Here is a 46,998-nt window from a genome sequence, read left to right on the forward strand (position 1 = left end):
GGATGCGACCCTGGGTGAGCGGCTCATCCTCTCGTCCGGCTTCATCGCGGTGACGATCGTGGTGCGCCGCGGTACCGGTCAGGCGGTGGCGCCGGCGCACCTGAGCTCACGCGGCTTCTCCGAGGATCCCAAAGCGCTCGAGCCGGTCGCGCGTCGCGTCGAGGCCGAGCTGGACAACCTAGCAGCCCAACACATCACCGACCCGGCGCGCATCGCCCAGGCGGTGCGGCGCATCGTGGGCAAATGGGTGGGGGAGACGTACCGGCGTCAGCCGATGATCGTGCCGACCGTCATCGAGGTCTAGCAGGCCTGCAGCCGGTACCCCACACCGCGTGCGGTGGCGAACCAGTGCGCGCCGAGCTTGCGTCGCAGGTAGCGGACGTAGACGTCGACGACGTTCGACTCCGGTTCGTCGTGACCCCACACCTGTCGCAGCAGGTACTCGCGGCTGAGAACCTGGCCCGGATGGCGCAGGAACGTCGCAGCCAGATCGCACTCGCGTGCGGACAGGTCGACGCAGTAGTCCCCGACGTGTGCCCGCCGGCTTGCGAGATCCACCCGCAGGCCGCCGTAGCGGAGCTCCGGGGTGCGGGCGATGCGGCGGTGCGACAGCAGGCTTCGCACCGCCTCGGTGAGTTCGGCGGCGCGCAACGGGGCCACGGAGACGAACTCCTCGCGCGAGGTGCTGCGTGTCGCGCAGGCCCGCGCAGCGCGGCTGCGGGTCGTCAGCAGGATGGCCGGCAGCCGCAGACCGTCGGCGCGTAGGCGGCGCACGACATCGAGACCGTCCATGCCCGGCATACGTGCGCCCACGATCAGAAGATCGAAATTGCCGTGGCGTGCGTCGTGGTAGGCGCACCGTCCATCGGCCACCAGAGTCACCGAGAATCCCTGAGCGCGCAGTTGACTGCGGATCGCCGTCGCGATCCGTGGATCGGACTCGGCGATGAGAAGTCTGGTCACGTCGATTCCCCCTGCTCGGCGCCGGTGCATCTCGTCGGCGTCGTCATCGACGATCGCCGATCCGGGCGCCCGCCGGTTAGGGCCACAGGGAACCGCGGAAGTGACAAAAGTCCTTCGCCGGTGTCGTCAGCGCTGGGCCACCGCGGTCCACTCGATCGGGGAGGCCGCCACAGCGCGACCGGTGGGGCGGATGTAGAGGTCGCGGTAGTAGCTGGGGCCGGCCTGCTCGACCAGCTGCCAGCCCAGCTCGGCCAGCCACTCGCCGAGCCGCTCGGGTATCAATCCGGTGTGCCAGATCGGGCGTCGTCCGCGGAATCGCCGGTGCACAGATGCCGCGCCGTACAAGTTCGTCCCGTCCAGGAAGTCCTGCCGGATGTAGCTGAACACCAACCGGCTGCCTGCGGCGGCTGTGCCGAGCGCGGCCAACGTGGTGCGCGCGGCGTCGGGGGAGAGGTACTGCGTGACCCCTTCGACGATGAAGAACGTACGCCGCGACGCGTCGTAGCCCGCCGATTGCAGTGCCGCCAGCAGATCGTCGCGTTCGAGGTCGGCGGCCACCAGATGCACCGAGGCCGGGATGCCGCCGAACACCCGGTGCAGGACCGCAGCCTTGCGCTCGATGGTGACCGCCTGATCGACCTCGTACACCGGCATGTCGCTGTGCCGGGCGATGCGACACCCGCGGGTGTCGAAACCGGCGCCGACGACGACGACGGCATCGGTCTCGTTGAGGGGGTCGGAGAGGCGCTCGTCGATGAGGCGTTTGCGACAGGCGATGCTCGACCACAGGCCCGGTCCGCTGCGCTGCGCTGCCGCCATGACGGTCCGGCGCACCGGTGCCACGCGGGTGGCCGCCACCAGCGCGCGCAGCCGGGCCGGTAGGAACGCCTCGGCCAGATCGTCGTCCACGAGCCGCCGGTGCGGCGCTTCGTTGTGCTCGATCGCCGCGAGCACCATCGGTCCGAACGCTGTCTGCGCGACGGGGTTGCGGCCCGTCATCGCTTGTTGACGAACCCGGCGTCGACGGGCAGTGCCACGCCGGTGACGTACCGCGCGGCGTCGGAGACCAGCCAGTACACCGCGTTGGCGATGTCCTCGGCCTCCAACGCCCGCACCGGCAGCGCGTTGCTCATGTCCGGCCCGCTCTCGGCGGCCATGCCGTCGAGCCAGGATCGGGTGAACTCGTTGTCGATCATCGGGGTGTTCACCCCGGCGGGGTGCACGGAGTTGACCCGGATGCTGTATGGCGCAAGGAAATTCGCATAGGCCCGCATCAGTCCCACCATGCCGTGCTTGGCGGCGGTGTACCCGACCGCGCCCGCGATGGGCGCGCCGACACCCACCAGGCCGGCGACAGAGCTCGTCAGCACGATCGCGCCGCCGTTGCCGTACTTGATCATCGGCTTCATCGCGACGTCGATGGTGTGGTAGGCCCCGGTGAGGTTGACGTCGATGACGTCCTGCCACGCCTGCGGCGCCGTCATCGGCGCGATACCCGCGTTGGCGATCACGATGTCGAGCCGTTCGCCGAGGCGCTCGGTGCCCTCTCGGACGGCCGCCTTGAGCGCGTCGCGATCTCGCACGTCGGCTTCGGATGCCACGATCCGCGCGCCCGCCTTCTCGACCAGTGCCACCGTCTCGGCCAGGTCGTCGCGCGTGGCCAACGGGTAGGGCACCGAATCGATCTGCGCACACAGATCGATCGCGATGACATCGGCACCCGCCGAGGCGAGGGTGACCGCGTGCGCCCGGCCCTGTCCGCGCGCGGCGCCGGTGATCAGGGCCACCTTGCCGCTGAGTTCACCCATCGTCAGGGACGGAGCTGACCCTTGGCCGGGTCGCCGGCGACCACGGGGGCGAGCATCTTGATGTCGGGGGCGCCGTCGAGGAGCTCGCCGATGGTGCCGAACAGCGTGCCGACCGCCGGTGCGGAACCATGGGCCTTGAGGGCGTCCGCATCGGCCCACTGCTCCACGAACACGAACGTGCCGTCCGCCTCGTGCAGGGCGTAGAGCTCGCAACCGGGCTCGTCGTGCACGGCCTCGATCGCCTTCTTGCAGGCATCGCGGACGGAGTCCACGGACTCGGGTTTGGCGATCATGGTCGCGACGACGACGACAGGCATGGGGGACTCCTCTTCGAGCGGGACTGAACAGGGCTCACCGTACTGTCTGCTGCCGGCGGTGTCGGCGGGCCACACCCGATCGTCGCCCGAGGCCTGCCGAGACCTATCTGTGACCTGTGTGGCAGATGGTGCATCTGGGGCCTGTGCGACTAGGCTTACCGGCATGGCGAGTAAGACCGCGTCCCGCGCTGGCGCCCGTTCGACCAGGTCGAAGACCAGTTCTCGGGGCTCTGCGCGGTCGTCGCGCCCGGCGCCGCCCCGTCGCAAACCCACGCGTCGGGGCCCGTCGCCGGTGGCCGCCGCCGGAACCGCCGTCGGCCGCGGCGCCCGCGCCGGGTGGCTGATGCTGGCCAAGGGTGCCGGCAGCACTGCCCGCTCGGTCGGTCGCGCCCGCGATCTCGACCCGGGCCATCGCCGCGACGGCATCGCCCTGGGTCTGCTTGCGCTCGCGGTGGTGGTGGCCGCGAGTTCCTGGTTCGACGCGGCACGCCCGGTGGGAGAGTGGATCGACACCTTCCTGCGCATGCTCGTCGGCGGCGCCGTCGTCCTCGTGCCGCTCGCGTTGGCGGTCATCGGTGTCGCATTGATGCGCTCCGAGCCGGATCCGGAGTCGCGCCCACGCTTCATCCTGGGTGCGGCGATGATCGCGCTGCCGGCTCTCGGACTGCTGCACCTGTGGTCGGGATCGCCGCAGGACCCCGTGGCACGCCAACACGCGGCCGGCTTCGTCGGCTTCGCGATCGGTGGGCCCCTGGCCGACGGCTTGACGGCGTGGATCGCCGCGCCGCTGCTCGTCATCGGCGCGCTCTTCGGCGTCCTCCTGATCACCGGCACCACGATCCGCGAGGTGCCCGCGACGCTGCACGACATGTTCTCGACGCGTTGGCGCGGTACTGACGACGATGACGAGGAATGGTTCGACGACGACGAACCGGCCCCCGCCGGCGCCGCCGAGGACTTCTCCGACGGGTACTACGACGAGGATCCGACCGCTGGGGAGGAGTCCGCATCCTGGCCCTCGGCCACTCAACCCACCGTGCCGCTGGCGAAGCCCGCGGGCACCCCGATGGAGAACTATCCGCTCGACGAGGACGTGGCCGACCCGCCCCCGTCGGTCAAGACCCGCAAGAAGACGCGGAAGGAGCCGACGCTCACGCTGGACCGTGTCGTCGAGGGTCCCTACACGCTGCCGTCGCTGGAGTTGCTGATCGCCGGTGACCCGCCGAAACGGCTCACCGCGGCCAACCAGCACATGACGGACGCCATCACCTCGGTGCTCGAGCAGTTCAAGGTCGACGCCGCCGTGACCGGCTGCACGCGCGGCCCGACCGTGACCCGCTACGAGGTCGAACTCGGCCCGGGTGTGAAGGTCGAGAAGATCACCGCGCTGCACCGCAACATCGCCTACGCCGTGGCCACCGAGAGCGTCCGCATGCTCGCGCCGATCCCCGGCAAATCGGCGGTCGGCATCGAGGTGCCCAACACCGATCGCGAGATGGTGCGGCTGGCCGATGTGCTGACCGACCCGGTGGTGCGCTCCGACCACCATCCGCTGGTGATCGGCCTGGGCAAGGACATCGAAGGTGAGATGATCTCGGCCAACCTGGCCAAGATGCCGCACCTGCTGGTCGCCGGCTCCACCGGTTCCGGTAAGTCGAGCTTCGTCAACTCGATGCTGGTGTCGTTGCTCGCGCGTGCCACCCCGGAAGAGGTCAGGATGATCCTGATCGACCCCAAGATGGTGGAACTGACGCCGTATGAAGGCATTCCGCACCTGATCACGCCGATCATCACCGAACCCAAGAAGGCCGCCGCCGCGCTGGCCTGGCTGGTCGAGGAGATGGAGCAGCGCTACCAGGACATGCAGGCCTCCCGCGTGCGCCACATCGACGTCTTCAACGAGAAGGTGCGCACCGGGGAGATCACGGCGCCGCTCGGCAGCAATCGCGAATACAAGCCCTACCCCTACATCCTCGCGATCGTCGACGAGCTCGCCGACCTGATGATGACCGCGCCCCGCGACGTCGAGGATGCGATCGTGCGGATCACCCAGAAGGCTCGCGCCGCCGGCATCCATCTCGTGCTGGCCACCCAGCGGCCGTCGGTCGACGTCGTCACCGGTCTGATCAAGACCAACGTGCCGTCGCGGCTCGCGTTCGCGACGTCGTCGCTGACCGACAGCCGCGTCATCCTGGACCAGCCCGGCGCCGAGAAGCTGATCGGCATGGGCGACGGGCTCTTCCTGCCGATGGGGGCCAACAAGCCGATCCGACTGCAGGGCGCATTCATCACCGACGAGGAGATCTCCGCCGTCGTCAACGCCACCAAGGACCAGGCCGAGCCGGAGTTCGTCGAAGGTGTCACCGCGGTCAAGGCCGGGGAACGCAAAGACGTCGACCCCGACATCGGCGACGACATGGACGTGTTCCTGCAGGCGGTGGAACTCGTGGTGTCGTCGCAGTTCGGCTCCACCTCGATGCTTCAGCGCAAGCTGCGGGTGGGCTTCGCCAAGGCGGGCCGGCTGATGGACCTGATGGAGACGCGCGGCATCGTCGGGCCGTCGGAGGGCTCGAAGGCACGCGAGGTGCTGGTCAAGCCCGACGATCTGGCCGGCACGCTGGCGTTGATCCGCGGCGGCAGCGACGCGGTGGGTGGCGACGGAGATTCAGGCGACGAGCCGGACTTCTGAGCTAGGCGCGCCCTATGGCGCCGAGATCGACAAAAAGGCGCGACGCACTCGCACTTTCGCGCCCGAATGTCGGTTTGGGCGTCAGAGGGTGAGGAGCATTCGGGTATTGCCCAGAATGTTGGGCTTGACGTAGCTCAGGTCCAGGAACTCGGCCACGCCCGTGTCATAGGACCGGCACATCTCCTCGTAGACCTCCGCGGTCACCGGGGTGCCTTCGATCTCGGCGAAACCGTGCCTGCCGAAGAACTCCGTCTCGAACGTCAGCACGAAGATCCGCTGCAGCCGCAACTCCTTGGCGACGGCCAACAACTGATCGACGATCGCGTGACCCACGCCGCGGCCCCGTACCTTCGGATGGACGGCCACGGTGCGCACCTCACCCAGATCGGACCACAGCACGTGCAGCGCGCCGCACCCGATGACCTCGCCCGCCGCTTCGGCCACCCAGAACTCCTGTACCGACTCGTAGAGCGTGACCAGGTTCTTCTCGAGAAGGATGCGGCCGGCATAGACGTCGACGAGAGCCTTGATGGCCGGCACGTCGGACGTCCTGGCCCGACGCACGACCACCTCATCCGGATCTGAGCTCACACGGGGAAGGGTATCGGTTCGGGCAACCAGTATTCTGTGTCGGTGCCGGGCCGACCACAGACCGATCCTGTGGTCCCGCGCGCTCGGGTGGCGAATCTGGCCAACGCCTTGACCGGGGTTCGTCTGATCCTGGTTCCGGTGTTCCTGGCTTTCCTTTTCGTCGGTGACGGTCACGAATCCTTCTGGCGGGCAATGGCTTTCACTGTTTTCACGGTGGCCGTCATCACCGACCGGCTCGATGGGGCGCTGGCCCGCAGCTACGGCATGGTGACCGAGTTCGGCACGCTCATCGACCCGCTCGCCGACAAGGCCCTCATCGGCGCGGCGCTGATCGGACTCTCGATACTCGGCGACCTGCCGTGGTGGGTGACCGCGGTGATCCTGGCCCGCGAACTCGGAGTGACCCTGCTGCGCCTGGTGGTGCTGCGGCACGGCGTCATCCCGGCCAGTCGCGGGGGCAAGCTCAAGACATCGGTGCAAGCCGTCGCGATCGGGTTGTTCATCCTGCCGCTGTCCGGGGCCTGGTCCACGGGTGCGTGGATCGTCATGCTCGCCGCCGTGGTGCTCACCGTCCTCACCGGCGCCGACTACTTCATCTCGGCGGTGAGGGACTCCCGTGGCCGACCCGCTCGTCAGTGACCCGCTCGTCAGCGACGACGCCCGCTCCCTCGTCGCCGATCTGACGGTGCGCCGCCAGACCGTGGCCACGGCGGAGTCGCTGACGGCCGGTCTGGTCGCGGCGACGCTCGCGGGCGTGCCGGGAGCGAGCGCGGTGTTGCGCGGCGGCCTCATCACCTACACCGTCGACACCAAGATCGAGCTCGCCGGCGTCGCCCCCGAACTCCTCGCCGACGTCGGCCCGGTGGCCGAGCCGACCGCACGGGCCATGGCCGTCGGCGCGCAGCAGCGCTGCAGCGCCACGTGGGGAGTGGGATTGACCGGTGTCGCCGGCCCGGAACCGCACGGCGGGCATCCCGTCGGCACGGTGTTCGTCGGGTTCGCGGGACCCGTCGGTGCCGAGGTGCTGGCTCTGCACCTCGACGGCAGCCGCTGGCAGATCCGGATCGCCGCGGTGCACGCAGCGCTGCAGCGGCTGCGCACACTCATCGAAAACCAGTGAGAGAACCAGCGCGCCGGATTCCCGGGAACCATCCGGGGTCCGTCGTGCGTTGGCACGGATAGCACGCCACGATGGGGCTGCAAGTGTTGCGGCCCCGAAGCTGACGAAGGAGAGCGCGATGACGACACTGCTGCGCGAAGTGATCGGCGACGTGTTGCGGCGCGTGCGCGTCGAGCAGGGGCGCACCCTGCGCGAAGTTTCCGATACCGCGCGGGTCAGCCTGGGCTACCTCTCCGAAGTGGAGCGCGGCCGTAAAGAAGCCTCCAGCGAGCTGCTCAGTGCCATCTGCGGAGCCCTCGACGTCCCGCTGTCCCGCGTGCTGTCCGAAGCCGGCGACGACATGGCGCTCGAGGAGTCGCGCGCCGAGGTCAGCACCTCCCGGATCGACGCCAGCACCAAGGTGGTCATCCCGCAGGCTGTCATGGCGGTCGCCTGACCCGGCAGGGGTGTGGCGAGCTGTCCCGAACCGATAAATTGGGTACCTGCGATGACAGGCGACCCGCGCTGGTGACCCTGTTCCACTGACCCGAGACTTCGAGAAGGCGGAAACGTTCTCATGGCCAATCCGTTCAGCAAGGCGTGGAAGTACCTGATGGCGCTGTTCAGCTCCAAGGTCGACGAGTACGCCGACCCCAAGGTGCAGATCCAGCAGGCGATCGAGGAGGCCCAGCGTCAGCACCAGGCGCTGACCCAGCAGGCGGCCCAGGTGATCGGGAACCAGCGCCAGCTCGAGATGCGGCTCAACCGCCAGCTGGCCGACATCGAGAAGCTCCAGGTCAACGTCCGTCAGGCGCTGACGCTGGCCGATCAGGCCGTCGCCGCCGGGGATGCCGCCAAGGCCACCGAGTACAACAACGCGGCCGAGGCATTCGCCGCGCAGCTGGTGACGGCCGAGCAGAGCGTCGAGGACCTCAAGGGCCTGCACGACCAGGCCCTGCAGGCGGCCGGGCAGGCCAAGAAGGCCGTCGAGCAGAACGCGATGGTGCTGCAGCAGAAGATCGCCGAACGCACCAAGCTGCTCAGCCAGCTCGAGCAGGCCAAGATGCAGGAGCAGGTGAGCGCGTCCCTGCGGTCGATGAGCGAGATCGCCGCGCCGGGCAGCACGCCCAGCCTCGATGAGGTGCGCGACAAGATCGAACGCCGGTACGCCAACGCGATGGGCGCCGCCGAGCTTGCTCAGAACTCGGTGCAGGGCCGCATGATGGAGGTCCAGCAGGCCAGCGTCCAGATGGCCGGCCATTCGCGGCTGGAACAGATCCGGGCCTCCATGCGCGGCGAGCAGCTGCCCGCCGGCTCGGCCCAGACCCCGGCGACCCCGGCGCAGTCGCCGGCTACCCCGGCCGCCAATCCGACACCGGAAAACCCGCTGTCGCAATAACATTCACGGGAGCATGTGGTGAGCACTCGGACCCGACGACCCGACGCCTGGCGTTCACTGGCCCAGCGCGGCATCGACACTGCCGCGGAGTGGTCGGGCGCGCTCGCCGACAAGCTGAACGCCGCCGCCGATCCCCGCGCCAAACTGCTGCGCAAACGTCGCTGGGCGTTGCGCCTCGGCGTGTTCTTCGCGCTGTCGTCGGCGTTCTGGGTGGGCGTGACCGCGCTGCTCGCATCGTGGAGCACGCCTGTGTGGGCGTTGTTCATCCCGTCGCCGATCGCGGTCGGCGCCGCGTTCCTCGCGACCTTGGCGTTCCTGCGGTACCGCTGGCTGCGCGGTGAGCCGTTGCCGCCGGCCCGCAGCGGTGGTGTGCGACGCTTGCCGCCGTGGGGATCGGCGGCACGAGCCCCCATGGCGGAGCTGGCGTCATCCGAGCGCGGGCTGGTGTCTCTGCTCGGGGTGATGGAACGCGGTCGCCTGCTGCCCGACGAGGAGCTGCGCGACCTGCGTGCCGCCGCCGAGCGGACCGCCGCCACGATGTCGGCGACCGCCGCCGAAGTGGTGTCGATGGAGCGCACGGTCAGCTCCGCCCCGCAGGCCCGCACCCACCTGACGCCCACCATCGCGGCGTTCTCCGCGCAGCTCGACCGCGGCGCCCGTCAGTACAGCGACATGGTCTCGGCGGCCGCCCAGCTGGTGTCGGCCGCCAACTCGGGCTCAATGTCGAGCTCGCCGATGGTGCAGCGGCGCTACCGCGACGAGCTCACCTCCGCCACCGACCGGCTGACCGGATGGGCGCAGGCGTTCGACGAGCTGGGCCGGCTGCGCGGCGCCTGAACGCGAGGATCAGAAGCGCGGCCGCAGGGCCGGGATGATCACCCCGACCAAGGCCTTCAGCGGCGCCTTCACCATCACGTCGACCATGTCGAAATAGTCCCGCCACAGCGTGATCCGGCCGTCGCGTATCTCGAACGCTCCGCACACCCAGAACTGCAGCCGCACGGGCCCCAGGAGGATCGCATCGGTGCGTTCGGTCAGCACCGTGTCGCCGTCGGCGGCGACACGGTGAAACGTCACCGCGAAGCCCACCTTGCCCTCGCCGCGCCGCAGCAATCCCATGATCCGCGCGCGTCCCCGGATCGACGGCAATCCGACGTTCTGCCACACCAAGTCCGGGGCGGCCAGTGACTCGACGGTGTCGAAGTCCTCATCGGCGAGCGCGAGCAGGAACTTGCGGACCAGCGCGGCGTTGTCGGTGATCGGCAGCAGGGCCTCATCGGTCATACCGATCGACCCTAACGGCAGGTGCTGTGGCAGGGTAGCCCGCATGCGTGTCGCGGTCGTCGCCGGACCGGATCCCGGTCACGCGTTCCCGGCCATTGCGCTGTGTCAGCGCTTCCTGGCCGCTGGTGACGAGCCGACGCTGCTGACAGGCACGCGGTGGCTGGACACGGCGCGGGGGGAAGGGTTCGACGCCGTCGAACTCGACGGGCTGCGGGTCATGACCGGTGACGACGACGCCGATGCGGGCGCGAAGATCCACGAACGTGCTGCGCGCATGGCCGTCCTCAACCGTGAGCGCATTCAGGCGCTGAAACCCGATGTGGTGGTGTCCGATTCGATCACCACGTGCGGGGGACTGGTCGCCGATCTGATCGGTGTGCCGTGGATCGAGCTGAACACCCACCCGCTGTATCGGCCATCCAAGGGGTTGCCGCCGCTGGGCAGCGGCCTGGCCCCGGGAGTCGGGGTGCGCGGACGCGCGCGCGATGCCGTCCTGCGCTCGCTGAGCGCGCGGTCCTGGAAGGCGGGGCTGCGGCAACGCGCCGCCGTGCGTGTGCAGATAGGCCTGCCCGCCGCCGATCCCGGGCCGCTGCGCCGGTTGATCGCCACCCTGCCGGCGCTGGAGGTGCCGCGGCCCGATTGGCCGGCCGAGGCCGTCGTCGTCGGCCCCCTGCACTACGAGCCGACGACGGCGCTGCTGGACGTGCCGGCCGGGAACGGACCCATGGTGGTGGTCGCGCCGTCCACGGCGAGCACCGGCGCCGTCGCGCTCGCCGATCTGGCGCTGCAGACCCTGGTGCCCGGGCAGGTGCTGCCCGACGGTGCGCGCGTCGCCGTGTCACAACTGCATCCTCCGGAGGAGGAGGTGCCCCCGTGGGCCGTGGTCGGGCTGGGTCGTCAGGACGAACTGCTGTCTCGCGCGGATCTGCTGGTCTGCGGCGCCGGACACGGCATCGTGTCGAAAGCGCTGCTCGCCGGTGTCCCGATGGTGGTGGTCCCCGGTGGCGGCGACCAGTGGGAGATCGCGAATCGGCTTGTCCGCCAGGGCAGTGCGGAACTCGTGCGGCCGCTGAACCCGGACACCTTGAGCGCGGCCACCGCCCAGGTGCTGGGGTCGGCGCGCCATCGAGATGCCGCGGTACGCGCCGGGGCGACCGCCGGGGCAGTCGCCGACCCCGTCGGAGTGTGTCACGAGGCACTCCGGGCGTCCGCGTAGGTTGGGCCTGTGCGGCTGACGGAATTCCACGAACTCGTCGAGCGCCAGTTCGGCGCGGTGCGCGCGTCGTCGATGCTCGTCGACCACGTCCTGACGACGATGGGCGGGCGGACCGCCGCGCAGGCCATCGAGGACGGTGTCGAACCCCGAGACGTGTGGCGCGCGCTGTGCGCGGACTTCGACGTGCCGCGCGACCAGTGGTGAGCTGGTTATCGCGGAGCGAGCACCCGCCCGAGGAACTCCAGTTGGTCGGCCTTGACCTTCGGGTCGTGATAGATGTCGAAGTGGCCGTAGGGGTAGTGCAGTAGTTCGCCGCGCGGGGCGCGCCGGGCCGCCTTGACCGTGGGCCCCGGCGGGGTGACCTTGTCGTCGTCGCAAACGCAGATCAGCAGCGGCATGGCCAGCTGTGCGGTCTTCGCCCCTGGCCTGTAGAGACCCAGCCGTAGCCCGACCCGGGCGCTGAACTCGTTGCGCCACAACGACTTCGCACCGACGATGGCCTCGAAGCCCGGCTGCGCATCCGGGGATGTCATCGCGGCGAAGGCGCCCGGTTTGCCGACGGCTGCCAGCAGGTGAGGTGGGCGGCCGCGCCAGGCGCCGAGCTGATCCCGCAGCCCCGCGACCATTGCCTTCGGGACGAACGCCGGTGGTTGAACCCTCAGCGTCGCGAGCCCGTCGGTGAACGGCGCCTGGGAGACCACCGCAGCGATGCGCGCGTCGGCAGCGGCGACGGCCAGGACGTGCCCGCCGCTGAACGACGAGCCCCACAGCGCGATCCGGTCGGGGTCCACGCCGTCCAACTGACGGGCCCACGCCACGACGGTGTGGTAGTCCGTCTGCTGCATCCCGATGTCGAGCAGCTGCCGGGGCGTGCCGGTGGATGCGCCGAACCCGCGGTAGTCGAACACCACCACGACGTATCCGGCCTGGCAGAAGGCTTCGGCGTACTCGGGAAGGCCGTCGTCGCGGGTGGCGGTGAAGCCATGGGCCATCACGATGCACGGGGCTTGAGCGGTCGGGCCGGAGCCGTCGGGCCGGTACAGGTACGCGGCGAGTTGGTCGGCACCGGCCGGGATGCGAACGTCCTCAGGCGTGGTCACGAACGGAAACGCTAGCCGGTCGGCGTGTCCGCTTGAATCGAACACGTGTTCGTCTACTGTGGGTGGAGTTCGACCCCGGGACTTGTCGGTGCCCTGGCCTAGCGTCACGACCAACCGATCGAGAACCGGTCGACAACGACTACCCGGAGAGGTACATCATGGCGCAGCAAGCCCCCGATCGCGAGAAGGCCCTGGAACTGGCGCTCGCGCAGATCGACAAGAACTTCGGCAAGGGCTCGGTGATGCGGCTGGGCGAAGAGGTCCGCCAGCCGATCTCGGTCATCCCGACCGGCTCGATCTCCCTGGACGTCGCGCTCGGCATCGGCGGTCTGCCGCGCGGGCGCGTCATCGAGATCTACGGCCCGGAGTCCTCCGGTAAGACCACGGTGGCCCTGCACGCCGTCGCCAACGCCCAGGCCGCCGGCGGGATCGCCGCCTTCATCGACGCCGAGCACGCACTGGACCCCGAGTACGCCAAGAAGCTCGGCGTGGATACCGACGCGCTGCTGGTCAGCCAGCCCGACACCGGTGAGCAGGCGCTCGAGATCGCCGACATGCTGGTGCGCTCCGGAGCGCTCGACATCCTGGTCATCGACTCGGTGGCGGCCCTGGTGCCCCGCGCCGAGATCGAGGGCGAGATGGGTGACAGCCACGTCGGCCTGCAGGCCCGCCTGATGAGCCAGGCGCTGCGCAAGATGACCGGCGCGCTGAACAATTCGGGCACCACCGCGATCTTCATCAACCAGCTCCGCGAGAAGATTGGCGTCATGTTCGGTTCGCCCGAGACCACCACCGGCGGTAAGGCGTTGAAGTTCTATGCCTCGGTGCGCTTGGACGTGCGCCGGATCGAGACGCTGAAAGACGGCACCGACGCGGTGGGCAACCGGACCCGGGTCAAGGTCGTCAAGAACAAGGTGTCGCCGCCGTTCAAGCAGGCCGAGTTCGACATCCTCTACGGCAAGGGCATCAGCCGCGAGGGTTCGCTCATCGACATGGGTGTCGAGCACGGCTTCATCCGCAAGTCCGGCTCCTGGTTCACCTACGAGGGTGAGCAGCTGGGGCAGGGCAAGGAGAACGCCCGCAATTTCCTGCTCGAGAACGTCGACGTCGCCAACGAGATCGAGAAGAAGATCAAGGAGAAGCTCGGTATCGGCGCCGTCGTGACGGATGACGATGTCCTCCCCGCTCCCGTCGACTTCTGATCGCGCCGAGCAGGCGCGGGCGGTGTGCCTGCGCCTGCTCACCACGCGAGCGCGCACGCGTGCCGAGCTCCAGACGCATCTCACCAAGCGCGGCTATGCCGAGGACGTGACCGTCCAGGTGCTCGACCGGCTCACCACGGTCGGCCTGATCGACGACGAGGAATTCGCCGAACAGTGGGTGCGGTCGCGACGACTGCATGCGGGGAAAGGCAAGCGCGCCTTGGCTGCCGAGCTGCGCACCAAGGGCGTCGACAACGAGGTGATCAGCGCGGCACTGTCCGATGTCGACGCGGGCGCCGAACGGACTCGTGCCGAGCAGTTGGTCCGCGACCGATTGCGACGGGAGAAGCTCGGTGACCCGGGAGACCGCGACGCCGAGAACAAGGTGGCACGACGACTGGTCGGGATGTTGGCACGGCGCGGCTACAGCCAGACGATGGCACTCGACGTCGTCACCGCGGAACTGGCGAACGAGCGGGAGCGGCGCCGGGTCTAGCGTGCCGCGCTCAGGTCGGCGGTCAGGCTGCGGGTGACGACGCGGCGCACGGCGATCAGCGTGACGACGCCGAGAATCGCCGCCCACGACAGGTCGACGCTCAACCGGAGAAGGCCGGCGGCGGTGAACAACTCGATCATCGCGCGCAGCGCGGTCACAGGCTGTCGAAAGACGAGCAGAGCGGCCACGCCGATGGTGATGCCTGCAATGGCCAGACACCACGATGCGTTCACGACGACGCTCGAGACGACGACGCTCATGGCGGGGATGCGGGGCGTCGCTGTGTGAGCGCCTCGATCTCCCGCTGCTCCTGGGCGATCTCTCGGTTGAGGAAGTAGTTGAGCACCGTGCGGATCGCCGCGATCGCTGCGAGCTTTCCGATTTCCGCGAACGACGGGGAGATCGCGGTGCGCAGCACATCGGCGGCGAGCTGGAATTCCAGCCCGAGTACCAGAAACCGCGCGAGCGACAATCGCACCGACGAGAACTGATTGATGTCGCGCCGACCCAGTGCGGCAACGAATTTCACGATCGCCACCAGCGCGCCGATCATGATGACGATCGCGCCGCAGGCCTCGATCAGCCGCACCATGGTGTCGACCAGGGTGCGCAGGGCCGATTCGGGAAGGAGGTCCCACGCCGCGAGTGTGCGGGTCATACGCCGCGGCTGCGGTCGCCGGCCAGCTCCAGCGGCTCGGGTTCCATCGGCGCCGAGCCCTTGCGGGACCGCCGCAGCCGCGCCTCCAACCGGGTGGCCAGCCACGACAGCGTGATGTTCAGACAGACCATCAACAGCGCGATCACGATCAACGCCGGGATGTAGTTGCCGTAGGACGACCCGACATTGGCGCCTTGGCGCACCAGTTCGACGAACGTGATCTGGTAGCCCAGTGCGGTGTCCTTCAAAACGACGACGACCTGGGACACCAACACCGGCAGCATCGAGGTGACCGCCTGGGGGAGCAGGATCGACCGCATCGTCTGCCCTGAGGTCAGCCCGAGCGCCGAAGCTGCCTCGGCCTGCCCCCGCGGCAAAGCGTGGACACCGGCGCGCACGATCTCGGCGATGACGGCGCCGTTGTACAGCGTCAGACCCGTGATGACGCCTGCCAACGCCAGGTACTTCGACGCGAAGACGTCGTAGTTGGCGTAGAGGAAGTAGGCGAAGATCATCATGATCAGAACGGGCACCGCGCGGAAGAACTCGACGATGACCGACGACACCCAGCGGATTCCGCGGTGCGTCGACAACCGGCCGACCCCCAGCAAAAAGCCCAAAACCAGCGCCAACGCGATCGAGACTGCGGCGGCGGTCAGCGTGCCCTTGACGCCCGGCAGGATGTAGGTGCGCCACAGGTCGGCGGTCAGGAACGGCTCCCACTTCGCAGCGGTCAGCTGTCCCTTCTCGTCCAGCCGGGTGTAGACCAGCCACGCGATCGCGACGACCACGACGACGGTGAGGGCCGACACCAACCGATTGCGCAGGCGCGCCCTCGGGCCCGGCGCGTCGAAGAGAACCGACGATGCGGTCACGTGAGGTCACCCTCCTTCCGCGAGCAGACGCGAACTCGAGCAATTCGAGCCCAATGCACGCGAGTTCGTGTCTGCTCGCGGAAGAAAGTAGTCACCTCGCCACCGCCAGTCGCCGACCCAGCCAGCTGAACAGCAGACCCAGCGGCAGGGTCAGGATCACGAAGCCCAACGCGAAGATCGAACCCACCACCAACACCGCCGCGGTGTTCTCGATCATCTCCTTCATCAGCAACGCAGCCTCGGCCACCCCGGACGCCGAGGCGATCGTCGTGTTCTTGGTCAGCGCGATCAGGACAGAGCCCAGCGGAGCAATCACGGCACGAAACGCCTGCGGTAACAAGATGATTCGCAGGTTCTGGGAAAACGTCAGCCCGAGTGAGCGGGCCGCCTCGGCCTGCCCGAGGGGGACCGTGTTGACACCCGAGCGCACCGTCTCACACACGAACGACGCGGTGTAGACGGTGAATCCGAGGACGGCCAGACGGAACCCGCTGTCGGCGATGAACGTCGGCGACGTCCGGTCGGCCAGCGTGATGCCGAGCGTCTGTGCCAGCCCGAACGAGCAGAACAACACGATCAGCGTCAACGGTGTGTTGCGGACGATGTTGACATACGCGGTGCCCAGCCAGTTCAGCATGGGCACCGGCGCCAGCCGCATCGCGGCCAGCGCCGTGCCCAACACGAGCGCGCCGATCGCCGAGAACACCGTCAGCTGAATCGTCGTCCAGAACGCCGCGAAGATCTCGGATCGGTACTCGGTGAAGATGTCCACTTCCGTGCCGGACCGGCGACTACTTGTCGAGCGGCGGCGGCGCGGGCGCCGTGATCCCGGCCGGCCCGAGGTTCTTGTCGAACGCCGCCTTCCAGGCCCCGCTGTCCTCCATCTTCTTCAGCGCGTCGTTGATCTTGGTCTTCAGCTCGTTGTCGTCCTTCTTCAGCCCGATGCCGTAGCGCTCCTCGGAGAACGGCTCACCCACGATCTTGAACGTGCCGGGGCTCTGCGCGGCGTAGCCGGCGAGAATCACCTCGTCGGTGGTGACCGCGTCCACCGCGCCGTTCTTGATCGACTCGATGCACGCCGAATAGGTGTCGAACTGCTGCAGCTGCACCTTCGGGTATTCGTCCTTGATCTTCTGCGCCGGCGTCGACCCCGAGACCGAGCACAGGATCTTGCCCTCCAACGAGGCCTTGCCGGTGATGTCGTTGTTGTCGGCCCGGACGAGCAGGCTCTGACCGGTGATCAGGTACGGGCCCGCGAACGACACTTTCTCCTTGCGCGCGTCGGTGATCGAGTAGGTCGCAGCGATGAATTTCACCTGGCCGTTCTGGATGAGGTTCTCCCGCTGCGACGACGGGGATTCCTTCCACTCGATCTTGTCCGGGGCGTAGCCGAGTTCGCCGGCCACGTAGGTCGCGACGTCGACGTCGAACCCGCTCATCGTGCCGTCGGGGTTCCTCATGCCCAGGCCCGGCTGGTCGAACTTGGTGCCGATGACGATAGTGTCGCCACCCCCGCCACCGCCTCCGCCGGTGCCACCACCGCCGCACGCAGTCGCGGCGAACGGCAGGGCGGCGGCCAGCGCGAGTGCGGCTATCGCGCGCGGGGAGAAAGCCATGATCAGGTGTTTCCTTTCGCAATCAGTGATGCAGGATCTTGCCGAGGAAATCTTTGGCGCGCTCCGACGTCGGATTGTCGAAGAACTGCGCGGGTTCGGCGTTCTCGACGATCGCTCCGTCGGCCATGAACACCACACGGTGGGCGGCGCGCCGGGCGAAACCCATCTCGTGGGTGACCACGAGCATCGTCATACCGTCGGCCGCCAGGTCGGTCATCACGGAGAGGACCTCGTTGATCATCTCCGGGTCCAGTGCGCTGGTCGGTTCGTCGAACAGGATCACCTTCGGGTTCATCGCCAGCGACCGTGCGATCGCGACCCGCTGTTGCTGCCCGCCCGAGAGTTGCGCGGGGTACTTGTCGGCCTGGTTGGCCACCCCGACCCGTTCCAGCAGCGACATCGCCGCCGTGCGGGCGTCGCCGCGGCCCTTCTTGCGCACCTTCACCGGGGCGAGCATGACGTTCTCGACGATCGTCTTGTGGGCGAACAGGTTGAACGACTGGAACACCATGCCGACGTCGCTGCGCAGCTGGGCGAGTTTGCGGCCCTCCGCGGGCAGCGTCTGCCCGTCGATCGTGATCGTGCCCGAATCGATCGTCTCGAGCCGATTGATGGTGCGGCACAACGTCGATTTGCCGGACCCCGACGGGCCGATCACGACGATGACCTCACCCTTGCCGACATCGAGATCGATGTCCTGCAGGACGTGCAGGGAGCCGAAGTGCTTGTTGACCGCCTTCATCGAGATCATCGGCACGTCAGGGGACTCCCTGGGGCTCTCCATGGGTGGTGACCTTACCCAGGGAACGCACACATGGCCCCGCAACCGGAGCAATCTGCGCCCGAGCGGGCCACCCAGCGCGCCGCCGTAGGATGGTCGCCGTGACTTCGGTGGTGACCAGGCAGGGCGACGCTTCGGCAGCCGAGCGCCCGGCACGCACTTTCCAGGTCCGCACCTACGGCTGCCAGATGAACGTGCACGACTCCGAGCGCCTGTCCGGCCTGCTCGAAGAGGCCGGCTACCAGCGCGCCGCAGACGACGCGGACCCCGACATCGTGGTGTTCAACACCTGCGCGGTCCGGGAGAACGCGGACAACAAGCTCTACGGCAACCTGAGTCACCTCGCGCCCCGCAAACAGGCCGATCCCGACATGCAGATCGCTGTCGGCGGCTGCCTGGCCCAGAAGGACCGCGACGCGGTGCTACGCAAGGCGCCGTATGTCGATGTCGTGTTCGGCACCCACAACATCGGCTCATTACCGGCTCTGCTCGACCGGGCGCGGCACAACCGCACCGCGCAGGTGGAGATAGCCGAAGCGCTGCGCGAGTTCCCGTCCTCGTTACCCGCACGCCGCGAATCCGCCTATGCGGCGTGGGTGTCGATCTCGGTCGGCTGCAACAACACGTGCACCTTCTGCATCGTTCCCTCGCTCCGCGGCAAAGAGGTGGACCGCCGGCCCGCAGATGTGCTGGCCGAGGTGCGGTCACTCGTCGACCAGGGCGTGCTGGAGATCACGCTGCTCGGCCAGAACGTCAACGCCTACGGCGTGTCGTTCGCCGACCTGGATCAGCCCCGCGATCGCGGCGCATTCGCCGAGCTGCTCCGCGCGTGCGGACAGATCGACGGGTTGGAGCGGGTGCGGTTCACCTCGCCGCACCCGGCGGAGTTCACCGACGACGTCATCGAGGCGATGGCCGAGACCCCGAACGTGTGCCCCACCTTGCACATGCCGCTGCAATCCGGTTCGGACCGGGTGCTGCGGGCGATGCGGCGCTCCTACCGGGCGGAGCGATACCTCGGGATCATCGACCGGGTCCGCGCGGCGATCCCGCACGCGGCGATCACGACCGACATCATCGTCGGCTTCCCCGGGGAGACCGAAGAGGATTTCCAGGCCACCCTCGACGTCGTTGCGGCGGCGAGATTCGCCAGCGCGTTCACGTTCCAATACAGCAAGCGACCGGGCACCCCGGCCGCCGAGCTGCCCGATCAGATCTCCAAAGATGTTGTCTCGCAGCGCTATCAGCGACTGATCGAGCTTCAGGAGAAGATCTCGTGGGAGGAGAACTCGGCGCAGATCGGCCGAACCGTCGAGGTGCTCGTCGCCGCGGGGGAGGGCCGCAAGGACACCGCCACCGCCCGCATGTCCGGCCGTGCACGCGACGGCCGGCTCGTGCACTTCGCGCCGGGGCCTGACGCTGCGGCGATCCGTCCCGGCGACGTGGTCGTCACCACGGTCACCGGCGCCGCGCCCCACCACCTGATCGCCGACGCGAGCCTCACCTCCCACCGGCGCACCCGCGCCGGTGACGCACACGAGAGTGGGCAGCGGCCCCGCACCGGAACCGGCCTCGGTATGCCCGGGATCGGCGTGCCCGTCCAGCCCGCCGTCGCGACCGGGTGTGCCCGATGAGCGGCCGCCCCGACGACTTCGACCACCTCCGCGAAGACCTCGAGAAAGCCGAGCGCCGGATCGCCCGGGAGATCGACCCGGGACCCCGCGCGCTGGCCATCGCGATCTTCGTCTTCGCCCTGCTGGCCACGCTCGCGTTGCCGCACGCCGGTGACGCACGCGGTCTGGACGTGCTGGCCGGCTCCGACGCGGCGCACGCCAGCGCCATCGCGTTGCCGCACAAGGTGTTCGCCTGGTTGGCGCTGGTGTTCGGCGGCGGCTTCTCTATTCTCGCGCTGCTGACCCGGCGCTGGGCGCTGGCGTGGATCGCGCTCGCCGGCTGCACCGTGGCGTCGTTCCTCGGACTGCTCGCCGTGTGGTCCCGCCAGACCGCGGCCGCGCCCTATCCCGGTCCGGGCATCGGACTGCTGATCGCCTGGTTCGCGGTCATCCTGCTCGCCTACCACTGGGCCCGTGTGGTGGCGGCGCGAACCGCGCTGCAGCTGGCCACCGAAGAGCACCGTCGCCGGCTGCTCGCCGAACGGGAGAACCGGGGCCTGCTCGACACCTTCGGCGACGACGACCCGCCGGCGACCTGACCGCTAGCGCCTCTTCTCGAGCGCCTCTGCCGCCGCCTCAGCCCACTGCCGCCACTGCTGTGCGCTGGCGCGGGCCTGTTCAGCGTCCTTGGCACGGCCCGCCGCTTCGGCTTTCTCGGCCTGGCGTTCGAACTGCTCGGCTCGTTCCCGGAACTGGTCCGCGCGTGCCTGCGCCTCCGGATCCACGCCGCCGGTCGGAGCGTCGCGGATCTTCTTCTCCACCGCACGCATCCGGCGCTCCAGCTCGGGCGCACGCTCCCGCGGGACCTTGCCGATGGCATCCCACTTGTCGCCGATGACCCGCAGAGCGGCACGGGCGGCGTCGCGGTCGGAGGGATCGATCCGCTCGGCCTCGGCCAGCAGGGCCTCCTTGGCCTGCGCGTTGGCTGCGAACTCCGCGTCGCGCTCGGCGTTGGCGGCGTTGCGAGCAGAGAAGAACTTGTCCTGCGCGCCCTTGAAACGCTGCCACAGCGCGTCGTCGACGTCTTTGGCGGCGCGGCCCGCCGCTTTCCACTCCGTCAGCAGATCCCGGAACGTCGCCGAGGTGGCGCCCCAGTCGGTGGAGTCACTGAGTTCCTCGGCGCGCACACACAGCGCTTCCTTGGTCTGCCGCGCGCCGGCGCGTTCCCGGTCCAGTTCGGCGAAATGCGAACCGCGGCGCCGGTTGAACGTCTCGCGCGCGGCCGAGTACCGCTTCCACAGCGCGTCGTCGGTCTTGCGGTCGACGCCGCTGATCGTCTTCCACTCGTCGAGGATGGCGCGCAACCGGTCCCCTGCGGCCTTCCACTGCGTCGCGGTGGCGGCCAGCTCCTCGGCCTCGACGGCGAGCGCCTCCTTGCGCGCGGTCTGCTGGGCGCGGAACTCCTCGCGCCTGGCCTTCTCCTCCTGCGAGGCGCTGTCGGCCTGGGTGACGATCGCCGCCAGCCGCTCCGACAACGAATCGACGTCTCCGAGCACGTGAGCCTCGGGCAGGCCCTCCGCCAGCGCCAACGCCGCGGTGCGGATCTTGCGGGCATCGCCCGAACCCGACGCCAGCCGACGCTCGAGGAGCACCACTTCGGTGTGCAGATCGTCGAAGCGGCGGCCGAAGTGCGCGTAGGCGGCTTCGGCATCGCCGGCCTGCCACGACCCGATCTGCCGCTCCCCGGCAGCGGTGATCAGCCACACCGTCCCGTCCGGGTCGACGCGGCCGAAACGGTGGGGATCGCTGGACGGCACCGTCGCGACGACCGGGGCGGCCGCCGGTGTCGCCGGGCGCGGAACGGGACGTGGCGGGCCGGGTTTGGGCCGCGCGCTCGACGGGCCGGGGCGCGGCGGCGAGGCCGTCGCAGAGCCTGTCTCGGGTGCACCGGTGTCTGCGGATTCGCCCGGGCCGGTCGTCGTCATGTCATTACCTCGTGTCTCCGCGCGGGTCCCGCGCACCTGCCGCGCAGCGCGGCGCCTGAAGATGGTGTGAACGCTATTCAAACAGGTCGCCCGGCGCTGCGCCCACGGCTTCGCCTCCACGGTCTCTAGGCTCGGTGCGAAATCGAATCGGGTGGGTCGGGGAGGTGGTCGATGGCGAAGGCGGAGATCGCCGCCGTGCTGGCGTTGGCCGCGGCCCTGTTCATCGCCATCGGCGACGTCATCCACCAGCGCAGCGCCCACGACGTCACCGACGAACCGGTCGGCCACGTCGCGTTGTTCAGCCGGCTGCTCCGCGATGGGCAGTGGTGGCTGGGCAGCGGAGTCGCTGCCGTCGGCTTCGCGCTGCAGGCCGCCGCGCTGGGCCTGGGATCGGTGCTGCTGGTGCAGGCGCTGTTGGTGACCTCGCTGCTGTTCGCGCTGCCGATCAGTGCGCGGATGGCGGGCCGGCGGGTGACCAACTGGCAGTGGTTGTGGGCCGCCCTGCTGGCCGCGGCGGTGGCCGTGATCGTGACGGTGGGCAATCCGACCGAGGGCGCGTCACGGGCGTCGCTGCACACATGGGTGTGGGTGGTCGCCGTGCTGGGGCCGGCGCTGGCGTTGTGTCTGCTGGTCGCGCAGGTGACCTCACCCACGGTCAGCGCGGTGCTGCTGGCGGTGGTCTCGGGCGCGCTGTGGGGGTTGTTCGCGGTGTTGACCAAGGCGGTGGTGACCCGCCTCGACCTGGGCAGCTGGGCCGGGATCGGCATGCTCGTGCGGACGCCCGAACTGTATGTGTGGGCGGCGGTCGCCATCGCCGGCACCGCGATGCAGCAGGCCTCGTTCCGGTCCGGGGCATTGACGGCGTCGCTGCCCACGATGACGGTCGCCGAACCGGTGGTGGCCGGCGTGCTGGGCGTCGTCGTGCTCGGTGAGACGCTGCACCCCGGCGAGGCCGGGGTCTTCGTCCTGGTCGTCGCCGTCGTGGTGATGGTCGTCGCGACCGCGGCACTGGCCCGGGGGGAAGCGGCTACACGAGAACCCGGCTGAGCCGCGCCGGTTAGGTTGGTGTCCGTGCTGACCGCCATCGCGATCGTGCCGTCACCGCCGGTCATGGTTCCCGAACTGGCCGGGGCGGCCGCCGCCGAGGTCGCCGATCTGTGCACCGCGGCAGTGACGGCGGCCGGCCGCCTGCCCTCCCGCTGGGTCGCCGTCGGCGTGGCGGCCGAGGACGCCGTATACGGGCCCGACACGACCGGCACCTTCGCCGGGTACGGGGTGGACGTGGCGATCCGGCTGTCCGGCGCGGCGGCCGGCGAACCCGAACCCCTGCCGCTGTGTGCGCTCATCGCGGGGTGGCTACGCGGTCTCGTCGCTGATTCGGCTTCGGTCGAGGTGCGCACCTGGACCGCGGACACGCCGTCGGCGGTCGCGGTGGCCGCCGGCCGGGAGCTACGGCGTGAGCTCGACGCCACGCAGGAGGCCGTCGGGGTGCTCCTGGTCGCCGACGGAGCCAACACCCTGACCGCGGCCGCACCCGGCGGGTACGACCCGGACTCCGTGCCGTTGCAGGCCGCTCTCGACGACGCGCTCGCCGGGGGCGAATGCGCAGCGCTGGCCGCTCTGCCCGACGGCATCGTCGGCCGGGTCGCCTACCAGGTGCTCGCCGGCCTTGCCGAACCCGGTCCGAGCGCCGCCGAGCAGCTCTACCACGGGGCCCCTTACGGTGTCGGCTACGTCGTGGGCGTCTGGACCCCGTGACCCGGCCGCTGGCGATCATCGGCCCGACCGGCACCGGCAAATCCGCCCTCGCGCTGGCCGTCGCCGACCTGATCGGCCACTCCGTCGAGGTGGTCAACGCCGATGCGATGCAGCTCTACCGCGGAATGGACATCGGCACGGCCAAGCTGCGCCCCGACGAACGCCACGGGATCCCGCACCACCAGCTCGACGTGCTCGAGGTGACCGAGACCGCGACCGTGGCCCGCTACCAGCAAGCCGCATCCGATGACATCGAGGCGATCCTGGCCCGCGGCGCGGTGCCGCTGATCGTCGGCGGCTCGATGCTCTACATCCAGTCCCTGCTCGACGAGTGGTCGTTTCCCGCCACTGATCCGGATGTGCGGGCTCGGTGGGAGGCGCGGTTGGCCGAGGTCGGAGTCGCAGGACTGCACCGGGAGCTCGCGACGGTGGACCCCGCCGCGGCGGCGTCGATCCTGCCCAGCGACGGGCGGCGCATCGTGCGTGCCCTGGAAGTCGTCGAGTTGACGGGCCGGCCGTTCGCGGCGTCGGCGCCCACCATCGGGGCGCCGCGATGGGACACCGCGATCGTCGGATTGGATTGGCCCCGCGACGTTCTCGATCGCCGCCTGGCGCAGCGTACCGACGCCATGTTCGCCGCGGGCCTGGTCGACGAGGTGCGCGCGCTGACCGAACGTGGCCTGCGGGAAGGCGTCACCGCGGCCCGCGCGCTCGGCTACGCACAGGTCCTGGCCGATCTCGACGCCGGCGGCGACGGCACGACCGCGCGAGTTCCCACCTTCGTCGGTACCCGCCGCTACGTCCGCAGGCAGCGGTCGTGGTTCCGCCGCGATCACCGCATCACCTGGCTCGACGGCTCCTCCGCCGATCTCGCCGACAGCGCAGTGCGCATCTGGCGGGACGTATCCTGAGCCAGTGGAGTTCGCCAAAGGTCACGGCACGCAGAACGACTTCGTCGTGCTGCCCGACCTGGCGGCCACGCTGACGCTGGCACCCGCCGCCGTCGCCGCGCTGTGCGACCGCAGACAGGGTCTCGGCGCCGACGGCGTGCTCCGCGTGACCACCGCGGGCGCGGCGCGAGCAGCAGGTGTGTTCGATCGGCTGCCGGAGGGGCTGAGCGACGGCGATTGGTACATGGACTACCGCAACGCCGACGGGTCGATCGCCCAGATGTGCGGTAACGGGGTGCGGGTGTTCGCGCACTACCTGCGGGCGAGCGGGCTCGAAACCCGCGACGAGTTCGTGGTCGGATCGCTCGCGGGGCCGCGCCCGGTGGTGCTGCACGCCGTCGACGCGGTGCGCGCCGACGTCACCGTCGAGATGGGCAAAGCCAATGTGCTCGGCTCGTCCACGGCCACCGTCGGCGGACGGTCGTTCGCCGGCCTCGCCGTCGACGTCGGCAATCCACACCTGGCCTGCGTCGACCCGGGGCTGACCGCAGAGGCGCTGGCCGCCCTGGACGTGGCGGCGCCGGTGAGCTTCGACCGCGAACAGTTCCCCGACGGAGTCAACATCGAGGTGCTCACCGCCCTGGACGCCGATTCCGCCGTCACCATGCGTGTGCACGAGCGCGGCGTGGGGGAGACCCGCTCCTGCGGGACCGGCACCGTCGCCGCCGCGGTCGCCGCGCTGGCCCAGCAGGGCGCGCAGACCGGCGAGGTGAGTGTGCACGTCCCGGGCGGCGCCGTCACCGTCACCGTCACCGACGCGAGCAGTCACCTGCGCGGACCATCGGTCCTGGTCGCCCGTGGCGAGCTCGCCGAGGAATGGTGGGCCGCGCATGGACGTTAAAGCGGGTGCATGAACAGTGTTCTCCGTGCGAACCTTGATTCGCCTATGACGTATCCCGAATTCCGCAATGACACCCCCAGCCTTGGTGAGCTGGCCCTCGAAGAGCGCTCGGCCCTGCGCCGCGTGGCCGGGCTCTCCACCGAACTGGCCGACATCTCCGAGGTCGAATACCGCCAGCTGCGCCTCGAACGAGTGGTCCTGGTCGGCGTCTGGACCGAAGGCTCCGCCGCCGACGCCGACGCCAGCCTCGCCGAACTGGCCGCGCTCGCCGAGACCGCGGGCTCCGAGGTGCTCGAGGGCCTGATCCAACGCCGCGACAAGCCCGACCCCGCCACCTACATCGGTTCCGGCAAGGCGGCCGAGCTGCGCGAGATCGTCGTGGCCACCGGCGCCGACACGGTCATCTGCGACGGTGAGCTGAGCCCGGCCCAGCTCAACGCGTTGGAGAAGGTGGTCAAGGTCAAGGTCATCGACCGCACGGCCTTGATCCTCGACATCTTCGCCCAGCACGCGACCAGCCGGGAGGGCAAGGCGCAGGTCTCGCTCGCACAGATGGAGTACATGCTGCCCCGGCTGCGCGGCTGGGGTGAGTCCATGTCCCGGCAGGCGGGCGGCCGGGCCGGCGGCGCCGGAGGCGGCGTGGGCACCCGCGGCCCCGGTGAGACGAAGATCGAGACCGACCGCCGGCGCATCCGAGAGCGGATGGCCAAGCTGCGTCGTGAGATCAAGGACATGAAGAAGATCCGCGACACCCAGCGCAGCGGGCGCAGGCGCAGCGAGGTGGCGTCGATCGCGATCGTCGGCTACACCAACGCCGGCAAATCCAGCCTGCTCAACGCGCTCACCGGAGCCGGCGTGCTGGTCGAGAACGCATTGTTCGCGACCCTCGAACCCACCACGCGCCGTGGACACTTCGACGACGGACGGCCGTTCGTCCTGACCGACACGGTCGGATTCGTGCGACACCTGCCCACCCAGTTGGTCGAGGCGTTCCGCTCGACGCTGGAGGAGGTCGTCGACGCCGAACTGCTGGTGCACGTGGTCGACGGGTCCGATGTGAACCCGCTGGCCCAGATCAACGCTGTGCGCGCAGTGATCAACGACGTGGTCGCCGAGTACGGCATCGCGGCGCCGCGAGAACTGTTGGTGGTCAACAAGACCGACGCTGCCAGTGGACTGATGCTGGCCACGCTGCGCCGGGCGCTGCCCGAGGCGGTGTTCGTCTCGGCGCACACCGGCGACGGACTTGACCGGCTGCGGGCCCGGATGGCCGAACTCGTCGAACCCACCGACATGGCCGTCGATGTGACGATTCCCTACGACCGCGGGGACCTGGTCGCGCGGGTGCACTCCGAAGGCCGCATCGACGCCACCGAACACATCGAGGCAGGCACCCGGATCAAGGCCCGGGTGCCGGTCGCGCTCGCCGCCGGACTGAGCGAGTTCGCTACCTTCTGACTATTCGCGGCGGCTGATGTGCGCGCACCGGAGGCGGTGTCGCGGTGTACTTCTCGATGTCGACGAGGACGTGTGCGCCAGTACAGCCATGCGCCAGCGATGACGTGCCGATGTCGTCGGTGAGCACGTTGGGGTTGCCGTGCACGCACATCGCATCGGGATCCGCGGGGTCGATCGGGTCGTACCACGCCCCGGTCGACAGTTGCACGACCCTCGGCCGCACCCGGTCATCGATGAGCACTCCGGCCAGGCACGCGCCGCGGTCGTTGAACACCCGCACCACGTCGCCGGTGTTCAGTCCGCGGGCCTGCGCGTCCGACGGATGCATCCGGACAGGTTCGCGCCCGGCCACTTTCGAGTCCTGGCTCGCCTTTCCTCCGTCGAGTTGGCTGTGCAGCCGGGCTGCGGGCTGGTTGGCCACCAGGTGCAGCGGATAGCGCTGCGCGCGTGGACCGCCGAGCCATTCGGCGGGTTCGAACCACGCCGGATGCCCCGCGCAGTCCGGATACCCGAAGCCGTCGATGTCAGTGGAGAAGATCTCGATCAGCCCGCTGCGCGTGCCCAGCCGGTGCGCGACCGGGTCGGCGCGAAAATCGGACAGCAGGGTCAGGCCGTCCTCGACCGGGAGCTCCAGCCGCCCCGCCGACCAGAATTCGTCGAACGTCGGCACGGTGAAATCCAGTGTCTGTGACCACGTCTCGTAGAGGTGGTGCAGCCACTGCGCCGACGTCCGACCTTCCGTGAAAGCCTCTTCGACATCGAGGGCGGCCGCCAGCGCGGCGAAGGTGTCGTAATCGTCGCGTGCGTCGGCATAGGGCTCGGTCAGCCGCGGCATCGCCATCAGCACCGGATCGTTGCGAGAACCGGAGAAGTCGTCGCGCTCGAGGAACGTCGTCGATGGCACGACGATGTCGGCGTGCCTGGCCATCGCTGTCCAGTACGGCTCGTGCACCACGATGGTGTCGACCCGGCCCAGCGCGCGACGCAGCCGCGGAATGTTCTGGTGATGGTGGAACGGATTGCCGCCTGCCCAGTACACGAGCCGGATGTCGGGATAGGTGAGCCGTAACCCGTTGTAGTCGAACGGCTCTCCCGGGCGCAGCAGCATGTCGCTGATGGCCGCGACGGGGATGAACGACGTGACGGGGTTGAGGCCCTGCGGGAGGCGGGGCAGTGCACAGCGCAGCGGCGGCAGCCCCGGCTCGTTCATCGACCCGTAGCCGTGGCCGAATCCGCCGCCGGGCAGCCCGATCTGCCCCAGCATCGCGGCCAGCGTCAACCCCATCCACGGCGCCTGCTCGCCGAACCTGGTGCGCTGCAACGACCAGCTGACCGTGACGATCGTGCGGTGCGCGGCCATCTGGCGGGCCAGCGCGATCAGGTCCTGGGCGTCGAGGCCACAGAGCGCGGCCGCCCACTGCGGCGATTTGGGTACGCCGTCGTCGCCGCCGAGCAGGTAGTTCTCGAAACGCTCGTACCCCGTGCAGTAGGTGGCGAGGAATCGGCGGTCGGCCAGCGACTCGGTTGCCAGGACGTATGCCAGAGCCAGCATGATCGCCACGTCGGTGCCGGGCACCGGCGCGAACCAGTCGCAGGGTCCGTCGACGTCGTCGCGCAACGGCGAGAACGACACGATCCTGCCCCCGCGCTCGCGGAAGCGGTGCAGCGCGTCCCGGGCCGGATGTGCCGTCGTCCCACCGTGATTGACGCCGGTGTTCTTCAGCGCCACCCCGCCGAAGCACACCAGCAACTCGGTGTGCTCGACGATGACGTCCCAGGCGGTGGACCGCTTGAACAGATCGTCATGGGTGCCCACCACGCGCGGCATGATCACCCCGGTCGCGCCCAGACTGTAGGAGTGCCGGGAGAACGTGTACCCGCCAAGGCAATTCAGGAAGCGATGAACTTGGCTCTGCGCATGATGGAAGCGGCCGGCGCTGGCCCAGCCGTATGAGCCGCCGTAGAGGGCGGTGTTGCCGTACCGGTCGATGACACGGCGCAGTTCGGCGGCCAGGAGTTCGGTGAGCTCGTCCCAGCTGACGGCGACGAAGTCGTCGGCACCACGGTGGTCGCTCGGTCCGGGGCCGGCCTCGAGCCAACCGCGGCGCACCGCGGGGCCGGTGATGCGCGACGAGTGACGGACCGAACCCGGCAGATTGCCCAGCGCGGGTGACGGGTCGGTGTCGCCGGCGATCGGGGCCACCGCGGCGACGTCGCCGGCCTCGACGGTGGCGCGGAATGCGCCCCAGTGGGTGAGGCTGGTGCCCATGGGCCCGAGTGTAGGGCGGGCGTGTGCAGGAAAGCGCGCCGGATTCTCCGCGCCGCCGTGCGACCAACCATCCGGTTGGGTGGGGTAGCGTGGCGGCAACGATTCCGATCACCGACGCGAGGAACCTCCATGGGCTCTGCAGCCGAAAAATCCGTCATCGCCTACGAGCGCACGCTGTTCGAACCGGAGCACGAGATGTTCCGCGACTCCTTCCGCACGTTCCTCGAGCGCCACGTCGCGCCGTTCCACGATCAATGGGAGGCCGACAAACTCGTCGACCGCAGCGTCTGGGTGGAAGCGGGCAAGCAGGGATTCCTCGGCATGGCGGTGCCGGAGGAGTACGGCGGCGGCGGAGTGACCGACTTCCGCTACAACACCGTCATCACCGAAGAGGTCACCGCCGGCCGTTACAGCGGCCTGGGCTTCAGCCTGCACAACGATGTGGTGGCGCCCTACTTCATCCGGCTCGGCACCGAGGAGCAGAAGCAGCGCTGGCTGCCCAAGTTCTGCAGCGGCGAGTACATCAGCGCGATCGCGATGACCGAACCCGGCACGGGCAGTGATCTCCAGGGCATCAAGACCCGGGCCGTGCGCGACGGCGACCACTACGTGCTCAACGGTTCCAAGACCTTCATCACCAACGGCATCCTGTCCGACCTGGTGATCGTCGTCGCCCAGACGGACCCGGACAAGGGCGCGCTCGGCTTCTCGCTGCTGGTCGTGGAGCGCGGTATGGAGGGATTCGAGCGGGGTCGCAAGCTGGACAAGGTGGGCCTGGACGCCCAGGACACGGCCGAGCTGTCGTTCACCGATGTGAAGGTGCCCGTCGAGAACCTGCTCGGCGAGGAAGGCCAGGGGTTCATCTACCTGATGCAGAACCTGCCGCAGGAGCGCATCAGCATCGCGATCATGGCCGCGGCGGCCATGGAAGCCGTGCTCGCCGGCACGCTGCAGTACACCAAGGAGCGCAAGGCGTTCGGCAAGCCGATCGGCAGCCAGCAGAACAGCCGCTTCCTGTTGGCGGAGCTGTCCACCGAAGCCACCGTGGTGCGCCTGATGGTCGACGAGTTCATCCGCCTGCACCTGGAGGACAAACTCACCGTCGAGCAGGCGGCGATGGCCAAGTGGTACAGCACGGAGAAGCAGGTCCACCTCATCGATCGCTGCCTGCAACTCCACGGCGGATACGGCTACATGCGCGAATACGACGTCGCGCGCGCCTATCTCGACGCCCGGGTGCAGACCATCTATGGCGGAACCACCGAGATCATGAAGGAGATCATCGGCCGTAGCCTCGGCGTGTAGCCGCTCAGTGGCATTTTCGGTGCACTGTCGGCGAGGTGACTTGGTAAACGGAGTCCACTGACGCAGAGTGAACGCACGCGGTAATTTCTCGCTGAACCGTGATGGAGTACATCAGTCGCCGACCACGGGGAGGATGAATGACCCGGCAGCCGATGCTGCGTCGACGTGGGTCCAGTCGTTGGGCGCTCGGATTGCTGGGGGTCGCCGCGGCGCTGCTCCTCTCGCCTGTCGCCACCGCACAACCCGACGTCGACGCCGGCAACGCGATCACCGCCACATGGCAGGCCACCGGCGGTGAGACCGGCCCGCTGGGGCCACCCAACGGCGACGTCTACCCGGTCGGGCCGGGTTTCGCCCAGAACTTCGCGTCGGGCAAGGTGTTCTTCACCCCGGCAACCGGTGCGCACTTCATGCAGGGCGCCATCCTGGAGAAGTACGAGTCGCTCGGCGGCGCCGCAGACAGCGATCTCGGGTTTCCGACCATCGACGAGGGGCCCGGACGCGCGCCCGACAGCCGCAACAGCACGTTCAGCGCGCCGGACAACCCGGTCATCTTCTGGACGCCGAACACGGGCGCGCACGTCGTCCGCGGCCCGATCAACGCTGCCTGGGATCAACTCGGAGGCTCGTCGGGAGTCCTGGGTGTCCCCGCCGAGGACGAAACGTACGACGGTGCGGTGGTGACGCAGAAGTTCACCGGTGGCCAGATCTCCTACGACGGACGTACCAAGAAGTTCACCACCGACCCGGCCGACCTGGCCGGGCAGCTCACCGATCTCTCCGTGCCGGACGACCCGGTCTCGGCGATCAACGCCGCCCGCCGGGCCGCCGGGGGTCCGCTCGGTCCGTTGGGCGCCAGCGAAGGAGAGCCCTACAAGATCGGTGCCGACGGTCTGGGTCAGGACTTCGTCAACGGCAAGATCTTCTACAGCCCGGCCACGGGCGCGAACGTCGTCACCGGTCAGGTACTCGCCAAGTACGAAAGTGTGGGCGGCCCGGAGGGAGACCTGGGATTCCCGATCACCGGCGAGAAGGACGGCGGAGTCGCTCCGGCGAGTCGCATGAGCAGCTTCGCCGCAGCGGACAAGCCGGTGATCTTCTGGACTCCCGACTACGGTGCCGTGATCGTGCGGGGCGCCATGAACGCCGCGTGGGAGAAGCTCGGCGGCGCCACGGGTGAGCTCGGTGTCCCGGTCGACGATCAGACCCAGAGCGGGGACGAGATCACCCAGAAGTTCAGCGGCGGCGCGATCACCTACGACACCGCCACCAAGCGGTTCAGCACCGAACCGCCGAACCTCGCCTCGCAACTGGCCGGTCTCGAGGTTCCGGGAGAGCAGGCGGCCGAGGCCACCCCCGCGGCGCAGGGGGACTCCGGTTCCGGTTCCGGGGTTCGGTGGACGTGGTGGTGGCTGCTGGCGATCATCCCGGTTTTGCTGATACTCGCGGTGGTCGGGCTGGCGGTTGCCCGGCGTCGACGCCGCGAGCACGACGACGCATACGCACTGCCTGCCTATGGCCGGGATGATCTGGATGACCGGGATGGCCTGAACGAGGGCCACGACCACGACTACGAGCCCGCGAATTCCGAGGTGGGGGAGGACGCGTTGTTCGGCGACCGCTACGCGCGGGAGGGTCTGGGGTCGGTGACCCCAGCCGCCGGACATGAACCGAGTGGGCTGAGCCTGTGGGGGCTCGGTGAGTCGACCGCCGCCGACCGGTCCGACCCGACCGATCACGGCGACGATCCCTTCGTCGAGCAGGACGACCCCGATGCGATCGACACCGCTCCGACTCGGGTTCAGTCGGCGCCCGAACACGACTTCGTGCAGCCGGCGGCAGAAGAGTCCCCAGCTGACGAGCAGGTGTACGACGCGCCGGTGACGGTGGACGACCATGATCCTGACCGCGATCACGACGCCGCCACGTCGGCTCTGACCGCCGCCCCGTTGATCGCTCCGATGCTCGAGCGGGACGAGGTCACCGACACCGGCAGGCACGCCCGCATCGACGACGACGACATCGCACCGATGGGCACGGCGCTGCATCTGCCCCTCGACGATCCCGACGCGATTCCCGACGGGTATCCGATCAAGGCCGACACCAGATCAGGTCTGTACTGGAGTCCCGGCAGTGCCGATTACGACGAGGTGCGGGCCGAGATCTGGTTCGCCACAGAGGAGATCGCGCGCACCAACGGGTTCGTCCGCGGAGGCTGACGAACCCCGTCGGTGACGTCAGATCTTGCGGATGACGGTCACGACCTTGCCGAGAACGGCAGCGTCGTTGCCGGGGATGGGGTCGAACGCCGGGTTGTGCGGCATGAGCCAGACTTGACCCTTGGTTCGTTTGAACGTCTTGACGGTCGCTTCACCGTCGATCATGGCCGCGACGATGTCACCGTTGTCGGCGACGTTCTGCTGCCGCACGACGACCCAGTCGCCGTCGCAGATCGCTGCGTCGACCATCGACTCACCCACGACCTTCAGCAGGAACAGGGAGCCCTCCCCGACGAGCTCCCGGGGTAGCGGGAACACGTCCTCGACGGCCTCCTCCGCGAGGATGGGACCACCGGCCGCGATGCGCCCGAGCACCGGCACGAACGTGGGCTCCGGCAGCGTGTCCGAGCCGGAGACCTCCGTCGTGATGACCGGAGGCGCCACGACCTCGTCGAGGCCGCGCACGTCGACGGCCCTGGGACGGTTGGGATCCCGACGCAGGTAACCCTTGCGTTCCAGCGTGCGCAGTTGGTGTGCCACCGATGAGGTCGACGTCAGGCCGACGGCGTCGCCGATCTCCCGAATGCTCGGTGGGTAACCGCGGGTGGTCACCGAAGAACGGATGACCTCGAGGATGGTGCGTTGACGTTCGGTCAGGCCTGACCCGCGGTCACGTCGGTTGGCGGAGTCCGGACCGGCCGTGGTGTCGCTGCTGTCGTCGCTCATGGTCACGAATGTAACGCGCGACGCACGCGTAATCAAACATGTGTTCGAGGCGTGTTGTCCGTACCTGATCGGGAGGATGCGGCCGGATCGACGTGTCGGTGCCCTCCGTTAGCGTTCGCAACAGTTCGATCACGTGTTCTATTCATCGAACACATGATCGAGTAAGGTTCGAACACAAGAGCGAATCCCGGAGCGAAAGGCAGTCAGATGACCGTTCTCCACACGCCCGATGTCCGTCAGCCCGCAGGCCGGTGTGCCCGTCCTGTGCGGATCGGCCCGGCCAGCGCGGCCGCGCCGAACGGGCGGACCGTCAGGGCGCGCCGGCAGCGCCGCCGCCAGCGGCCTGGAGGCGCTCCGCTGCAGTACCGCGGCAGCGGCGTGCTCGTGTCGCGGGCCTCGCATCGCCGCCGTCCCATCACGCCCGCGGCCACGGTTCTGCTGGCGCTCGTGGCCGGGGCGATCACGCTGTGGCTGGGCCTGGTGGCTCAGGCCGGTGGCGTGGTCGGGCCGCAGGCAGAGGTTCCTGGCCGGCTGGCAGTCGTCCAGGTGCACACCGGAGAGTCGTTGCAGCAGGTCGCTCAGCGCGTCGCTCCGCATGCGCCGGTGACCGATGTGGTCGCCCAGATCCGCGAACTCAACCAGCTCGAGACGGTCGCGCTGACCGCCGGTCAGACGTTGATCGCACCGATCGCCTGAGCGCGGACGAGCAGTCTCGCCGGTAGGCAGCGCCGTGGCGATCGTGGACATCTCGGTCTGGAACGCGCCGATGGGTCCTGTGCTGAGCTGCGTGCCGTCGCCGCAGGTACGCTCGAAGGCGTTCGAAGTGGTCCGTCGGTGCGGTGAAGGAGCGGTGGTGCACTGTCCGTTCTGCCGTCACCCGGATTCTCGGGTCGTCGATTCCCGAGAAACCGACGAGGGCCAGGCAATCCGCCGACGCCGCTCGTGTCCTGAATGCGGGCGCCGGTTCACCACGGTCGAAACCGCTGTGCTGGCGGTGGTGAAGCGCAGCGGCGTCACGGAACCGTTCAGTCGCGAGAAGGTGATCAAGGGTGTGCGGCGGGCCTGCCAGGGACGGCAGGTCGATGACGACGCACTGAATCTGCTGGCGCAGAAGGTGGAGGACGCCGTGCGCGCCACCGGATCTCCCGAGGTGCCGAGTCACGAAGTGGGACTGGCGATCCTGGGTCCCCTGCGCGATCTCGACGAAGTGGCCTACCTGCGATTCGCCTCGGTGTATCGGTCCTTTTCCTCGGCCGAGGATTTCGAGCGCGAGATTGAGGCTCTGCGTGCGCACCGCGAGGTGTCGGCGAACGGCTGAGGCCGCTCAGTCGAGCTCGCGGTGGCCGTCCTCGACCACCCGCCCGGCCACCCGCACCCATCCTTCGGGGCTCCACACCGTGTGGATCACCGAGCCGCGGCCCTGCACGATGGTCAAGTCGCGGCTCAGGTATTCAGTGATACGCACGGCCGCTGCGCCCGTCGCCTCGTCCTCGCGAATGCCGAGGCCCGGGGCGAACATCCGCGACTGAATGGCGCCGGCATCCCGGTCGCGCCAGGTCCACAGGTAGTACTCGTCGGCATCACCGTCGCCATAGTCGTCGGGATCGGCGGCGGCCAATGACTCGAGGTCGTCGATGTCGTAGATCGCGAACTCCGGGGCCCATTCGGCGCGTGCGCTCACCGTGGTCAGGGCATCGCTGTACTCGACCTGGACGAGCCCGGCAGGCACCTGCAACGTCCGGATCGGTGTGCCCCGCTGCTTGAGCCACCATGCCGCACCGACGGTCGGATGCCCGGCGAACGGCAACTCGGTGGTCGGAGTGTGGATATGAGCATGCGCCGTGCGGCTGCCGGACTCGGGCATGGTGACGAAAATCGTTTCGCTGTAGCCCAATTCGGCTGCAATGCGCTGGCGGTCCGCAGGGGACACGGTAGCGGAGTCGATGACGCCCAGCGGGTTACCGAAGTCGCCCTGCTCGTCGGTGAAGACCCGCAGCACAGTCACGTCGATGGCCATGAACCGATGCTACGACGAGGACGCGCCGTGGCGGCGACGCTGAGACGACAGTCCTGCTCAGGTGGCGCTGCGCTCGTCGGCGCCCATCGCATCGAGCACCGCGACGCGGGTGTCCACCGAGCCCGACAGAGCGCTCTCCTCGATCCCGGTTCGCAGCAGCGAGCGCAGATACTCCTGGTCGTACACCGCGGGCTGGGTGCCGTCGATGAACTTCTCGACCACCTCGACGAAGCGGTCCGGATCGTCGTGGAAAGGGAAATGCCCGGAACCGGGGAAGATCTCGAGTTGTGAGCCGGGCATGGCGGTGTGGGCCATCTCGGCATGTCCGACCGGAATCACCGAATCGCCGCTGCCCCAGATCAATTGCACCGGGACAGATTGCGTCAGATAGCAGCGGTCGAGCATCGTGACGACCTGGCCGCGCCAATCCACGACGGCGCGCAACGTCCGTGCGAAAGCCGACGAGGCCGTTGGCTCCGGCAGATCGGCGAGGATCCGCAGCATGTCCGGGATGTCGCGACCCGCGCCGGTCGACCCGAACAGCGCACCGCCGAGCCGGCCCGCGAGCTGTAGCGCCGGCAGCACCAACGGCAGGCGCAGCAGCGCAAGAGCTTCGGTACCCAGCGGCAGGGACGCCAGCCGCAGGGCGATGTTGACATCCTTGGTCACCCCGCCGGCGCCGACGAGGATGAGCCGCTCGACCAACTGGGGGAACTGGTAGGCGAACTGCATCGCGACGCCACCGCCGAGCGAATGGCCGATCACGGTCGCGCTGTCGATACCGAGCACACTGAGGAGATCCCGCATGCCGTTGGCGTATGCGGCGACAGAGTAATCCGCGCGCGGCTTATCGGACTTCCCATGGCCGAGGAGATCGGGCGCGATGACCGTGAAGCGCTGCGCCAACGCGGTCTGCACCGTGCTCCACGTCGTGGAGTTGTCACCGATTCCGTGGATCAACAGGATCGCCGGCCCGGAACCGGCGATGCGGTAGGCGCGCCGGTAACCGTGGATCGTGCGGAACTGCAACGTCGGCGTCAGCTCGCGCACCGGACGCAGGTTCGGTGTGCGTTCGGTCATCGCCCGCGATCACATCTCATGTCGCCCACTTCGTCGTCGGGACGGGTCGGACCCTGTGAGGCCCTGACGGACCCGGGACGACTACGAGCTGTCCCGGGGATCGTCCTTGTCTTTGTCCTTCTGGTACTCGCCGGCCTGCTGGGCGAGGAACCGCTCGAATTCGGCGCCGAGTTCGTCGCCGCTGGGCAGTTCCTCGTCGCGCGCAAGGAGGGACCGGTTCTCCTGTGCGGCAACGAACGCATCGTATTGCCTCTCCAGGGCGTCCACCACCTGAGCGACCTCCGCGCTCGCGGCCACCTGCTCGTTCACCTTCTCGGCGACCTCTGCCGCCGCCCTGCTCAGATCGGCGGTCGGGATCTGCAGCGATGCGCTGCGCGCCACCTCGGCCAGCAGCGTCTCCGCCGCGGCCGGGTACTCCGTCTGCGCCAGGTAGTGCGGCACGTGGACGCTGAAGCCGACCACTTCGTGACCGTGCTGAGCCATCCGGAACTCCAGCAGATTCGACACGCTGCCGGGCACCGCGACCTCACCGACCCAGGGCTGGTGTTCGGCGATGAGCTCTTTGTCGTTGGCATGCGCGGTCAGCGTGATCGGGCGCGTGTGCGGCACAGCCATCGGGATCGCACCCAAGCCGATGACGCGTCGCACCGCCAGCTGTTCGGACAAAAGTCGCACGGCGGTGATGAAGCGCTCCCACCGCAGATCCGGCTCGAGCCCGGCCAGCAACAGAAACGGCGTCCCGACGGCGTCGCGGATGGCGTACAGGTTGAGTTCGGGCTCCTCGTAGCTGGTGAAGTGGTCGGTCTTGAACGTCATCAGCGGGCGCCGCGACCGGTAGTCGAGCAGCTCGTCGATCGCGAAGGACGCCACCAGCTCGGTGTCGAGGGTGCTCTTGAGGTGCTCCGCGGCCAGCTTGATGGCCCGGCCCGCGTCCGAGAAGCCCTCCAGGGCGTGGATCAACACCGGTCCGCGCCCGTCGGGGGAAGAAAGCGAAGGCGCGGGGAACTCGAGCTCGTACATGCCCGTCTGCTCGGGCCGGTAGTGCTGACCGGAATCCGTCTCGTCAGCCATGTTCCTCGCCTCCTCTCGATGTCGGGTGTCCCACCAGTGTCTCTCACCGACGATCCTGCGCCCCACCGGAGTCATCACCCAAGTCATCGAACGCTCGTGCCCCGACGTGGCATTCCGCTGCACCCGGGCCCGATCTACCCTCGCTGACCGTCACGAAAACGCCACGAGGAGGATCATCGGAGGGTATGCGCTTGCTCGCCTGCGTTCGGCCTGTCCTGGCGGTGCTCACCACGGCCATGCTGACCGCGTGCGGGGCGGCCCATTCTGCACCGCAATCGGCGATCGCACCGACGACGAGCAGCGTTGACCAGATCCCCGCCGCGCAACCCGTGACGCCGGATCCCCGAGTCGGTGCGCTGTTCCACGGCGCCGACGACCTGCACTTCTGCACCGCCTCGGTCATCCAGTCCGCCGTCGCCGATCTGATCCTCACCGCCGCCCACTGCGTGACCGACGGCGACGACACCACCTTCGTGCCCGCGTTCTCCGGGGCCGCGTCGCCGGATGACTCGTGGCGGATCGACGCCGTCTACCTCGATCCGCGCTGGACGGCCGACCAGGACCCCGCTGCGGACTTCGCGATCGCACGGGTCAGCCGCAACGACGGTGATTCGTTGCGATTCCTCGCCGGTGGCGGACTACGTCTGGGCACCGCACCCGCAGCCGGGACCGACGTCACTGTCGTCGGCTACAGCAGCGGCGTCGGAGGGGGACCGACCGCATGCTCCGCGGCGACCGCGCCGCCGCGCGACGGATTCCCGGTGGTGCACTGCGACGGCATCGTGGCCGGTTTCTCCGGGGCGCCGTGGATGTCGGGTTCGGCGGTGGTGGGGGTCATCGGCGGACTCGACGGCGGGGGATGCCGCGACGAGGTGTCCTACTCGCCGGCCTTCGGCCCCGCCATCCGCGCGCTCGTGGCCCGCGCGGAAGCGGACGGGCCATCAGATGACCCGCCGAGCGGATTCGACGACGGCTGCAGCGCGATCCCGGGCGGCTGACCGTCGTGCTGAGGGTCTCAGGCGCGGAACTGCTTCAGCGCCCGCAGCTTGTTCATCACGTCCAACGCTGCGACCTTGTACGCCTCGGAGAACGTCGGATAGTTGAACACCGCGTCGACCAGGTACTCGATGGTTCCGCCGCAGCCCATCACCGCTTGTCCGATGTGCACGAGCTCTGTGGCGCTGGTGCCGAAGATGTGCACCCCGAGCAGGGTCAGGTCTTCCGTGGACACCAGCAGTTTGAGCATCCCGTACGAATCGCCGGCGATCTGGCCGCGCGCGAGCTCCCGATAGCGTGAGATGCCCACCTCGTACGGCACGGCGTCGTTGGTCAGCTGCACCTCGGTCGCCCCGACATAGGACACCTCGGGGATGGAGTAGATCCCGATGGGCTGCAGCTCCGTCATCCCGTGGCACGGCTCTCCGAACGCGTGATAGGCCGCCAGCCTGCCCTGGTCCATCGACGTGGCCGCCAGCGCGGGGAAGCCGATGACGTCGCCGACGGCGTAGATGTGATCGACTTTGGTGCAGAAATCGTCGTCGACGAAGATCCGGCCGCGATGGTCGGCCTCCAGGCCTGCGTTGGCGAGATCGAGATGCTCGGTCTGGCCCTGCCGGCCCGCGGAGTACATGACCGTCTCGGCGGGGATCTTCTTGCCGCTGGCCAGCGTCGTCACCGTGCCGGTGGAGCCGACGTCGACGGCGGTTACCTCTTCACCGAAGCGGAACGTGACCGCCAGATCCCGCAGATGGAACTTCAGGGACTCGATGATCTCGGGGTCGCAGAAGTCGAGCATGGTGTCGCGCTTCTCGACGACGGTCACCTTCGTGCCCAGTGCTGCGAACATCGACGCGTACTCGATGCCGATCACGCCGGCACCGACGACGACCATCGACGTCGGCAATGACTTGAGGTCGAGGATGCCGTCGGAGTCGAGCACCCGGTTGTCGTCGAACTCCACGCCCGGCGGCCGCGCGGGTTTCGTGCCCGTGGCCAGCACGATGTAGCGGCCCGTCACCGTGGTGTGCTCCCGGCGCTCGGGATCCTCCACCGTCACGGTGTGCGCGTCGACGAAGCGGCCGTGTCCTGAGATCAGGTCGACGCGGTTACGCATCAACTGGGACCGCACCACGTCCTGTTCCTTGCTGATCACGTGGGTGGTGCGGGCGAGCAGATCGGCCGGGGTGATCTTGTCCTTGACTCGATAACTCGCGCCGTAGAGCTCGCGCTGGTTCATGCCGGTGAGGTAGACGACCGCCTCGCGCAGCGTCTTGGACGGGATGGTTCCGGTGTTGACGCAGACGCCGCCGAGCATGCGCCCCCGCTCGATGACCGCCACGGACTTGCCGAGCTTGGCCGCGGCGATCGCGGCCTTCTGTCCGCCCGGACCCGAACCGATGACCACCAGGTCGTATTCCAGCATCGAAGCCATGCACACAGACTCGCGTGCTTGCCGCCGATACGCATGTCGGCGGAGGTCAACTTCTCGTGAACACTGCCCGGGTTGTCCCCAATGCCGATTTCGTCCCCAGTTCGGCGGGGCCGCGACGGCGACAGCGCCTCGCTGTCGGTGTCAGTTGCCAGGTTGGCGGTATGTCCTCGACACCACGCTCCGACGCCCCCCTCGACCGGCCCGGCGCCCTGATCGCTGCGCTGCCCGCCGTACTGGGCTTCGTGCCCGAGAAATCCATTGTGCTCGTCACCGTCGCCGACGATGAGATGGGCGCGGTCATGCGTGCCGATCTGTCCGAACCACGGGAGACGTGCGTGCCGCATCTGGCCGAACTGGCGGCCGCCTCCGGTGCGGAGGCGGTGATCGCGGTGATCGTCGACGCGGAGGGCGCGAGCTGCCCCATGTGCAAGGACCTCTATCGCGACTGGGCGCGTGACCTCGCCTCCGAGGTCGCGCGGTGGGGCATCGAACTGATGGCCGCGCACGTGGTCGATGCGGTGGCCGCTGGTGGACGGTGGAGTTGCGCGGACGGGTGCGGCGCCACGGGAACGGTCGACGACCCGAGCGCGTCGCCCGTCGCGGCGGCAGCGGTGCTGGACGGCCGGCGGCTCTACGCCCGTCGCGACGAGCTACTCGACGTCGTGTCCGTCAGCGATCCGGCACACAGTGACATGCTGGCGCAGCTGATCGAAGCGGCCGGGCCACTGGAGAGCACCCGCGCGAGTTCTTCGGCGCGCAGCGACATCGAGCACGCGTTGGAGTGCGCCGAACAACTCGCCGCAGGGGAGGCGGTGCGCGACGAGCAGGCCAGCCGGCTGGCGCTGTCGCTGACCGATCCGCGGGTGCGGGACACGCTGTACGCGCTCGCCGTCGGCGACCGTGCGGGCATGGCCGAAGCGCTGTGGGCCGACTTGTCGCGTCGTCTTCCTGCGCCGTGGCGGGTGGAAGCTCTTGTCCTGCTGGCATTCTCCGCCTATGCCCGCGGAGACGGGCCATTGGCCGGGATCTCGCTGGAGGCTGCACTGCGGTGTCAGCCGCTGCACCGGATGGCGGGAATGCTCGATCAGGCCCTTCACTCGGGACTGCGGCCGGAGCAGATCCGCGAGTTGGCGCGCACCGGCTACCGTCTCGCGGCGCAACTCGGCGTCCGGCTACCGCCGCGCCGGACGTTCGGCAGGCGCGCCGGGTGAGACGGTCAGACCTTCTCGACCTTGACGGCGTGCGCCATTTCGTGGGGGAGTTCGACCTGCTCGTGGCCGGGAATCACGATCATCACCCCACCGTGGTCGTTGACCTCGACCGTCACCCGTGCGTTGGGGACCACGCCGGCGTCTTTGAGGCGCGCGATCAAGTCGACGTCGCCCTGGACATGCTCGGTGAGCTGGCGCACCACCACGGCGACGGGCATGCCGGCGGGCATCTCCGTCAGGCGTGCCAGGTTGCGTGTCTCGTCGATCAGGCTGTCCACGCCGAGCTCGGAAAGCCCGGGAATGGGGTTACCGAACGGTGAGGTGGTCGGGTTGTCGAGCACCTGCACCAGCCGACGCTCGACATCCACGCTCATCACGTGCTCCCACCGGCACGCCTCGGCGTGAACTTCTTCCCACGGCAATCCGATGACGTCGACCAGCAGGCGTTCGGCGAGACGATGCTTGCGCATTACCGCCACGGCCAGCGCGCGCCCCTTGTCGGTGAGTTCGAGGTGCCTGTCGCCGGCCACGCGGAGCAGCCCGTCGCGCTCCATCCGGGACACGGTCTGGCTGACGGTGGGGCCACTCTGTTCGAGACGCTCTGCGATGCGCGCGCGCAGCGGTACCACGCCCTCTTCCTCGAGGTCGTAGATGGTTCGCAGATACATCTCGGTGGTATCGACAAGATCGTTCATTCGCACACCCTCCGTTCGCGCCGAGTCTACCGGCCGCCCGCTGCACAGGCGGCCCTTCCTGCGGCGACGCGAGCCACACCGGGCCAGGACAAGCAGTAGGCCCGCCGGAGGATCTCCGGCGGGCCTACTGGGAAAAGGCGTCAGCTGGCGTACGAGCGCAGCCGGTCGGCGCGCTCACCATTGCGGAGCTTGGCCATCACTTCACGTTCGATCTGACGGACCCGCTCCCGGGAGAGCCCGAAGAGCTTGCCGATCTGGTCGAGTGTGCGCGGCTGCCCGTCGTCGAGGCCGAAGCGAAGCCGGATCACCTGTTGCTCGCGCTCGTCGAGCGTGGCCAGCACGTACCGGATGTCGGTGTGCAGCAGTTCGGAGATCACCGCGTTCTCGGCCGACATCGCCTCGGCGTCTTCGATGAAGTCCCCCAGCGGGGCTTCCTCGTCGCTGCCGACAGGCATGTCCAGACTCACCGGGTCGCGGCTGTGCTCGAGCAGATCGGTGATCTTCTCCACGGGAATGCCCGATTCGGCGGCCAGTTCCTCGTCAGTGGCCTCGCGGCCGAGGTTCTGATGCATCTCGCGCTTGATGCGGGCCAGCTTGTTGACCTGCTCCACCAGGTGCACGGGCAGGCGGATGGTGCGGCTCTGGTCGGCCATGCCGCGGGTGATCGCCTGCCGAATCCACCAGGTGGCGTAGGTGGAGAACTTGAAACCCTTGCTGTAGTCGAACTTCTCCATTGCGCGGATCAGACCGAGGTTGCCCTCCTGGATCAGATCCAGCAGCGGCATCCCGCGGCCGGTGTAGCGCTTCGCGAGCGACACCACCAGTCGCAGGTTCGCCTCGAGCAGATGCCGCCGGGCGGCCTCGCCGTCGCGTACCACCGCCGCGAGATCGCGTTTGCGGTTCTCGCCCAACCGCTTACGGGTCGCGAGGAGATGCTGCGCGTAGAGCCCCGCCTCGATCCGCTTGGCCAGCTCGACCTCGTCGGCGGCGTTGAGCAGAGCCGTCTTCCCGATCCCGTTCAGATACACGCGCACCAAGTCGGCGGCGGGGGACTGAGCGTCGAGGTCTTGGTCCATGCGGCTGGTGGTGGCATTTGCCATGACGGCCTCCTGATCGGGTGGAACTTTCAAGAGCTTCAACGCCCCAGACCCGCTCAGAGTTCCCACGAAGGATCCGCTTCACACCTTCTGATCAGCGGTTATTCGGGCACGACCTGAGAATGTGCTGAGAAATGAGCAAGAACGCGCTCAGCTGCGGTAGCCGTCGCCGAATTCGTCCGGATCAGGTTGCGGTGCCCGCGGACGCCCGACATCGAGAGCCGGGCGCTCAGCGGTGGGGAACAGCGGGATGCGCTGCTGGTTCTGGTAGCGCCGCGGTTCTTCGGCGCGCCGCGGCGGCCGGTCGTTGGCGATCAGCACCGCCATCCACGGCAGCGGGATGGCCACCACCACGATGGCCAACGAGACCAGACCGTTGTGCCAGATGCCGTAGGCGACGGCGGCAAGGATGAGTGACGGGATGCGGAAGGACATCAATGTCAGGTACTTCCGAACCCGCTGACGGTGCTGTTCCTCGTAGGCGGGGGCAGCCCTCGTGATCAGTACGGGCCGGCCCTCGTCGTCGAAACTCAGCTCTTGGCCTTGTTTCATGTCTCTACTGTTCCACATCTCGGGCAGGCCATGCCTGCCGCATTTATTACCGTTTCGTTCCCAGGCAGAATGGCGTCATGCAAACGCAGACGATCGAGCGCCCCGACACCGACGAACGCGTCGACGACGGGACCGATGACGACACCCCGAAGGTCTTCCACTACGTCAAGAAGGACAAGATCGCCGAGAGCGCCGTCATGGGTACGCATGTGGTGGCGCTGTGCGGCGAGGTGTTTCCCGTGACGCGTTCGGCCAAGCCGGGATCGCCGGTCTGCCCGGACTGCAAGCGCATCTACGACCAACTCAAGAAGTAGCCGCGTCGGAGTCCGGCACCGCGGGCGCCGCGGGGGTGCCTGCGGGTGCGGATCCATTCCTGCTCGGCACATCCGAGCGCGTCTCCAGCCACTCGCGCACGCGGTTGACGTGTGTGGCGGGCGCCGGCCACTCCTCTTGGATCGCCGCGTTCAGTTCGGCCCCGATCATGATCGCGAAACCGAGGAAGAACGCGAAGAGCAGGAAAGCGATCGGTGTGGCGAGCGCGCCGTAGGTGTAGCCGGTGCTGGTGATCCACGTCAGGTACAGCCGAAGACCCCACGTGGCGATGAGGAACACCGTGGTCGCCAGCACCGAGCCCAGAAGCAGTCGGTGCGTCGGCAGCGGCTTGGGAAGCGACACCCGGTAGAGGACGAGCACTCCCAGCGTGATCGCCACGAACAGCACCGGGTAGTAGCCGAGGCGCAGCACCGTGTCCCAGCTGTCGGGGATGAAGGTGGCGAGCTTGCGCGGACCGAGCGCCAAGAACGGCGCGGTGATGATCGCGCCGATCAACATGACGACGTAGAGCCCGAGCGCGTAGAAGCGCTGGCGGACGGGGTGTCTCAGCTCGGTCTGGTCGTGTGCTTCGGTGATCGAGTCGACGAACGCCGACACGGCCGACGAGCCCGCCCACAACGAGATCACAAAGCCGATCGACACCACCTCGCCCCTCGCGCCACGCACGATGTCGCGAACGGTCGGCTCGATGATCTCGCTGACCACGTTCGGCGAGAAGAACCGCCCCGCCGTGCTGATCAGCTGGTTCTCGATCATCGGCAACGTATCGGGCCCGAACAGCGGCGCGATGTAGGCCAGGCTTCCCAGCATGCCGAGGAGCAGAGGGGGCAGCGACAGCGCGCACCAAAAGGCAGCCTGAGCCGACTCGGAGAAAATCGAATCGTCCCAACTCTTGGACAGGGTCCTCACCGACATCTGACGGATGTGGTGACGCGAGGGCGACGGACGCGGCGGTCGATCAGCCGGCCGCTCAGACTGGTCACTCATGACCAGCCCAGCATGCCGAATTTCGGTTTACGACTCCACCGGGCTCACTTCGAGCACCGCGGCCAGCTCGACGAGCTTCGCTTCGTGCTCGTTGGCGTGGTGTTGGCAGAACAGCAGCTCAGCTCCCGACGGAAGCTTGGCACGTACCTTGGCCGCCGCTCCACACCGGTCGCAGCGATCAGCCCTGGTCAATTCCGGACTGGTGAGCGTTGCGGTCATGGCACCTCCATAGGGTGTAGCGACGTAGTTCTACTGTGTCAGACGCTCGGGGTTTCGGCCTTGTTCCCCGGGTGTTTACGGGTGTGTCGTGTCTCACGGCCCTTCGGCCGACGACTCCGAAAGGCGGCTGGTGTGTCCCATCCTCGAGACGGTGCCGACTATGTGCACTTGTGCAGTGCCGACGAGTGGGCGGCAGCGGCCGGCTGCGGCGCCCACCGGCCGTCGTCGTTGACCGAGGTCGGATTCGTCCACCTGTCCACGCCGGAGCAGGTCCATCTGCCCGCGAACCGGCTCTACGCCGGACGCACGGACCTGGTGCTGCTGCACATCGACGGGGCACGGTTGACATCTCCTGTTCGCTGGGAGCCGGGGGTTCCGACCGATCCAGATGGCATGGAGTTCCCACATTTGTATGGAGAACTGCCGGTCACTGCTGTGATCCGCGTCACTCCCTACGTCCCCGGCTTCGACGGTCAGTTCGCTCCGCTGACGACTCCGACCTAGATGTCGCTCTCGACATAGGCATCGACTTCGATCTCGACGAACAGTCCCGGATCGATGAGCGCAGCGACCTCAACCATGGTGGTGACGGGGCGGACGGCACCGAAGACCTCCGCGTGCACCGCGCCCACCTCCTGCCAGGTGCTGATGTCGGTGACGAACATGCGGGTGCGCACGACGTGGGACAGCGAAGCGCCTACCTCGCCGAGTGCGACAGCGATGCGCCGCAACACTTCTCGAGCCTGTTCCGCTGCATCGGCACCGGGGGCGGTGGTGCCCGCGACCGCGACGAACGGACCCACCCGTACTGCGCGCGAATAGCCGACCGCGTCTTCGAAGGGTGAGTCGGAAGAGACGTTGACGCGCTGGTGCACGGTGCCAACCTAGCGTCCGTCCGGTGGTGCCGCCGCTGCGACCGCGGGCCTGTCACGGCGAGCCTATTGACGGACCTCATGATTTGCCGGTTAGATTCCAGCAATTCATGGACGTCAATCGCGGGGGGATCGAACATGTCCAGAGCGCAGCGTGGCGCGGCGACGGGACGGGGCCGGACGACGGTGCTGCAGTGGCTCGCGGCAAGCACCGGTGGTGCGGCGATGATCGGGGCCGGCGTCGTCATGACTCTGCCGCCCGGTGCGGGCAATCCCGTCCGCCTCGACGTCGCTCTGGCCTCGACTGAGTCGGCGATGTCCTCGGAAACCGCAGTACTCCAACCGATTTGGTGGCTGGGTCGGTCCGGATCTGTGCACGGCGACACGGGCTCCGCCGCTGTCGGCGTGCGGGCGGCGACTCCACGCGTCCGGATGATCGGGACCGGGGGCTGGCTGATCGGCGATGGTGCCGACGCCCCGGCCGACTGCACCGGCGCGGCCTGCAACGGCCGCAACGGGGGGCTGCTGTGGGGCGACGGCGGTGATGGTGCGAACGGTGGCAAAGGTGGCAACGGCGGACTTCTTGGCGGAAACGGCGGCCGTGGGGGAGACGGTCGATATCCCGGCCAGGACGGGGGTGCCGGCGGCAACGCGGGCCGCTTCGCCGACACCGGAAACGGCGGCGACGGCGGCAACGGCGCAGATGGTGGACCGGGCATGGCCGGCGGGCAGGGCGGTGCCGGTGGTTCCGCGGGACGGCTGCACGGAAATGGCGGCAACGGCGGCAACGGCGGCAAGGGCGGGGTTGGGCTCGACGGCGACAATCCGGTTCCGAGCGGCCGCGGCGCCACGGGAAACCCCAGCTATCTCGGGACCTCGGGGTTGCCGTTCACCGGCACCGTCGTCGACGGAGCGATCACCGGGGCCAACGGCGGCCGCGGTGCCGGCGGAGCTCCCGGCAGCAACCAGTCCGGCGGACAGGGTGGCACCGGGCAGGGCGCCAGAGGGTTCTTCGGAGGCCGCCACCTGTTCACGGTCAGCGGAAACGGCGGCGACGGCGGTGACGGCGCGGGCGGAGGTATGGGCGGTGACGGCGGGAACGCCGGGCTGGCCCAGCAGAACGCACCCGGTGCCGCCGCGTTCGGCGGCCGCGGCGGCAATGGCGGCACGGGCGGCACCGGCGCCCGGGGCGGCGACGGGGGCGACGGCGGCAAC

At 68.7% G+C, this 46,998-nt stretch carries 52 protein-coding genes and 1 pseudogene (1 of these 53 cut by a window edge); 27 read left to right on the plus strand and 26 right to left on the minus strand.

The window, feature by feature from the left end:
- Window positions 1-304, plus strand: partial view of a ribonuclease J gene (locus tag MHN84_RS24790; protein WP_241207176.1) — the final stretch only. It extends 1,373 nt beyond the left edge of the window; the window shows 304 of its 1,677 coding nt (coding positions 1,374-1,677); its start codon lies off the left edge, out of view; the stop codon is at window positions 302-304.
- Here MHN84_RS24790 and MHN84_RS24795 read toward each other — a convergent pair.
- The 4 genes from MHN84_RS24795 to MHN84_RS24810 form a co-directional block, all read right to left on the minus strand.
- On the minus strand, window positions 301-963 hold the full coding sequence (locus tag MHN84_RS24795; protein ID WP_241207177.1) for a response regulator transcription factor: 663 nt from the start codon (window positions 961-963) through the stop codon (window positions 301-303). The genes MHN84_RS24790 and MHN84_RS24795 overlap by 4 nt on opposite strands.
- Window positions 964-1,089: 126 nt before the next feature.
- A complete protein-coding gene (locus MHN84_RS24800; protein ID WP_241207178.1) occupies window positions 1,090-1,962 on the minus strand; it encodes an SAM-dependent methyltransferase in 873 nt (290 codons plus the stop codon).
- Window positions 1,959-2,771, minus strand: a complete 813-nt coding sequence (locus MHN84_RS24805; protein WP_241207179.1) for a mycofactocin-coupled SDR family oxidoreductase — start codon at window positions 2,769-2,771, stop codon at window positions 1,959-1,961. Before MHN84_RS24805 ends, MHN84_RS24800 begins: the two co-directional genes overlap by 4 nt.
- Before the next feature lie 2 nt (window positions 2,772-2,773).
- Window positions 2,774-3,088, minus strand: coding sequence for a putative quinol monooxygenase (locus tag MHN84_RS24810; RefSeq protein WP_241207180.1), 315 nt, complete (start codon window positions 3,086-3,088; stop codon window positions 2,774-2,776).
- Between the two features lie 163 nt (window positions 3,089-3,251).
- Here MHN84_RS24810 and MHN84_RS24815 point away from each other — a divergent pair, with 163 nt between their 5' ends.
- Window positions 3,252-5,777: a DNA translocase FtsK 4TM domain-containing protein gene (locus tag MHN84_RS24815; RefSeq protein WP_374238422.1), complete on the plus strand. Its 2,526-nt coding sequence runs from the start codon at window positions 3,252-3,254 to the stop codon at window positions 5,775-5,777.
- An 81-nt stretch (window positions 5,778-5,858) separates the two neighbouring features.
- Here the strand turns inward: MHN84_RS24815 and MHN84_RS24820 are convergent, their stop codons facing one another.
- Window positions 5,859-6,368, minus strand: coding sequence for an amino-acid N-acetyltransferase (locus tag MHN84_RS24820; RefSeq protein WP_241207181.1), 510 nt, complete (start codon window positions 6,366-6,368; stop codon window positions 5,859-5,861).
- 42 nt (window positions 6,369-6,410) lie between these two features.
- On the opposite strand from MHN84_RS24820, the gene pgsA reads away from it, so the two are divergent.
- The 5 genes from pgsA (at window position 6,411) to MHN84_RS24845 (ending at window position 9,703) form a co-directional block, all read left to right on the plus strand.
- Window positions 6,411-7,007, plus strand: a complete 597-nt coding sequence (gene pgsA / locus MHN84_RS24825; protein WP_241207182.1) for a CDP-diacylglycerol--glycerol-3-phosphate 3-phosphatidyltransferase — start codon at window positions 6,411-6,413, stop codon at window positions 7,005-7,007.
- The gene (locus MHN84_RS24830; protein WP_241207183.1) at window positions 6,985-7,488 is read left to right on the plus strand and encodes a CinA family protein; all 504 of its coding nucleotides are present in this window, start codon (window positions 6,985-6,987) and stop codon (window positions 7,486-7,488) included. Before pgsA ends, MHN84_RS24830 begins: the two co-directional genes overlap by 23 nt.
- A gap of 118 nt (window positions 7,489-7,606) precedes the next feature.
- Window positions 7,607-7,924: a transcriptional regulator ClgR gene (gene clgR / locus MHN84_RS24835; RefSeq protein ID WP_241207184.1), complete on the plus strand. Its 318-nt coding sequence runs from the start codon at window positions 7,607-7,609 to the stop codon at window positions 7,922-7,924.
- A 120-nt stretch (window positions 7,925-8,044) separates the two neighbouring features.
- Window positions 8,045-8,866, plus strand: a complete 822-nt coding sequence (gene pspA / locus MHN84_RS24840; protein ID WP_241207185.1) for a phage shock protein PspA — start codon at window positions 8,045-8,047, stop codon at window positions 8,864-8,866.
- 18 nt (window positions 8,867-8,884) lie between these two features.
- Entirely contained in the window at window positions 8,885-9,703 is an 819-nt protein-coding gene (locus tag MHN84_RS24845) for a hypothetical protein (RefSeq protein WP_241207186.1), read from the plus strand.
- 9 nt (window positions 9,704-9,712) lie between these two features.
- Here the strand turns inward: MHN84_RS24845 and MHN84_RS24850 are convergent, their stop codons facing one another.
- Window positions 9,713-10,150: a limonene-1,2-epoxide hydrolase family protein gene (locus MHN84_RS24850; protein ID WP_241207187.1), complete on the minus strand. Its 438-nt coding sequence runs from the start codon at window positions 10,148-10,150 to the stop codon at window positions 9,713-9,715.
- A 43-nt stretch (window positions 10,151-10,193) separates the two neighbouring features.
- Here MHN84_RS24850 and MHN84_RS24855 point away from each other — a divergent pair, with 43 nt between their 5' ends.
- On the plus strand, window positions 10,194-11,366 hold the full coding sequence (locus MHN84_RS24855; RefSeq protein ID WP_241207188.1) for a glycosyl transferase: 1,173 nt from the start codon (window positions 10,194-10,196) through the stop codon (window positions 11,364-11,366).
- 9 nt (window positions 11,367-11,375) lie between these two features.
- Complete coding sequence (locus tag MHN84_RS24860) at window positions 11,376-11,570, plus strand: DUF3046 domain-containing protein (RefSeq protein ID WP_143817609.1); 195 nt, start codon at window positions 11,376-11,378, stop codon at window positions 11,568-11,570.
- Between the two features lie 5 nt (window positions 11,571-11,575).
- Here the strand turns inward: MHN84_RS24860 and MHN84_RS24865 are convergent, their stop codons facing one another.
- Window positions 11,576-12,466: an alpha/beta hydrolase gene (locus MHN84_RS24865; RefSeq protein WP_241207189.1), complete on the minus strand. Its 891-nt coding sequence runs from the start codon at window positions 12,464-12,466 to the stop codon at window positions 11,576-11,578.
- 158 nt (window positions 12,467-12,624) lie between these two features.
- Between MHN84_RS24865 and recA the strand changes: the two genes are divergently transcribed.
- A complete protein-coding gene (gene recA, locus MHN84_RS24870; protein ID WP_143817607.1) occupies window positions 12,625-13,668 on the plus strand; it encodes a recombinase RecA in 1,044 nt (347 codons plus the stop codon).
- Complete coding sequence (gene recX / locus MHN84_RS24875; protein WP_241207190.1) at window positions 13,634-14,164, plus strand: recombination regulator RecX; 531 nt, start codon at window positions 13,634-13,636, stop codon at window positions 14,162-14,164. Before recA ends, recX begins: the two co-directional genes overlap by 35 nt.
- On the opposite strand, the gene MHN84_RS24880 is transcribed toward recX, so the two are convergent.
- The 6 genes from MHN84_RS24880 to MHN84_RS24905 all read right to left on the minus strand — a co-directional run bounded on the left by MHN84_RS24880 (window position 14,161) and on the right by MHN84_RS24905 (window position 18,064).
- Complete coding sequence (locus MHN84_RS24880; RefSeq protein WP_241207191.1) at window positions 14,161-14,424, minus strand: hypothetical protein; 264 nt, start codon at window positions 14,422-14,424, stop codon at window positions 14,161-14,163. The genes recX and MHN84_RS24880 overlap by 4 nt on opposite strands.
- Window positions 14,421-14,822, minus strand: coding sequence for a DUF1622 domain-containing protein (locus tag MHN84_RS24885; RefSeq protein WP_241207192.1), 402 nt, complete (start codon window positions 14,820-14,822; stop codon window positions 14,421-14,423). The genes MHN84_RS24880 and MHN84_RS24885 overlap by 4 nt, the downstream gene beginning before the upstream one ends.
- Complete coding sequence (locus tag MHN84_RS24890) at window positions 14,819-15,697, minus strand: amino acid ABC transporter permease (RefSeq protein WP_241207193.1); 879 nt, start codon at window positions 15,695-15,697, stop codon at window positions 14,819-14,821. The genes MHN84_RS24885 and MHN84_RS24890 overlap by 4 nt, the downstream gene beginning before the upstream one ends.
- Window positions 15,698-15,788: 91 nt before the next feature.
- On the minus strand, window positions 15,789-16,469 hold the full coding sequence (locus MHN84_RS24895) for an amino acid ABC transporter permease (RefSeq protein WP_241207194.1): 681 nt from the start codon (window positions 16,467-16,469) through the stop codon (window positions 15,789-15,791).
- A gap of 19 nt (window positions 16,470-16,488) precedes the next feature.
- Window positions 16,489-17,313, minus strand: coding sequence for a glutamate ABC transporter substrate-binding protein (locus tag MHN84_RS24900; RefSeq protein WP_241207195.1), 825 nt, complete (start codon window positions 17,311-17,313; stop codon window positions 16,489-16,491).
- A gap of 22 nt (window positions 17,314-17,335) precedes the next feature.
- Window positions 17,336-18,064, minus strand: a complete 729-nt coding sequence (locus MHN84_RS24905; RefSeq protein WP_241207220.1) for an amino acid ABC transporter ATP-binding protein — start codon at window positions 18,062-18,064, stop codon at window positions 17,336-17,338.
- A gap of 122 nt (window positions 18,065-18,186) precedes the next feature.
- Between MHN84_RS24905 and miaB the strand changes: the two genes are divergently transcribed.
- Together miaB and MHN84_RS24915 are read left to right on the plus strand one after the other, a co-directional pair.
- Window positions 18,187-19,728: a tRNA (N6-isopentenyl adenosine(37)-C2)-methylthiotransferase MiaB gene (gene miaB / locus MHN84_RS24910; RefSeq protein ID WP_255730907.1), complete on the plus strand. Its 1,542-nt coding sequence runs from the start codon at window positions 18,187-18,189 to the stop codon at window positions 19,726-19,728.
- Entirely contained in the window at window positions 19,725-20,306 is a 582-nt protein-coding gene (locus tag MHN84_RS24915; RefSeq protein ID WP_241207196.1) for a hypothetical protein, read from the plus strand. Before miaB ends, MHN84_RS24915 begins: the two co-directional genes overlap by 4 nt.
- Window positions 20,307-20,309: 3 nt before the next feature.
- Here the strand turns inward: MHN84_RS24915 and MHN84_RS24920 are convergent, their stop codons facing one another.
- On the minus strand, window positions 20,310-21,692 hold the full coding sequence (locus MHN84_RS24920; RefSeq protein ID WP_241207197.1) for a DUF349 domain-containing protein: 1,383 nt from the start codon (window positions 21,690-21,692) through the stop codon (window positions 20,310-20,312).
- Between the two features lie 171 nt (window positions 21,693-21,863).
- Here MHN84_RS24920 and MHN84_RS24925 point away from each other — a divergent pair, with 171 nt between their 5' ends.
- Genes MHN84_RS24925 through hflX form a run of 5 tightly spaced genes read left to right on the plus strand, consistent with a single transcriptional unit; the run spans window position 21,864 to window position 26,699 of the window.
- Window positions 21,864-22,739 carry a DMT family transporter gene (locus MHN84_RS24925; protein WP_241207198.1) on the plus strand — a complete coding sequence of 292 codons (876 nt, stop codon included), beginning with the start codon at window positions 21,864-21,866 and terminating at the stop codon, window positions 22,737-22,739.
- 24 nt (window positions 22,740-22,763) lie between these two features.
- Complete coding sequence (locus MHN84_RS24930; RefSeq protein ID WP_241207199.1) at window positions 22,764-23,450, plus strand: hypothetical protein; 687 nt, start codon at window positions 22,764-22,766, stop codon at window positions 23,448-23,450.
- Window positions 23,447-24,361 carry a tRNA (adenosine(37)-N6)-dimethylallyltransferase MiaA gene (gene miaA, locus MHN84_RS24935; protein WP_241207200.1) on the plus strand — a complete coding sequence of 305 codons (915 nt, stop codon included), beginning with the start codon at window positions 23,447-23,449 and terminating at the stop codon, window positions 24,359-24,361. Before MHN84_RS24930 ends, miaA begins: the two co-directional genes overlap by 4 nt.
- A gap of 4 nt (window positions 24,362-24,365) precedes the next feature.
- Window positions 24,366-25,241, plus strand: coding sequence for a diaminopimelate epimerase (gene dapF / locus MHN84_RS24940; protein WP_241207201.1), 876 nt, complete (start codon window positions 24,366-24,368; stop codon window positions 25,239-25,241).
- A 45-nt stretch (window positions 25,242-25,286) separates the two neighbouring features.
- Window positions 25,287-26,699: a GTPase HflX gene (hflX, locus tag MHN84_RS24945; protein ID WP_241207202.1), complete on the plus strand. Its 1,413-nt coding sequence runs from the start codon at window positions 25,287-25,289 to the stop codon at window positions 26,697-26,699.
- Here hflX and MHN84_RS24950 read toward each other — a convergent pair.
- A complete protein-coding gene (locus MHN84_RS24950) occupies window positions 26,689-28,968 on the minus strand; it encodes a molybdopterin guanine dinucleotide-containing S/N-oxide reductase (RefSeq protein WP_241207203.1) in 2,280 nt (759 codons plus the stop codon). The two genes, hflX and MHN84_RS24950, sit on opposite strands and share 11 nt — an antisense overlap.
- 129 nt (window positions 28,969-29,097) lie before the next feature.
- On the opposite strand from MHN84_RS24950, the gene MHN84_RS24955 reads away from it, so the two are divergent.
- Complete coding sequence (locus tag MHN84_RS24955; RefSeq protein ID WP_221359687.1) at window positions 29,098-30,273, plus strand: acyl-CoA dehydrogenase family protein; 1,176 nt, start codon at window positions 29,098-29,100, stop codon at window positions 30,271-30,273.
- Window positions 30,274-30,410: 137 nt separating this feature from the next.
- Window positions 30,411-32,492: a hypothetical protein gene (locus MHN84_RS24960; RefSeq protein WP_241207204.1), complete on the plus strand. Its 2,082-nt coding sequence runs from the start codon at window positions 30,411-30,413 to the stop codon at window positions 32,490-32,492.
- A gap of 18 nt (window positions 32,493-32,510) precedes the next feature.
- Here MHN84_RS24960 and lexA read toward each other — a convergent pair whose 3' ends face one another.
- Complete coding sequence (lexA, locus tag MHN84_RS24965) at window positions 32,511-33,218, minus strand: transcriptional repressor LexA (RefSeq protein WP_241207205.1); 708 nt, start codon at window positions 33,216-33,218, stop codon at window positions 32,511-32,513.
- Window positions 33,219-33,425: 207 nt separating this feature from the next.
- Between lexA and MHN84_RS24970 the strand changes: the two genes are divergently transcribed.
- Entirely contained in the window at window positions 33,426-33,914 is a 489-nt protein-coding gene (locus MHN84_RS24970) for a hypothetical protein (RefSeq protein WP_241207206.1), read from the plus strand.
- Between the two features lie 157 nt (window positions 33,915-34,071).
- Window positions 34,072-34,536, plus strand: coding sequence for a transcriptional regulator NrdR (nrdR, locus tag MHN84_RS24975; protein WP_241207222.1), 465 nt, complete (start codon window positions 34,072-34,074; stop codon window positions 34,534-34,536).
- Window positions 34,537-34,542: 6 nt separating this feature from the next.
- Here the strand turns inward: nrdR and MHN84_RS24980 are convergent, their stop codons facing one another.
- The 3 genes from MHN84_RS24980 to MHN84_RS24990 form a co-directional block, all read right to left on the minus strand.
- Window positions 34,543-35,235, minus strand: a complete 693-nt coding sequence (locus tag MHN84_RS24980) for a PhzF family phenazine biosynthesis protein (protein ID WP_241207207.1) — start codon at window positions 35,233-35,235, stop codon at window positions 34,543-34,545.
- A gap of 57 nt (window positions 35,236-35,292) precedes the next feature.
- Entirely contained in the window at window positions 35,293-36,315 is a 1,023-nt protein-coding gene (locus tag MHN84_RS24985; RefSeq protein WP_241207208.1) for an alpha/beta fold hydrolase, read from the minus strand.
- A gap of 81 nt (window positions 36,316-36,396) precedes the next feature.
- Window positions 36,397-37,386 carry a proteasome assembly chaperone family protein gene (locus MHN84_RS24990; protein ID WP_241207209.1) on the minus strand — a complete coding sequence of 330 codons (990 nt, stop codon included), beginning with the start codon at window positions 37,384-37,386 and terminating at the stop codon, window positions 36,397-36,399.
- A gap of 185 nt (window positions 37,387-37,571) precedes the next feature.
- On the opposite strand from MHN84_RS24990, the gene MHN84_RS24995 reads away from it, so the two are divergent.
- The gene (locus MHN84_RS24995) at window positions 37,572-38,384 is read left to right on the plus strand and encodes a serine protease (RefSeq protein WP_241207210.1); all 813 of its coding nucleotides are present in this window, start codon (window positions 37,572-37,574) and stop codon (window positions 38,382-38,384) included.
- 17 nt (window positions 38,385-38,401) lie between these two features.
- Here MHN84_RS24995 and sthA read toward each other — a convergent pair whose 3' ends face one another.
- On the minus strand, window positions 38,402-39,808 hold the full coding sequence (sthA, locus tag MHN84_RS25000; RefSeq protein WP_241207223.1) for a Si-specific NAD(P)(+) transhydrogenase: 1,407 nt from the start codon (window positions 39,806-39,808) through the stop codon (window positions 38,402-38,404).
- A 170-nt stretch (window positions 39,809-39,978) separates the two neighbouring features.
- Between sthA and MHN84_RS25005 the strand changes: the two genes are divergently transcribed.
- Window positions 39,979-41,028: a DUF4192 domain-containing protein gene (locus MHN84_RS25005; protein WP_241207211.1), complete on the plus strand. Its 1,050-nt coding sequence runs from the start codon at window positions 39,979-39,981 to the stop codon at window positions 41,026-41,028.
- Window positions 41,029-41,033: 5 nt separating this feature from the next.
- Here MHN84_RS25005 and MHN84_RS25010 read toward each other — a convergent pair whose 3' ends face one another.
- The 3 genes from MHN84_RS25010 to MHN84_RS25020 form a co-directional block, all read right to left on the minus strand.
- Window positions 41,034-41,723: a metal-dependent transcriptional regulator gene (locus tag MHN84_RS25010; protein WP_241207212.1), complete on the minus strand. Its 690-nt coding sequence runs from the start codon at window positions 41,721-41,723 to the stop codon at window positions 41,034-41,036.
- Between the two features lie 140 nt (window positions 41,724-41,863).
- Complete coding sequence (gene sigB / locus MHN84_RS25015) at window positions 41,864-42,823, minus strand: sigma-70 family RNA polymerase sigma factor SigB (RefSeq protein ID WP_241207213.1); 960 nt, start codon at window positions 42,821-42,823, stop codon at window positions 41,864-41,866.
- Window positions 42,824-42,970: 147 nt separating this feature from the next.
- Window positions 42,971-43,390, minus strand: a complete 420-nt coding sequence (locus MHN84_RS25020; protein WP_374238423.1) for a DUF3099 domain-containing protein — start codon at window positions 43,388-43,390, stop codon at window positions 42,971-42,973.
- A 59-nt stretch (window positions 43,391-43,449) separates the two neighbouring features.
- Between MHN84_RS25020 and MHN84_RS25025 the strand changes: the two genes are divergently transcribed.
- Complete coding sequence (locus MHN84_RS25025) at window positions 43,450-43,686, plus strand: DUF3039 domain-containing protein (protein ID WP_241207215.1); 237 nt, start codon at window positions 43,450-43,452, stop codon at window positions 43,684-43,686.
- Here MHN84_RS25025 and MHN84_RS25030 read toward each other — a convergent pair.
- On the minus strand, window positions 43,676-44,692 hold the full coding sequence (locus MHN84_RS25030) for a YihY/virulence factor BrkB family protein (RefSeq protein ID WP_241207216.1): 1,017 nt from the start codon (window positions 44,690-44,692) through the stop codon (window positions 43,676-43,678). The two genes, MHN84_RS25025 and MHN84_RS25030, sit on opposite strands and share 11 nt — an antisense overlap.
- Window positions 44,693-44,719: 27 nt before the next feature.
- Complete coding sequence (locus tag MHN84_RS25035) at window positions 44,720-44,911, minus strand: hypothetical protein (RefSeq protein ID WP_143817575.1); 192 nt, start codon at window positions 44,909-44,911, stop codon at window positions 44,720-44,722.
- Window positions 44,912-45,043: 132 nt separating this feature from the next.
- Here MHN84_RS25035 and MHN84_RS25040 point away from each other — a divergent pair, with 132 nt between their 5' ends.
- Complete coding sequence (locus MHN84_RS25040; RefSeq protein ID WP_241207217.1) at window positions 45,044-45,415, plus strand: DUF952 domain-containing protein; 372 nt, start codon at window positions 45,044-45,046, stop codon at window positions 45,413-45,415.
- Here the strand turns inward: MHN84_RS25040 and MHN84_RS25045 are convergent.
- Window positions 45,412-45,786, minus strand: coding sequence for a RidA family protein (locus tag MHN84_RS25045; RefSeq protein WP_241207218.1), 375 nt, complete (start codon window positions 45,784-45,786; stop codon window positions 45,412-45,414). The two genes, MHN84_RS25040 and MHN84_RS25045, sit on opposite strands and share 4 nt — an antisense overlap.
- 135 nt (window positions 45,787-45,921) lie before the next feature.
- On the opposite strand from MHN84_RS25045, the pseudogene MHN84_RS29755 reads away from it, so the two are divergent.
- Window positions 45,922-46,998 (plus strand): annotated as a pseudogene (locus MHN84_RS29755) (hypothetical protein); the annotation flags it as partial.

It is taken from the genome of Mycobacterium sp. PSTR-4-N (genome assembly GCF_022348085.1).
In the GTDB taxonomy this organism is placed as follows: Bacteria; Actinomycetota; Actinomycetes; order Mycobacteriales; family Mycobacteriaceae; genus Mycobacterium.

Bases quoted from the DNA above. Each gene is read 5' to 3' on its own strand.
- MHN84_RS25005 (WP_241207211.1), top strand. From the start codon at position 39,979: ATGTCCTCGACACCACGCTCCGACGCCCCCCTCGACCGGCCCGGCGCC.
- hflX (WP_241207202.1), top strand. From the start codon at position 25,287: ATGACGTATCCCGAATTCCGCAATGACACCCCCAGCCTTGGTGAGCTG.
- MHN84_RS24885 (WP_241207192.1), bottom strand. From the start codon at position 14,822: ATGACCCGCACACTCGCGGCGTGGGACCTCCTTCCCGAATCGGCCCTG.
- miaB (WP_255730907.1), top strand. From the start codon at position 18,187: ATGGTCGCCGTGACTTCGGTGGTGACCAGGCAGGGCGACGCTTCGGCA.
- MHN84_RS24955 (WP_221359687.1), top strand. From the start codon at position 29,098: ATGGGCTCTGCAGCCGAAAAATCCGTCATCGCCTACGAGCGCACGCTG.
- MHN84_RS24900 (WP_241207195.1), bottom strand. From the start codon at position 17,313: ATGGCTTTCTCCCCGCGCGCGATAGCCGCACTCGCGCTGGCCGCCGCC.
- MHN84_RS25035 (WP_143817575.1), bottom strand. From the start codon at position 44,911: ATGACCGCAACGCTCACCAGTCCGGAATTGACCAGGGCTGATCGCTGC.
- sigB (WP_241207213.1), bottom strand. From the start codon at position 42,823: ATGGCAAATGCCACCACCAGCCGCATGGACCAAGACCTCGACGCTCAG.
- MHN84_RS24855 (WP_241207188.1), top strand. From the start codon at position 10,194: ATGCGTGTCGCGGTCGTCGCCGGACCGGATCCCGGTCACGCGTTCCCG.
- MHN84_RS24960 (WP_241207204.1), top strand. From the start codon at position 30,411: ATGACCCGGCAGCCGATGCTGCGTCGACGTGGGTCCAGTCGTTGGGCG.
- MHN84_RS24810 (WP_241207180.1), bottom strand. From the start codon at position 3,088: ATGCCTGTCGTCGTCGTCGCGACCATGATCGCCAAACCCGAGTCCGTG.
- MHN84_RS25030 (WP_241207216.1), bottom strand. From the start codon at position 44,692: ATGAGTGACCAGTCTGAGCGGCCGGCTGATCGACCGCCGCGTCCGTCG.
- MHN84_RS24970 (WP_241207206.1), top strand. From the start codon at position 33,426: ATGACCGTTCTCCACACGCCCGATGTCCGTCAGCCCGCAGGCCGGTGT.
- recA (WP_143817607.1), top strand. From the start codon at position 12,625: ATGGCGCAGCAAGCCCCCGATCGCGAGAAGGCCCTGGAACTGGCGCTC.
- MHN84_RS24995 (WP_241207210.1), top strand. From the start codon at position 37,572: ATGCGCTTGCTCGCCTGCGTTCGGCCTGTCCTGGCGGTGCTCACCACG.
- MHN84_RS24920 (WP_241207197.1), bottom strand. From the start codon at position 21,692: ATGACGACGACCGGCCCGGGCGAATCCGCAGACACCGGTGCACCCGAG.
- MHN84_RS24880 (WP_241207191.1), bottom strand. From the start codon at position 14,424: ATGAGCGTCGTCGTCTCGAGCGTCGTCGTGAACGCATCGTGGTGTCTG.
- MHN84_RS24980 (WP_241207207.1), bottom strand. From the start codon at position 35,235: ATGGCCATCGACGTGACTGTGCTGCGGGTCTTCACCGACGAGCAGGGC.
- MHN84_RS24815 (WP_374238422.1), top strand. From the start codon at position 3,252: ATGGCGAGTAAGACCGCGTCCCGCGCTGGCGCCCGTTCGACCAGGTCG.
- MHN84_RS24915 (WP_241207196.1), top strand. From the start codon at position 19,725: ATGAGCGGCCGCCCCGACGACTTCGACCACCTCCGCGAAGACCTCGAG.
- MHN84_RS24990 (WP_241207209.1), bottom strand. From the start codon at position 37,386: ATGGCTGACGAGACGGATTCCGGTCAGCACTACCGGCCCGAGCAGACG.
- MHN84_RS24800 (WP_241207178.1), bottom strand. From the start codon at position 1,962: ATGACGGGCCGCAACCCCGTCGCGCAGACAGCGTTCGGACCGATGGTG.
- MHN84_RS24905 (WP_241207220.1), bottom strand. From the start codon at position 18,064: ATGATCTCGATGAAGGCGGTCAACAAGCACTTCGGCTCCCTGCACGTC.
- MHN84_RS25025 (WP_241207215.1), top strand. From the start codon at position 43,450: ATGCAAACGCAGACGATCGAGCGCCCCGACACCGACGAACGCGTCGAC.
- MHN84_RS24925 (WP_241207198.1), top strand. From the start codon at position 21,864: ATGGCGAAGGCGGAGATCGCCGCCGTGCTGGCGTTGGCCGCGGCCCTG.
- MHN84_RS25010 (WP_241207212.1), bottom strand. From the start codon at position 41,723: ATGAACGATCTTGTCGATACCACCGAGATGTATCTGCGAACCATCTAC.
- MHN84_RS24985 (WP_241207208.1), bottom strand. From the start codon at position 36,315: ATGACCGAACGCACACCGAACCTGCGTCCGGTGCGCGAGCTGACGCCG.
- MHN84_RS25020 (WP_374238423.1), bottom strand. From the start codon at position 43,390: ATGTGGAACAGTAGAGACATGAAACAAGGCCAAGAGCTGAGTTTCGAC.
- MHN84_RS24805 (WP_241207179.1), bottom strand. From the start codon at position 2,771: ATGGGTGAACTCAGCGGCAAGGTGGCCCTGATCACCGGCGCCGCGCGC.
- pspA (WP_241207185.1), top strand. From the start codon at position 8,045: ATGGCCAATCCGTTCAGCAAGGCGTGGAAGTACCTGATGGCGCTGTTC.
- MHN84_RS24850 (WP_241207187.1), bottom strand. From the start codon at position 10,150: ATGACCGATGAGGCCCTGCTGCCGATCACCGACAACGCCGCGCTGGTC.
- clgR (WP_241207184.1), top strand. From the start codon at position 7,607: ATGACGACACTGCTGCGCGAAGTGATCGGCGACGTGTTGCGGCGCGTG.
- lexA (WP_241207205.1), bottom strand. From the start codon at position 33,218: ATGAGCGACGACAGCAGCGACACCACGGCCGGTCCGGACTCCGCCAAC.
- sthA (WP_241207223.1), bottom strand. From the start codon at position 39,808: ATGCTGGAATACGACCTGGTGGTCATCGGTTCGGGTCCGGGCGGACAG.
- MHN84_RS24950 (WP_241207203.1), bottom strand. From the start codon at position 28,968: ATGGGCACCAGCCTCACCCACTGGGGCGCATTCCGCGCCACCGTCGAG.
- recX (WP_241207190.1), top strand. From the start codon at position 13,634: ATGACGATGTCCTCCCCGCTCCCGTCGACTTCTGATCGCGCCGAGCAG.